50 protein-coding genes and 1 tRNA gene (1 of these 51 cut by a window edge) are annotated in these 56,674 nt (G+C 72.9%); 37 read left to right on the top strand and 14 right to left on the bottom strand.

Annotation, left to right across the window (positions count from 1 at the left end; genetic code table 11):
• Positions 1-279 carry the final stretch of a (d)CMP kinase gene (gene cmk, locus AB0O91_RS31125; RefSeq protein ID WP_363440144.1) on the top strand. Its footprint begins 435 nt before the window's first position, so 279 of the gene's 714 nt are visible here — the last part of the coding sequence; its start codon lies beyond the left edge, outside the window; the stop codon is at positions 277-279.
• A gap of 227 nt (positions 280-506) precedes the next feature.
• Complete coding sequence (gene der / locus AB0O91_RS31120) at positions 507-1,961, top strand: ribosome biogenesis GTPase Der (RefSeq protein WP_363440142.1); 1,455 nt, start codon at positions 507-509, stop codon at positions 1,959-1,961.
• Between the two features lie 181 nt (positions 1,962-2,142).
• On the opposite strand, the gene AB0O91_RS31115 is transcribed toward der, so the two are convergent.
• On the bottom strand, positions 2,143-2,826 hold the full coding sequence (locus AB0O91_RS31115; protein WP_363440203.1) for a hypothetical protein: 684 nt from the start codon (positions 2,824-2,826) through the stop codon (positions 2,143-2,145).
• A 388-nt stretch (positions 2,827-3,214) separates the two neighbouring features.
• Positions 3,215-4,066 (bottom strand): hypothetical protein, encoded by an 852-nt coding sequence (locus tag AB0O91_RS31110; RefSeq protein ID WP_363440140.1) that lies wholly within the window; start codon positions 4,064-4,066, stop codon positions 3,215-3,217.
• Positions 4,067-4,658: 592 nt separating this feature from the next.
• Here AB0O91_RS31110 and AB0O91_RS31105 point away from each other — a divergent pair.
• From AB0O91_RS31105 to AB0O91_RS31080, 6 genes are all read left to right on the top strand, one after another.
• Positions 4,659-5,456: a transglycosylase family protein gene (locus tag AB0O91_RS31105; RefSeq protein WP_363440137.1), complete on the top strand. Its 798-nt coding sequence runs from the start codon at positions 4,659-4,661 to the stop codon at positions 5,454-5,456.
• Between the two features lie 299 nt (positions 5,457-5,755).
• On the top strand, positions 5,756-6,403 hold the full coding sequence (locus AB0O91_RS31100; RefSeq protein ID WP_363440194.1) for an alpha-ketoglutarate-dependent dioxygenase AlkB: 648 nt from the start codon (positions 5,756-5,758) through the stop codon (positions 6,401-6,403).
• A 250-nt stretch (positions 6,404-6,653) separates the two neighbouring features.
• On the top strand, positions 6,654-7,514 hold the full coding sequence (locus AB0O91_RS31095; RefSeq protein ID WP_363440134.1) for an acyl-CoA thioesterase II: 861 nt from the start codon (positions 6,654-6,656) through the stop codon (positions 7,512-7,514).
• Between the two features lie 275 nt (positions 7,515-7,789).
• Positions 7,790-8,605, top strand: coding sequence for a DUF1684 domain-containing protein (locus AB0O91_RS31090; protein WP_363440131.1), 816 nt, complete (start codon positions 7,790-7,792; stop codon positions 8,603-8,605).
• Between the two features lie 202 nt (positions 8,606-8,807).
• Entirely contained in the window at positions 8,808-10,052 is a 1,245-nt protein-coding gene (locus AB0O91_RS31085; protein WP_363440192.1) for an MFS transporter, read from the top strand.
• 146 nt (positions 10,053-10,198) lie between these two features.
• Positions 10,199-10,275, top strand: a tRNA-Pro gene (locus AB0O91_RS31080).
• A 636-nt stretch (positions 10,276-10,911) separates the two neighbouring features.
• Here the strand turns inward: AB0O91_RS31080 and AB0O91_RS31075 are convergent.
• Together AB0O91_RS31075 and AB0O91_RS31070 are read right to left on the bottom strand one after the other, a co-directional pair.
• Positions 10,912-11,433, bottom strand: a complete 522-nt coding sequence (locus AB0O91_RS31075) for a hypothetical protein (protein ID WP_363440128.1) — start codon at positions 11,431-11,433, stop codon at positions 10,912-10,914.
• Entirely contained in the window at positions 11,430-18,038 is a 6,609-nt protein-coding gene (locus AB0O91_RS31070; RefSeq protein WP_363440125.1) for an RHS repeat-associated core domain-containing protein, read from the bottom strand. Before AB0O91_RS31070 ends, AB0O91_RS31075 begins: the two co-directional genes overlap by 4 nt.
• 97 nt (positions 18,039-18,135) lie before the next feature.
• On the opposite strand from AB0O91_RS31070, the gene AB0O91_RS31065 reads away from it, so the two are divergent.
• On the top strand, positions 18,136-18,522 hold the full coding sequence (locus tag AB0O91_RS31065; RefSeq protein ID WP_363440122.1) for a hypothetical protein: 387 nt from the start codon (positions 18,136-18,138) through the stop codon (positions 18,520-18,522).
• A 752-nt stretch (positions 18,523-19,274) separates the two neighbouring features.
• Here AB0O91_RS31065 and AB0O91_RS31060 read toward each other — a convergent pair.
• The gene (locus tag AB0O91_RS31060) at positions 19,275-21,176 is read right to left on the bottom strand and encodes a DUF2075 domain-containing protein (protein ID WP_363440119.1); all 1,902 of its coding nucleotides are present in this window, start codon (positions 21,174-21,176) and stop codon (positions 19,275-19,277) included.
• Between the two features lie 428 nt (positions 21,177-21,604).
• Here AB0O91_RS31060 and AB0O91_RS31055 point away from each other — a divergent pair, with 428 nt between their 5' ends.
• Positions 21,605-23,680: a DUF2075 domain-containing protein gene (locus AB0O91_RS31055; RefSeq protein WP_363440189.1), complete on the top strand. Its 2,076-nt coding sequence runs from the start codon at positions 21,605-21,607 to the stop codon at positions 23,678-23,680.
• 57 nt (positions 23,681-23,737) lie between these two features.
• On the opposite strand, the gene AB0O91_RS31050 is transcribed toward AB0O91_RS31055, so the two are convergent.
• The gene (locus AB0O91_RS31050) at positions 23,738-23,866 is read right to left on the bottom strand and encodes a DUF6408 family protein (RefSeq protein ID WP_363440116.1); all 129 of its coding nucleotides are present in this window, start codon (positions 23,864-23,866) and stop codon (positions 23,738-23,740) included.
• Positions 23,867-24,333: 467 nt separating this feature from the next.
• Between AB0O91_RS31050 and AB0O91_RS31045 the strand changes: the two genes are divergently transcribed.
• Together AB0O91_RS31045 and AB0O91_RS31040 are read left to right on the top strand one after the other, a co-directional pair.
• A complete protein-coding gene (locus tag AB0O91_RS31045; protein ID WP_363440114.1) occupies positions 24,334-24,561 on the top strand; it encodes a DUF6059 family protein in 228 nt (75 codons plus the stop codon).
• 192 nt (positions 24,562-24,753) lie between these two features.
• A complete protein-coding gene (locus AB0O91_RS31040) occupies positions 24,754-25,362 on the top strand; it encodes a response regulator transcription factor (RefSeq protein ID WP_363440111.1) in 609 nt (202 codons plus the stop codon).
• Between the two features lie 48 nt (positions 25,363-25,410).
• Here AB0O91_RS31040 and AB0O91_RS31035 read toward each other — a convergent pair whose 3' ends face one another.
• The 4 genes from AB0O91_RS31035 to AB0O91_RS31020 all read right to left on the bottom strand — a co-directional run bounded on the left by AB0O91_RS31035 (position 25,411) and on the right by AB0O91_RS31020 (position 31,446).
• Positions 25,411-26,838 (bottom strand): histidine kinase, encoded by a 1,428-nt coding sequence (locus AB0O91_RS31035; protein WP_363440109.1) that lies wholly within the window; start codon positions 26,836-26,838, stop codon positions 25,411-25,413.
• Between the two features lie 548 nt (positions 26,839-27,386).
• Positions 27,387-28,853 (bottom strand): SagB family peptide dehydrogenase, encoded by a 1,467-nt coding sequence (locus AB0O91_RS31030; RefSeq protein WP_363440106.1) that lies wholly within the window; start codon positions 28,851-28,853, stop codon positions 27,387-27,389.
• A gap of 29 nt (positions 28,854-28,882) precedes the next feature.
• Positions 28,883-31,159, bottom strand: a complete 2,277-nt coding sequence (locus AB0O91_RS31025; RefSeq protein WP_363440103.1) for a TOMM precursor leader peptide-binding protein — start codon at positions 31,157-31,159, stop codon at positions 28,883-28,885.
• A complete protein-coding gene (locus tag AB0O91_RS31020) occupies positions 31,156-31,446 on the bottom strand; it encodes a hypothetical protein (RefSeq protein WP_363440100.1) in 291 nt (96 codons plus the stop codon). Before AB0O91_RS31020 ends, AB0O91_RS31025 begins: the two co-directional genes overlap by 4 nt.
• A 292-nt stretch (positions 31,447-31,738) precedes the next feature.
• Here AB0O91_RS31020 and AB0O91_RS31015 point away from each other — a divergent pair, with 292 nt between their 5' ends.
• The 12 genes from AB0O91_RS31015 (at position 31,739) to AB0O91_RS30960 (ending at position 42,245) form a co-directional block, all read left to right on the top strand.
• Positions 31,739-32,533: an AfsR/SARP family transcriptional regulator gene (locus tag AB0O91_RS31015; RefSeq protein WP_363440097.1), complete on the top strand. Its 795-nt coding sequence runs from the start codon at positions 31,739-31,741 to the stop codon at positions 32,531-32,533.
• A 184-nt stretch (positions 32,534-32,717) separates the two neighbouring features.
• Entirely contained in the window at positions 32,718-34,565 is a 1,848-nt protein-coding gene (locus AB0O91_RS31010) for a fatty acyl-AMP ligase (protein ID WP_363440094.1), read from the top strand.
• 74 nt (positions 34,566-34,639) lie between these two features.
• The gene (locus tag AB0O91_RS31005) at positions 34,640-36,577 is read left to right on the top strand and encodes an acyl-CoA dehydrogenase (RefSeq protein ID WP_363440091.1); all 1,938 of its coding nucleotides are present in this window, start codon (positions 34,640-34,642) and stop codon (positions 36,575-36,577) included.
• On the top strand, positions 36,577-36,891 hold the full coding sequence (locus AB0O91_RS31000) for an acyl carrier protein (RefSeq protein WP_363440089.1): 315 nt from the start codon (positions 36,577-36,579) through the stop codon (positions 36,889-36,891). Before AB0O91_RS31005 ends, AB0O91_RS31000 begins: the two co-directional genes overlap by 1 nt.
• On the top strand, positions 36,888-37,202 hold the full coding sequence (locus AB0O91_RS30995) for an acyl carrier protein (protein WP_363440086.1): 315 nt from the start codon (positions 36,888-36,890) through the stop codon (positions 37,200-37,202). Before AB0O91_RS31000 ends, AB0O91_RS30995 begins: the two co-directional genes overlap by 4 nt.
• Entirely contained in the window at positions 37,203-38,066 is an 864-nt protein-coding gene (locus AB0O91_RS30990; RefSeq protein ID WP_363440084.1) for a 4'-phosphopantetheinyl transferase superfamily protein, read from the top strand. It begins immediately after the preceding gene.
• A gap of 348 nt (positions 38,067-38,414) precedes the next feature.
• Complete coding sequence (locus tag AB0O91_RS30985; RefSeq protein ID WP_363440082.1) at positions 38,415-39,242, top strand: AfsR/SARP family transcriptional regulator; 828 nt, start codon at positions 38,415-38,417, stop codon at positions 39,240-39,242.
• 162 nt (positions 39,243-39,404) lie between these two features.
• The gene (locus AB0O91_RS30980) at positions 39,405-40,157 is read left to right on the top strand and encodes an alpha/beta fold hydrolase (protein WP_363440079.1); all 753 of its coding nucleotides are present in this window, start codon (positions 39,405-39,407) and stop codon (positions 40,155-40,157) included.
• Positions 40,158-40,245: 88 nt separating this feature from the next.
• The gene (locus tag AB0O91_RS30975; protein ID WP_363440076.1) at positions 40,246-41,076 is read left to right on the top strand and encodes an AfsR/SARP family transcriptional regulator; all 831 of its coding nucleotides are present in this window, start codon (positions 40,246-40,248) and stop codon (positions 41,074-41,076) included.
• 45 nt (positions 41,077-41,121) lie between these two features.
• Complete coding sequence (locus AB0O91_RS30970; RefSeq protein ID WP_363440073.1) at positions 41,122-41,385, top strand: acyl carrier protein; 264 nt, start codon at positions 41,122-41,124, stop codon at positions 41,383-41,385.
• Complete coding sequence (locus AB0O91_RS30965) at positions 41,385-41,765, top strand: SchA/CurD-like domain-containing protein (protein WP_363440070.1); 381 nt, start codon at positions 41,385-41,387, stop codon at positions 41,763-41,765. Before AB0O91_RS30970 ends, AB0O91_RS30965 begins: the two co-directional genes overlap by 1 nt.
• Positions 41,766-41,792: 27 nt before the next feature.
• Positions 41,793-42,245 carry a DUF1772 domain-containing protein gene (locus tag AB0O91_RS30960; protein ID WP_363440067.1) on the top strand — a complete coding sequence of 151 codons (453 nt, stop codon included), beginning with the start codon at positions 41,793-41,795 and terminating at the stop codon, positions 42,243-42,245.
• A gap of 65 nt (positions 42,246-42,310) precedes the next feature.
• On the opposite strand, the gene AB0O91_RS30955 is transcribed toward AB0O91_RS30960, so the two are convergent.
• Positions 42,311-42,691, bottom strand: coding sequence for a SchA/CurD-like domain-containing protein (locus AB0O91_RS30955; protein ID WP_363440064.1), 381 nt, complete (start codon positions 42,689-42,691; stop codon positions 42,311-42,313).
• Positions 42,692-42,856: 165 nt separating this feature from the next.
• On the opposite strand from AB0O91_RS30955, the gene AB0O91_RS30950 reads away from it, so the two are divergent.
• From AB0O91_RS30950 to AB0O91_RS30905, 10 genes are all read left to right on the top strand, one after another.
• Entirely contained in the window at positions 42,857-43,192 is a 336-nt protein-coding gene (locus AB0O91_RS30950; protein ID WP_363440061.1) for a TcmI family type II polyketide cyclase, read from the top strand.
• The gene (locus AB0O91_RS30945; protein WP_363440058.1) at positions 43,189-43,635 is read left to right on the top strand and encodes a cupin domain-containing protein; all 447 of its coding nucleotides are present in this window, start codon (positions 43,189-43,191) and stop codon (positions 43,633-43,635) included. Before AB0O91_RS30950 ends, AB0O91_RS30945 begins: the two co-directional genes overlap by 4 nt.
• On the top strand, positions 43,632-44,930 hold the full coding sequence (locus tag AB0O91_RS30940; protein WP_363440055.1) for a beta-ketoacyl-[acyl-carrier-protein] synthase family protein: 1,299 nt from the start codon (positions 43,632-43,634) through the stop codon (positions 44,928-44,930). The genes AB0O91_RS30945 and AB0O91_RS30940 overlap by 4 nt, the downstream gene beginning before the upstream one ends.
• Before the next feature lie 2 nt (positions 44,931-44,932).
• Positions 44,933-46,156 carry a ketosynthase chain-length factor gene (locus AB0O91_RS30935; RefSeq protein WP_363440051.1) on the top strand — a complete coding sequence of 408 codons (1,224 nt, stop codon included), beginning with the start codon at positions 44,933-44,935 and terminating at the stop codon, positions 46,154-46,156.
• Positions 46,157-46,173: 17 nt separating this feature from the next.
• The gene (locus AB0O91_RS30930) at positions 46,174-46,641 is read left to right on the top strand and encodes an SRPBCC family protein (protein WP_363440048.1); all 468 of its coding nucleotides are present in this window, start codon (positions 46,174-46,176) and stop codon (positions 46,639-46,641) included.
• Between the two features lie 77 nt (positions 46,642-46,718).
• Positions 46,719-47,180, top strand: a complete 462-nt coding sequence (locus tag AB0O91_RS30925; RefSeq protein WP_363440045.1) for a DUF1772 domain-containing protein — start codon at positions 46,719-46,721, stop codon at positions 47,178-47,180.
• A gap of 70 nt (positions 47,181-47,250) precedes the next feature.
• Positions 47,251-48,003, top strand: coding sequence for an SDR family oxidoreductase (locus AB0O91_RS30920; RefSeq protein ID WP_363440042.1), 753 nt, complete (start codon positions 47,251-47,253; stop codon positions 48,001-48,003).
• Entirely contained in the window at positions 48,003-48,323 is a 321-nt protein-coding gene (locus AB0O91_RS30915; RefSeq protein WP_363440039.1) for an antibiotic biosynthesis monooxygenase family protein, read from the top strand. The genes AB0O91_RS30920 and AB0O91_RS30915 overlap by 1 nt, the downstream gene beginning before the upstream one ends.
• A complete protein-coding gene (locus AB0O91_RS30910; protein WP_363440037.1) occupies positions 48,316-48,624 on the top strand; it encodes an antibiotic biosynthesis monooxygenase family protein in 309 nt (102 codons plus the stop codon). The genes AB0O91_RS30915 and AB0O91_RS30910 overlap by 8 nt, the downstream gene beginning before the upstream one ends.
• Positions 48,625-48,771: 147 nt before the next feature.
• Positions 48,772-49,632: an NAD(P)-dependent oxidoreductase gene (locus AB0O91_RS30905; protein WP_363440034.1), complete on the top strand. Its 861-nt coding sequence runs from the start codon at positions 48,772-48,774 to the stop codon at positions 49,630-49,632.
• Between the two features lie 128 nt (positions 49,633-49,760).
• Here the strand turns inward: AB0O91_RS30905 and AB0O91_RS30900 are convergent, their stop codons facing one another.
• Entirely contained in the window at positions 49,761-51,431 is a 1,671-nt protein-coding gene (locus AB0O91_RS30900; RefSeq protein ID WP_363440031.1) for an FAD-dependent monooxygenase, read from the bottom strand.
• 161 nt (positions 51,432-51,592) lie between these two features.
• Between AB0O91_RS30900 and AB0O91_RS30895 the strand changes: the two genes are divergently transcribed.
• Positions 51,593-51,946, top strand: a complete 354-nt coding sequence (locus tag AB0O91_RS30895) for an antibiotic biosynthesis monooxygenase family protein (RefSeq protein WP_363440028.1) — start codon at positions 51,593-51,595, stop codon at positions 51,944-51,946.
• Positions 51,947-52,027: 81 nt separating this feature from the next.
• Here AB0O91_RS30895 and AB0O91_RS30890 read toward each other — a convergent pair whose 3' ends face one another.
• Positions 52,028-52,765 carry an SDR family oxidoreductase gene (locus AB0O91_RS30890; protein WP_363440025.1) on the bottom strand — a complete coding sequence of 246 codons (738 nt, stop codon included), beginning with the start codon at positions 52,763-52,765 and terminating at the stop codon, positions 52,028-52,030.
• A gap of 249 nt (positions 52,766-53,014) precedes the next feature.
• Between AB0O91_RS30890 and AB0O91_RS30885 the strand changes: the two genes are divergently transcribed.
• Together AB0O91_RS30885 and AB0O91_RS30880 are read left to right on the top strand one after the other, a co-directional pair.
• Entirely contained in the window at positions 53,015-54,196 is a 1,182-nt protein-coding gene (locus tag AB0O91_RS30885) for a nucleotide disphospho-sugar-binding domain-containing protein (RefSeq protein ID WP_363440022.1), read from the top strand.
• Between the two features lie 100 nt (positions 54,197-54,296).
• Positions 54,297-55,154, top strand: a complete 858-nt coding sequence (locus tag AB0O91_RS30880; protein WP_363440019.1) for an LLM class flavin-dependent oxidoreductase — start codon at positions 54,297-54,299, stop codon at positions 55,152-55,154.
• Between the two features lie 70 nt (positions 55,155-55,224).
• Here AB0O91_RS30880 and AB0O91_RS30875 read toward each other — a convergent pair whose 3' ends face one another.
• Positions 55,225-56,535, bottom strand: coding sequence for a cation:proton antiporter (locus AB0O91_RS30875; RefSeq protein ID WP_363440016.1), 1,311 nt, complete (start codon positions 56,533-56,535; stop codon positions 55,225-55,227).
• Positions 56,536-56,674 lie beyond the last annotated feature (139 nt).

Below are 56,674 nucleotides of genomic sequence, written 5' to 3'. Positions count from 1 at the left end.
CCGCGGGCCACCGTCAAGGTGTTCCTGACCGCCTCCGAGGCGGCCCGGGCCGAGCGCCGGGCGGCCGAGCTGCGGGCCAAGGGCGTCGACGAGGCGACCATCATCGCGATGGCTGCCGACCTCGCGCGCCGCGACGCCGCCGACTCCTCGCGGGAGACGGCGCCGCTGGCCCAGGCCGCGGACGCGGTGCTGGTGGACACCAGCGAGCTCACCCTGGAGCAGGTGATCGACCGGATCGCCGCCCTGGTGGAGGAGCGGGCCGGGCTGTCGTCGGTCTGACCTCTCCGGTCGGGCCTTTTCGGTAGGGCCTTTTCGGTCCGACTCCGGTCGGGCCGTGCGGGTCCGGCCTCCAGGTTGATCAGCCGGTTCCGGTCAGATCAGCCGACCATCGAATGAACCGCGGGCCGTCAAGGCGCCGCGGCGGAAACCATCGCGCTGCCCCAGCGGGGCAGGTACGCACGGCGCGCCCCTGGGAAGGGCCGGGCCGGGAAACGGAACAGACGAACATGACCGCAGAGCACTCCGCCTCCGGGCCCGGTGAGCTGGACGCCGCCGACTATGCCGAGTTCATGGCCCTCGCGGCCGAAGAGGGCTTCGACCTCGACGCCTTCGACGGCGAGGACGGCGCCGAGCACGTCCGACTGCCGGTGCTGGCCGTCGTCGGCCGCCCGAACGTCGGCAAGTCGACCCTGGTGAACCGCATCATCGGCCGCCGTGAGGCGGTCGTCGAGGACAAGCCGGGCGTCACCCGCGACCGGGTCACCTACGAGGCCAGCTGGAACGGCCGTCGCTTCAAGGTGGTCGACACCGGCGGCTGGGAGATCGACGTCCTCGGCATCGACGCCATGGTCGCCGCCCAGGCCGAGCTGGGCATCGAGCAGGCCGACGCGGTGCTGTTCGTGGTGGACGCCAAGGTCGGCGCCACCGACACCGACGAGGCCCTGATCAAGATCATCCGCCGGGCGGGCAAGCCGACCGTCCTGTGCGCCAACAAGGTCGACGGTCCGTCCACCGAGGCCGAGGCCGCCTACCTGTGGTCGCTGGGCCTGGGCGAGCCGTTCCCGGTCTCCGCACTGCACGGCCGTGGCTCCGGTGACCTGCTGGACGCCGTCATGGACGCGCTGCCCGAGGCCCCGCCGCAGACCTTCGGCGACGCCGCTCCCGGTGGCCCGCGCCGGATCGCGCTGATCGGCCGGCCCAACGTCGGCAAGTCCAGCCTGCTGAACAAGGTCGCCGGCGAGGAGCGGGTGGTCGTCAACGAGCTGGCCGGCACCACCCGTGACCCGGTCGACGAGATGATCGAACTCGGCGGCAAGACCTGGAAGTTCGTGGACACCGCCGGTATCCGTCGCCGGGTCCACCTGACCGCCGGCGCCGACTTCTACGCCTCGCTGCGCACCTCCGCCGCCCTGGAGAAGGCCGAGGTCGCGGTCGTCCTGATCGACGCCAGCGAGACCCTCGCCGAGCAGGACACCCGGATCATCTCGATGGCCGTCGAGGCCGGGCGCGCCGTCGTCGTCGCCTACAACAAGTGGGACCAGCTCGACGAGGAGCGCCGGTACTACCTGGAGCGCGAGATCGAGCGCGACCTCGTCCAGGTGCAGTGGGCCCCGCGCGTCAACGTCTCGGCCAAGACCGGCCGGCACATGGAGAAGCTCGTCCCGGCGATCGAGACCGCGCTGGAGGGCTGGGAGACCCGCATCCCGACCGCGCGCCTGAACGCCTTCCTCGGTGAACTGGTCGCCGCGCACCCGCACCCGATCCGGGGCGGCAAGCAGCCGCGCGTCCTGTTCGGCACCCAGGCGGGCACCCGGCCGCCGCGCTTCGTGCTGTTCGCCTCGGGCTTCCTGGAGGCGGGCTACCGGCGCTTCATCGAGCGTCGGCTGCGCGAGGAGTTCGGCTTCGTGGGGACGCCGATCTCGATCTCGGTGCGGGTCCGGGAGAAGCGGAAGAGGAAGTAACGGCTGCAACTACAGCTGTAGCTGCAGTTGTCGTTGTCGTTGCAGGTGTCCGAGGCGGTACGCGACTGCGCGATCTCCCGCCTGCGGGTTCGAGGGCTCCGTCACCGGTGGTGGCGGGGCCCTCGGCCGTTGTCGGGATCGCGGGTGCGGGTGCGGACGTGGGTGTGGGCGCGGCGAGGACTCAGTGGCCGCCGGTGCGGCCCGGGGGGAGCGAGAGCATCTGGCGGTGGCGGCCGCCGGAGGGCGGCGGGGCGGCGGCGAGGCCGGTGACCGTGCCCAGGACGGGGGACGGGGCGGGCGGCGGGGGCGGTGCCGGCGCCGGGTGCGGGACGGCGCCGAGGTAACCGGCGGCCACCCAGCCCTGGCCGTTGGTGAACTGGGGGGAGGGGGCTGCGGCCTGGCCGTGGCCGTCGTTGCCGGGGGCGGCTTCGGGCTGGCTGCCGTGGTGCCCGCTGTGCCCGTTGTGCCCGCCGTGCCGACCGGGTCGGCCGTCGGTGAGGTGCCCGTTGTGCTGGTGTCCGCCGTATTGGTGGCCGGTGAGGTGACCGGCGTGCTGGGCGGCGTTGGCCGGGGAGTGCTCGGTGTGACCGGTGGGCGGGGAGTGCTGCGACTGCGTCGGCATGAACTGGGGCAGGCCGGACGGCTGGCCCGCGTAGGTGTGGAAGACCTGCTGCTGGGGCGGGTACTGGCGTTGCTCGCCGAGCAGCGGGTAGCCGTCGCGGATCGCGAAGCCGGTGAACAGCAGGTCCTCCTCGCCCGAGCGGTCACCGGGCAGGGCGCGGAACAGCCGTCGGTACTCCGAGTACAGCTCGTCGTAGATCGGGGTCGTCGAGTGCGGGTGCTCCGCGTCGTACGACGGGCGCATGCCCGGGATCGGGCGAGGGGCGGTGGCCGACCGTCCGGCGGGTGCGGAGACGTCGTAGCTGTACACGTAGGGGCCAACGAGTGAGAGGCGGCGGGGATGCGGGGCGCTCGGGGTACGGCCCCGGCGGGGCGGGTGGATCCGGGCCTCGGGGGTCTGGACCCCCGGAGCCCGGGACCGGGTCTGAGCGTTGGACCTGAGCGTCGGGTCTGAGGCTTGGGCCAGAGGGTCGGGTCTGAGGCTTGGACCTGAGCGTCGGGGCGGACGGCTGCCCGGCGGAGGCGGTCCGCCGGGCCGGGCCCGTCGGACGCGGTCACCGTCGGACGCGGTCACCGTCGGACGCGGTCACCGTCGGACGCGGTCACCGTCGGACGGGCCCGGGGGCGTCGGATCAGGTGCCGGCCAGCGGGAGGGAGGCGGCGACCACCTGGCCGAGCGCGACCGCCCGCTCCAGCGCCTGGCGCAGCAGGTCCTCGCGGGGCTGGCGGCCGACCATCCCGGCCGGGACGGCGTACATGGTCACCTCGGAGAGCTGGCTGGCGGCCATCCGCCAGGCGTCGGTGACCTGGAGCGGCTGGTGCGCCTGCCACCAGCCGGTGCTGCCGCCGGCCGCGGCGGGCTGCAGGATCGCGTGCAGCTTGCCCATCGCGACCAGGACCGACCAGCCGGGCAGTTGCTCGGGCGTCTCGTCGAGGTCGGCGACCGGCTGGAAGCCCGCGTCCTGGAGCAGGTCGAGGAACTCGTCCTCGCCGGAGGTGCTGCCGGGGCGGCCGACCGGCCCGGTGGGCTCGACCACCAGGGAGGCGTGGCCGACCTTGCCGTGCAGGACGAGCCCGCAGGTGATGCCGAGGATGGCGGCCTGTCCGGGGGCGGTCGGCTGCGCGGGTGAGTCGGAGGGGGAGGCCGGGGCCGGGAGGGTGAGGTTCGGGGCGGCGACGGGGGCGGTCGCGTCCAGGCCGGCGGGCTGGGTCTGGCTGATGCTGCGGACGGCGCCGACCAGTTGCTCCTCGGCGACCGGTACCACCTGGGACGGGATGCAGCGGGCGTGGGCGAAGGCCAGCACGGCCGTCTCGTCGCCGACGAACAGCACGGTGCTGGTGGGCTCCGCGTGGGTGTCGCCGGGGGTGCGGCAGGAGGTGCATTCGTAGCTGTCGGGGGCGCGGTCGCCGCCGAGCAGGCGGTCGGCCTCGTCGTCGCCGATCTCGGACCGGACCTCGTCGCTGACGTCGAGCATGCGCGGCACGGGGACTCCTCGGATGGGTGCGGGTGGGTCATGGGGGCGGACTAGGGGAGGTCGGCATGCCCAACGGGCCCTTGTGTCAGGCGTCACGGGTGGTCGACGAGGCTGACGGGAATTGCCCCGGATCCGACCGCGCCGCGTGTTCTCGTGGTCGCAATCTGTCGATGTCGGTGTCAGGACTGCCGGATTGAAACTGTGGGGTGGGTCACGCCGTCGCGATGTTTGATCTAGGAATCGATGGTCAAATCCGACATTTCGGGCATGAATATGTGGCCATTACCGGCGGTAACCCTTCGCTGAGCTGGGCAGACCCGTGGAGTTTTGGTTTCACCGCCTACCGGCTCGTAGCTTCTTTGGCGGCGCAACGAGCGCCACCCGGGCTCACCCCCGACGCACCGCCCACCGGCCCCGGCCGGGCGCGGCAGGTGCCCGCCGACACGATCGCTCGAACAGGTCGTCGGCGAGCGGCTGGGTGGCCGGGGCGGCAGCGGCACGTCCGACACGTGCACGGCCGTCCGACGGACGCGGCAAGCGAACGCGGCCCTCTCCAGGGCCTGGTTCCGCATGCCCGCCCGGGGCTGTCGAGAGGAACCTCATGACCTTCCGTAACGAGAACGCCGCTGCCACCACCACCGCCGCCACCAAGCGCAACCGCGTTCGGATGGCCGTCGTGGCGGGCGCCGCTGTCGCGGCCCTGCCGGTGGCCGGCCTCGTCACGGCCACCTCGGCCTCCGCCGCCCCGGTCTCCACCTGGGACGCCGTCGCCCAGTGCGAGAGCGGCGGCAACTGGGCCATCAACACCGGCAACGGTTTCTACGGCGGTCTGCAGTTCACCTCCAGCACCTGGGCCGCCTTCGGTGGCAACGCCTACGCCGCGCAGGCCCACCAGGCCACCAAGGCGCAGCAGATCGCCGTCGCCGAGAAGGTCCTCGCCTCGCAGGGCCCCGGTGCCTGGCCGGTCTGCTCCGTCAAGGCGGGCCTGACCAAGGGCGGCGCCCCGGCCGCCGTCGACACCTCGGCCGGCACCTCCGCCGCCAAGCCGGCGCAGACCCCCGCGCCGAAGACCGCCACCCCGAAGGCCGCTGCCGCGCCGAAGGCTGACGCCGCGCCGAAGACCGCTGCGCCCAAGGCTGCCGCGCCCAAGGCCGACGCCGCGAAGACCGACGCCGCGTCGAAGAAGGACGCCGCCAAGTCCTGGAACGGTGCCAAGTCCTGGACCGGCTCCAAGGACGCCAAGCCGGCCAAGGGCGACTACACCGTCAAGTCCGGTGACACCCTGAGTTCCATCGCCGCCGCGCAGGGCCTGGACTGGCACGACCTGTACAAGAACAACGCCAAGGTCATCGGTGGCAACCCCGACCTGATCCTCCCGGGCCAGATCCTCAGCATCTGAGACCCGGTGAGCTGACCCCTGGTCGCTCGGATCGTCACGGCCGCTCCTCCGCCACGCGGGGGAGCGGCCGTCGGCGTTCCCGGCGCGTCGGGGCCGGCTGACGGACCGGCTCTCCGGCCCGGCCGGCCGGTCCGTCGGCGGGGGCGACCGGTTCGTTGGCAGGGCCGACCGGTCCGTCGGCAGGGCCGGTGCGGGAGGATGGTGGGGTGATCCAGGGTGAGCTGTTCGACGACCTGGGCGGGGGGCCGACCCGGGGCCGGAGCAGTGGTTCGGGCAAGGGCCCGGTCGGCCGCGCCCGGGTGCGGACCGAGCCGGCCCCCGGCGCCGTCCTGCTGCCCGGCTGGCTGGACCGGGCCGCGCAACTGCGCCTGGTCGCCGCCTGTCGGGAGTGGGCGGTGCCACCGGCCGGACTGCACAGCGTGCGGATGCCCACCGGCGGGCTGATGTCGGTGCGGATGGTGAGCCTCGGCTGGCACTGGTACCCGTACGGCTACGCGCGGGTCGCCGAGGACGGCGCGCCCGTCAAGCCGTTCCCGGCCCTGCTCGGGGAGCTGGCCCGGCGGGCGGTGGCGGACGCCTACGGCGAGCACGTCGACGGGATCGCGGGCGCGACCGCCTACGAGCCGGACACCGCGATCGTCAACCACTACCCGCACGGCGCGAAGATGGGCCTGCACCAGGACCGCGACGAGCGCGTGGACGCGCCGGTGGTCTCGCTGTCGCTGGGGGACGGCTGCGTCTTCCGGCTCGGGAACACCGAGACCAGGACGCGGCCGTGGACCGACCTGGAACTGCACAGCGGTGACCTCCTGGTGTTCGGCGGCCCGGCCCGGTTCGCGTACCACGGGGTGGTGCGGACGCTTCCGGGGACGGCCGATCCGGCGCTCGGGCTGGGGTTGACGGGGCGGCTCAACATCACGGTGCGGCAGTCGGGACTGGGGGCGTAGCGGGCGGCTGCCGTCCGTGGTGAGCGGTCTACCCGGACACTTTGCCGCCTGTCCATTCGTTTTCGGGTTTCGCTTACTCGTTCGAGTGAATCGGTGGCGGACGGCCGGTGAGCGGGAATGTCCCGGGCCGCCGGAGAATTCGAGTGAGCTGGAGAGCCGGACCGGAAGCAACGGAATCAACGGAACCGGCGGAGCGAACGGAACCAGCGGAACCAGCGGAACCAGCGGAACCAGGAGAGGGAGCGCGCCCATGGGTACCCCCGTCGACGACCTCGTCGATCTGCTCGACCTGGAGCAGATCGAACTGAACATCTTCCGTGGGCGCAGCCCCGAGGAGGCGCTGCAGCGCACCTTCGGCGGGCAGGTCGCCGGCCAGGCGCTGGTCGCGGCGGGGCGCACGGTCGAGGGCGAGCGCCCCGTCCACTCGCTGCACGCGTACTTCCTGCGCCCCGGGGTCCCCGGTGTGCCGATCGTCTACCAGGTCGACCGGATCCGCGACGGCCGCTCCTTCACCACCCGCCGGGTGCTCGCCATCCAGGGCGGCCGTTCGATCTTCTCGCTCACCGCCGACTTCCACAGACCGGAGGAGGGCAGCATCGAGCACCAGTACCCGATGCCGGCGGTCCCGGCGCCCGAGGAACTGCCCAGCGCGCTGGACGAGGTCGGCTCCCGGCTCGGCGAGCTGCCCCCGTTCATCACCCGCCGCCAGCCCTTCGACATCCGCTACGTCGAGCGCCTGCGCTGGCACAAGGACGAGCTGGTCGACGTCGAGGCGCGCAGCGGCGTGTGGCTGCGCACCAACGGCCCGCTGCCGGACGACCCGCTGATCCACGTCTGCGCCCTCACCTACGCCAGCGACATGACGCTGCTGGACGCCGTCCGCGCCCCCGTCGAGCCGCTGTGGGGCCCCCGGCACTTCGACATGGCCTCGCTCGACCACGCGATGTGGTTCCACCAGCCGTTCCGGGCCGACGAGTGGCTGCTCTACCAGCAGGAGTCGCCGATCGCCCACGGCGCGCGCGGCCTGGCCCGCGGGCAGATCTACGACCGGAACGGGCAACTGGTGGTGTCGGTGGTGCAGGAGGGCCTGTTCCGGCCGCTGAAGGGCTGACCGCGGCGTCCCGGGCCGTTCCGGGTCGTTCCGGGCCATTCCGGGTCGTTCCGGGTCGTTCCGGGTCGGGCGCCGGCCGGTCAGGGGCTGTCGGGGGCTGTCCCCGGCACGGCCCGGTGCCGCGTGTTGCCGCCGCATTGCAGTCTCCTTACGGCTCCGGCGGCGTGCGGGGGCCCGGGAATGATCCGCACCGGCGGGCGGTGTTGTGCAGGATGACCGATACGGACGGCCCGAACGGCGGGCCGTCCGCGGGACCGGACCGGGAGGGTTGACCGATGACGGCGACGGCCGCGGAGGACTGGAAGCACTGGAGTGACGGGCGGGCGGCGTCGGTGAGCGCGCCGCACGGCCAGCTGGCACTCACCGGCACGCACTGGCTGGGGCCCGAGCCGGCCGAGGTCCCGGGCCTGCCCGGGCTCTGGTGGGCCGACGCCGAGGGCGTCCGGGTGCGCGCCGCGGCGGCCGACGGCATCACCGTCGACGGCGCCGGGGGCACTGGGGGTACTGGGGGCGCCGACGGCCTGGTGGACGGCGAGGTGCTGCTGCGCCCGGACACCGATCCGGCCGCCGACACCGCCGCCCTGGGCGAGGTGCTGCTCGTCCCGATCGAGCGGGAGGGCGAGCTCGCCCTGCGGGTCTTCGACCCGGCCTCGCCCGGCCGGACCGGCTTCGCCGGCATCTCGGCGTACCCCTACGCGCCCGAATGGGCCGTCCCCGCGGTCTACACCCCCTTCGAGGAGGAGGGGCAGTCCGTCGTCGTACCGAACGCGGACGGCAAGGACCGGCCGCTGGCGGTCACCGGGCGGATCGAGTTCACGGTGGCCGGCGAACACCGCACCCTGACCGTCGGCCGCTCCGGGGCCCACCTCACCGGCGTCATCGCCGACGCCACCAGCGGGGTCGACACCTACCGCTTCCGCTTCATCACCCTGCCCGCGCCGGACGCGGAGGGCCGGACGGTCCTCGACCTCAACCGGGCCTACCTGCCGCCCTGCGCCTTCGCGGACCACTTCATCTGCCCGTTCCCGCCGCCGGGCAACCGGCTGGACTTCGCGGTGGAGGCGGGGGAGAAGCAGGTGCTCACCCGGTAGCGGACCGCAGGGCGCCCCCCCCCGCAGGGCACACGCCGCAGGGCGCCCCCGCCGTGGGGTGCGGCGGGGGTCGAGGCGACCATGGAGGGTTGTGACCACCAACCAACCTCCTGATACCTCGACCGCCGCCGACCCCGCTGCGCCCGGCGCGTCGGCGGCGCCCGCCGGTTCTGCCCTTCCTGTCGCCGGGGCACCGGAGGAGATATCCGGCCTCCCCTGGTACCGACGGGCCTTCGCCGACCTCAGCCCCCTGCGTGAGCACCCCGACTACCGCCGGGTCTGGTCGGGGCAGGCGGTGTCCTCCGTCGGCCAGCAGATGACCGCGGTCGCCGTCTCCGTCCAGGTCTACGACCTCACCGGCTCCGCCTTCGCGACCGGCCTGGTGGGCCTCTTCTCCCTCGTCCCGCTGGTCGCCTTCGGCCTGTACGGCGGCGCCATCGCGGACACCGTCGACCGTCGCAAGCTGGGCCTGGTCGGCTCGGCCGGCCTGGCCGTCGTCTCCGCCCTGCTCGCCGCCCAGGCCCTCGCCGGATTCGACCAGGTGGCCGTGCTCTACGCCGCCGTCGCCGTCCAGGCCGGATTCTTCGCCCTCAGCTCGCCCGCCCGCTCGGCGATGATCCCCCGGCTGGTCCCCGCCCACCGGCTCCCGGCGGCGAACGCCCTGAACACCATCAGCATGAACCTCGGCCTCACCGTCGGGCCGATGCTCGGCGGCGTCCTGATCGGCGCCTTCGGCGCCCAGTCCGCCTACCTCGTCGACACCGTCGCCTTCACCGGCACCCTCTACGCCATGTGGCGCCTGCCCGCCATGCGGCCGGAGGGCGACCGCAAGGGCCGCGCCTCCGTCCTCGACGGCCTGCGCTTCCTGCGCGACCAGCCCAACCTGCGCACCAGCTTCCTCGCCGACCTGGCCGCGATGATCTTCGGCATGCCCCGCGCCCTCTTCCCCGCGATCGCCGTCACCTTCTACGCCGGCGACGCCCGCACCGTCGGCCTGCTGGTCTCCGCCCCGGCCGTCGGCGCCCTGATCGGCGCACTCTTCTCCGGCTGGGTCGGCCGGGTCCACCGCCAGGGCGTCGCGATCCTGGCGGCCGTCTCCGCCTGGGGCCTCGCCATCGCCGCCTTCGGCGCCCTCCACAACCTCTGGCTCGGCCTCCTGCTGCTCGCGGTGGCCGGCTGCGCGGACACCGTCAGCATGATCTTCCGCAACACGATGATGCAGGTCGCCGCCCCCGACGAGATGCGCGGCCGCCTCCAGGGCATCTTCATCGTCGTGGTGGCCGGCGGCCCCCGCCTCGGCGACTTCGAGTCCGGCGCCGTCGCCGCCCTCAGCAACCCCGCCACCTCCGTCATCACCGGCGGGCTCGCCTGCGTCGCCTGCGTCCTCCTCCTCGCCGCCCGCCGCCCCGCCTTCCTCACCTACGACGCCCGCCACCCGACCCCCTGATCCCACCCGCCACCCGACCCCCGAAACCTGGCAGCGAGCACCCCCCGACGTGCTGTATTGTTTTCCACGTCGCCGGGACACCGGAGACAAGGTCGAGAAGCCCACCGGCAGAGCCCCCCAGGCCCCGCCGCACGGCGCCGAGACCACGGGACGTGGCGCAGCTTGGTAGCGCACTTGACTGGGGGTCAAGGGGTCGCAGGTTCAAATCCTGTCGTCCCGACCAGCGTTTTCGCAGGTCGGAGGCCGTTTTCACTGGAAAGTGGAGACGGCCTTTTTTGCTGTGGTGGTCACAGTGTGGTCGTGAACGCTCGTGCACATCCACGTCGTGGGGGCGCACTTGGGGGCGTGGAGCGTTCCAGTGCACCAGTATTGAGGCTTGTGCCCGTTTCCTTGATGTAGCTGTGTGTCATCGGTAGCTGGTCGTGTCTGCCGTCGGCGCCAAAGCGGCTATGGCTTCCGGGTTTTGGGCATGCTTGTGGCGCCGGTGGCGGGTCATGCGCTTGGGCGGACTTCGGTTGTCGGTCGGTGGTCCCGACAGCTCTCGGGCGGCGGTCGTGTGCCGGTTCTGCTGCGGCTGCCTGGCTGAACAGTGGGTTCACCGAGGCAGTGTCGTGGGTGGGGGTTTGCGTGCCGTCGAGGGCGCGGGCTTCGACGAGGTGGCGCAGGTCGTGGATGGTGGAGAACGTGGCGAGGCTGCCGTGCCGGCGGAGGCTCCAGGAAGCGGACGGTCGGCCCGGGATGCTCGGCGGTCGTCGGCGGTGACACCCAGGAACACGTCGACGGGCCGGTCCTGACACCACAGCGGCCGCGCCCGCCGCGAAGAGCGGCAGACGCGGCCGGTCTTGGCCTCAAGGGGGCGCTATGGCTTGCCCGCCAGGACGTACACCGTGAACGGGCCGGGACCCGTGTAGTCCACGACGATCGTGTGGCTCGGGCTCTTCATGTCCTCCTCCTTGGCTGGGGCCATGATGCCCTTCAGCGTGTGGGTGGGATCGATCGACCAGCCGGTGAGCTTGAGATCGGCGTCGGTGAACTCCTGGACACCGGGGTTCAGGTCGGACTCCTTGAGTCCGAGACCGGTGAGGAACGCATCGAGGCCCTCCTGCCCGGTCTTGAACGTCGTCCAGAGATCTCCGCCACCGCCGACCTTGTAGAACCCGTAGCTGACGTCGGTCGCGCCCGGCGGCACGGTCACGCCGTACGCCCGCCGTTGTTCGGCGCTGGGCAGCCCGAGAACCGTCGCGTCGGATGCATCGGACGACGCCGTTGTGGACGCGCCGCCGGCGGACGTGCTGCCGACCGTCGCGCTGCCGCAGGCCGCGACCGCCAAGAGCGAGGCTCCCACCAGGCAAGCGCGTATCAACTTCACCGGAGTTGTCATCCAGGCACTCCTCGCATAGTCGCCGAACCGAACACATCGAAGTCCTGAGCCAGCCCAACGGTGTTGAGGTGGGCGATCTCCGGCTGGGTCACCTTGATGTGGAGCTTGTGCAGGAGATCCCGACCCTCACTGGGGGTACCCCAGTCGTAGCGCTTGCGGATCTCCAGTTTGTATTCTGGCCCACCGTCCTTCCGGTTCACGCCGGAGACCCTCCACTGGAAGTTGTTCAGGGCGTAGAACCATCCGATGCTCGAGTCCCCGTCCTTCTCGTTGGCACGGCTCCTCTGCCAGCCCGAGTCGAATGTCTCCTTCCCGGCGGCGTCACCGGTCAGGTACTTCTTGACGTCGTTCTTGAAGGCCGGGATCTCGTTCATCATGCTGTCGGGGTGGAGCTCGAAAGGTGTTCCACTCGCGTCCAGGTAGTGGGCCAGCAGCTTGGCCGCCACGTAGAACGTGTTGGAGCCTTTGAGCCCCTCGAAGTTCAACCCCGCGACGACCTCGCCCATGAGGATCTTCACCTTCCGGTCATGCGGACCGGGTGCGTGCTTCTTGAACACCCTGTCCTCGGTGTCCGAATAGTCGTCACCGCTCTCCGCGATGAGATTCCTCATCTGGATCCGGTACTTCAGGGCTGTCAGCTGACTCGGGGTCGGGCGGTTGTCCTCCCAGCTGCTCCCATCCGGGCAGACGGTCGGGCCGGTGTTCCCGGGGCCGCCGCAGTTCTTCGCGGCGTTCTCCCGGTCCACCCGTTCCTTCAGCTCCAGGGCTCGGACGTCCGGGTCGTACAGCCCGGACGGGTCCGCCCTGTTGACCGGGTTGTTGTGGCTGTACGCGTAGCTGTTCCACTGCTGCGGATCGTTCGCCGCCAGCAGCGGGTCGGGGCTGAGGAAGCGGCCGGTGCTGGGCTGGTACTGGCGGGCGCCCAGGTTGGTGAAGCCGGTGGCGTCGTCCTTGAGGCCTCCGACGAATCCCTTGTCGCCGGCCCACGAGTTGGCGGTGCCGGAGCCGCGGAGGGCGCCGAAGGGGTCGGTCCAGCGGCGGTTCTCGCCGGTGGTGGCGGAGTCGATGGACAGGGTGCCGGTGTTGTGATGGTCGGTGAACTGGAAGGTGAGCTTGGTCGGGCCCTGGCGGACCAGGGCCACCCCGCCGGGAAGGGTGTAGTAGCGGCTTCCCGAGCTGGACTTGGCGTTCGTGTCGTAGACCAGTTCGTCGTCGCCCAGGTTGACGGTGACGCTGCCGGGGTTGCGGCGGACCAACTGGTTGCCGTCGGCGTCGTAGACGTAGCTGGTGGTCGCGCTGCCCTGCTTCATCGTGGCGAGCTTGCCCTCGATGTCCCAGGTCATCTCCGCGCCGTTCGCTGCGTCCACCGCGTTCCAGGTCTTGGAGTCCCACTTCGGGCTCCAGCCCGGCCCGTAGACCATGAACTTGCCGTCGTCCTGGACGACCGCGAAGAACTTGCTGTTCGGGCCGACCCACGACTGGGAGGACCACAGCGGCACCCGCTGCGGGTCGTAGACGACGAAGTTGCCGTCGTCCTGCATCGTCGCCCACGCACCCGGGTGGTTGGCGGTGTTGGTCGACCAGGTGATCAGACCGGTCCGCAGCGAGGTCAGCACCAGGTTGCCGTCCGGCTGCATCGTGAGCTGGGTGCTGTTGGAACGCACCGACTCACCGGAGTTGAGCACGAAGCCCGCACCCATGGCTTTGTTGGCACCCGGGTTGGAGATCTTCGTGGTGTTCCCGGCCGCATCGTACTGGTAGCCGCCCGGTGTGCTCCCGTTGTCGGGGAAGGTGGAGGTCACGGTCGTCGGCCCGTGCGGGCCGCCGGTGCCACCGCCCGTGCCGGTCGCGGTGGTTGATGTGTTGCGGGTGCCGGCGGCCGGGAAGGTCTGGTCGATCGTCAGGTCCTTCGACTGGTCGCCGGTCGGGTTGTGCATGACCAGCTTGGTGCGGTTGCCGACCGCGTCGTAGCTGTACTCCTGCCAGTACGGCGCGCTGCCGCCCACCGTCGTCTTCGCCGGAGCCACCGCACCACTGCTGGGAGTGGCGTTCGCGCACGCTCCCTGCCCGGCCACCGACGGGGTCGGCTGGTTCAGCTGTCCCGTGTCCGACCAGGCGGACGTGAGGCGCCCGAGGTAGTCGTACGTGAAACACTGCAGGTCTGTCGAGGCGGGGGTGTTGTTCGGGATCGTCCGGATCGCCGTGATCCGACCCGCCGGGTTGTACGCGTAGGTGGTGTTCTGGACGCTGCCCGTCGTCGCCGTCTGCTTGTCGACGTACTGGGTGAGCAGGCGCCCGGTCGGCTCGTCGTAGGTGTTGGTGGCGACGATCTGGGTGCCCCACGGATTCATCGTCGTACGGATGTTGCGCCCGTACGCGTCCCAGTCGGCCTGCCGCAGGTAGGTGTAGCCGGCGCCGCTCAGGTCGTTGAGCAGGCCGTACTTGTCGTAGTTGTAGGTGATCCACTCCTGGGCGAGGTCGCCGGCCGCAGCACGGCTCTCGGCGGTGATCGCTCCGGTGATCGGGTCGTAGTCGGCCGCGTAGTCGAAGGTCACCTGTCCGGTCTTGCCGATGTCGCTGCCGGGAATGGAGACGGTGGTCTTCGTCGGACGGTAAGCGGTGTCGAGCTCGGTGACGGTCCTGCTGTAGGCCGAACCGCCCGCCCCGCCGACATACCGGGTGGAGCCGGAGGTCTGGCCCTTGGCGACCGTGTCGTAGGTGAACCCGGTCAGCTGGTTCGCCGGGGCTACCGTGCCGCTGAAGGTGCCGGTCCGGCGTCCCAGCAGGTCGTAGGTGGTGGCGATGGTGAGGCCGCGGGCGTCCGTCGTGGTGGCGACTCGGCCCGCCGCGTCATAGGTGCGGGTCGACACACCGGTCTCCGGGTCGTCGGCCTTCACCTGGCGTCCGCGCTGGTCGTAGCCGTAGCTCCAGGTGTTGCCCGCTGCGTCCACCCGGGTCGCCGTCTGGCCGCCGGGCAGGTAGGTGTAGCTGCTGACGTCGGCGTCGGCCGGGTTGCCGGTCGCCGTCGGCGTCCGGTACTGCCACAGCTGGGCGGTGCGGCCGCGGGCGTCAGTGACGGTACTGGTTGCTGTCGCACCGGTCGGCGGCGTCACATCGACGCGGTCCGCACCGGGGTACGCGGTGGTGGTCGCGGTCTGAACCTTGCCCAGTGCCACGAACTGCGTGCTCACAGCCCGCCCCAGGCCGTCGAACTGGACGACGCTCGCGTTCGGTACCTTCGCGCCGTCCGGGATCCACCGGGTGGTGTTCGGGGCGTTCGTGTCGTCGTAGTAGGTGTTGTACTTGCGGTTGACCCGGCCCTGGGAGTCGTAGAACGTGTCTGTGATCATCCTGCCGTGGTAGGCGGGGGTCGCCGGGTCGCTCTGGGTCTGCACGACCCGGCCGAGGCCGTCCACGATCTGGACGGACGTGGCGTAGGCGTTGCCGCCGGACCGCAGTGACCTGCTGGTGACGGTGGTCGGCGCCTTGGTGCCGTTCATCGCGTAGTCGTACGTGAAGTTCGCCCCCGTTGTGGCGTCCCGCCCCGGCGTCCAGACCGCCGTGAGCCGGCCCAGTCCGTCGTACGCCTGGATGACCGTGCGCCCGTTGGGGTCGGTGGTCGTGAGCGGCAGGCCACGGGCCGGGTTGAGAGTGACGGTCGCCGTGCGGGTGGTGCCCGCGTCCGGTGCTCCGGCCGGGGCCGGAGCACCGGTGACCAGCTTGTTCGGCAGGTCGCCCGCGTTGGTCGAGCTGTACGCGGCCGTGCTGACCGCTCCGTTCGGGTTGGCGCCGTCGGTGACCGTCGGGTCGGTGGTCGAGGTGACCCGGCCGTACGCGTCGTAGCCGGTGGTCGCCGTGGTGACGAACTGCGCCGCGCCGTTGGCGTCGTAGCGGTCCAGCACCTGGCTGCCGGTCACGTCGGCCTTGGCGCCGGCCGTGCCGAACGCCTGCCCGTCGTAGAGCGTGCGAGTGTCGGAGACGGTGTTCGCGGGCGAGGCGTTCACCGTGCAGGCGTTCGCGCCTGAGATCACGAGCACCTCGGACACCAGCCCGGTCACCGCCTTGTTCGCGGCGGTCGCGTAGCGGTACCGCGTGCACACGTCCGGCGTTCCGTCGGCGGTGCTCAGCGAGGTGGTGATCCGGTTGTTGCTGTCCGGGTCCGTCGTGGTCACCGACGAGGTGGTCCGGGCTCCCGTCGTGGTCGCGGTCGTGGTGGTCGTGGTGGTCGTGGTCGCCAGGTAGCCGGCCTCCAGGTTCGGCAGACCGGTGCGCGCGTGCGTGGCGGTCGGCTTCAGATCGGCGCTGCGTTGGTAGGAGTTGACGGTGTAGGAGAGCGGGGCCGCGGCCGACACCGAGGCGTCGGCGTAGCTGTCCGTCTCCAGGACCTGGCCGAGGAGCCACTCCTCGTCGGGCTTGTTGCCGCTCTTCGCCCCGGCAACGGACGCCGTCCGCGTCTTGCCGTCCGCCTTGTAGTCGCCGTTCATCCCCTGGTAGTAGCTGGTGCTCGACTTGGCCTGCGGTCCGTCCTTGCCGGACCCCTTCACCGTGGTGACGGATGCGTAGCCGCGGAACTGGTCCCAGGTCCGGTAGTCGGACTCGACCAGGGCGCTGTCGTTGCGGTGCCAGGCGGCCGGGCCGTACGTGTAGGTGGTCGTCGTCGCCACCGAACCGGTGACCAGCGCGGCATTGGGGTCCACGGTGACCGTGTCCACCGGGTAGCGGAGGAACCAGTCATTCACCGTGGACTTCAGGCTCGTGTCGTACCACTTCACGGCGAAGCAGCTCATGGTGTTGTTGTCCGCCGAGGCCGGCATCCGGCCGGCGGTCCTCGAGCAGGACTCCTTGGTGTACGACACCAGGATCGATCCGCCGGTCTCGGTCGTGATCGTCGCCAGGCGCGGACGGTTGTAGCGTGGCCGCGCCGGCACCAGCCCGTCGACCCGGTTCGGCAGCAGCAGCTCCCCGAACGTCACCTCCGGTACTTCCTGCGCCGACTGACCGTTCGTGGTGTCCTTGCCCGTGCGCTTCACCGACTGCAGCCACGCGATCGGGGCGTTGTCCGTCGCGTTCTGCGGCGTCTTGAAGGAATGGACGAGGTCGTACTGGTCCACCGGGCGGTACGAGCTGCCCGAACGCACCGATGTGGTCATGGTGTTCAGCCACTTCGTGGACCAGAACGTCGGACCGTAGTTGGTGCAGGCGCCGCTGTCCGCGCACTGCTTGTCCATCGGGACGTCCGGCCAGTTGGCCGCGTTCGCCGCCGTGCGCTTCGACGGGTCGCAGACGGCGTCCCCGGACAGGCAGCGCTCGCCGGAGGTGAAGTCGACCTTCACGGCGGGCTGGTACGAACCGCCGGCCGCGAGCTGGTCGGACAGCAACTGCCCGTAGCCGATCGAGGAGAGCACGCCACCGCGGGTGTAGGACGCGAGCTCGCCCTTGCCCCCGTTCTGTCCGCCGCCGCGTGTGTACGAGTTGGTCTCGGGCGTGTACGAGTAGGTGGTCAGGTTGCCGTGCGGGTCCACGACGTAGTCGAGGTTCCAGCGCCACGCCATCTGGCACCACGAGCCCTTGCCCTTGGCCGCGCCGTAGCACGGGTCGCCCGCGTTCGGCGAGTACACCGGGACCGTCCAGGTGGACTTGCTCTCCGGCCCGGTCCTGGACGGAGAACCGTTCACCGCCGGAATCTGGTTGAGGCCGAAGTAGTAGGCCGTGCCCGACGCCGTTTCGGTCACCTTCAGGTACGAGCCGTTCCACGTACCGTTGTTGGCACCGGTCAGGAACTCGACCTTGGTGCCGTCGTCCTGCTTCAGCCGCCAGGTGCACTTCGACTGCTCGTCGGAGGCGGTGCCGCCCACACAGGACTTGTCGTCGGGCACCAGCTCGCCCGAGTGACCACCCAGTGACAGCGTCAGATTCGGCCCTCCCCAACACTGGTCGCCCGAACCCGGGACGCCCGCCTTGTCGCAGACGCGGTAGCTGCGCTCGACGAAGCCGGCACTCAGGTCCCAACCGTCGCCGATCCAGGACGCCTGGGCGTTCGTGGACGCCGTCTTGCCGTCCACCGACGCGGAGTCGTAGCCGAGCGCCAACGAGGGAGCGGAGCCGCCCAGCGTCGGTGGGACCACGAGCGGGTAGCTGTACGTGAACGAGCCGGAGGAACTCCCCGCCGCCCACGCCTGACTGGGCGCGAGCGGGGTGGCGCTGTAGGTGCCGGTCCCGCTGTCGGGCGCGCCGTCCAGTGCCAGCAGCAGCCGCGGCGCCGCTGCGGGAGCGGCTGACCTGGTCACACCCGCCGCCTTCGCCTGCGGTTGTGTCGACTGCCCGGTGGCCGGCAGGTCGACGTCCGCGACCAGCCGCCCGGCCTGCTCGTCGTAGTGTGCGGCCACCGGCGTGCGCGTCCGGCAGCCGTCCACGTCCGGAGTGGTCAGCGCGCACTCGGGCAGCACCGCGAGCCGGGCGCGGTGCGCGAAGTCGCCACCGAAGCCCACCGAGGCCAGGTCGAGCCCGACCCGCACCTTCCCCGACTCCGCCGCGCCGTCGTCGCGCACCAGCGACACCAGCACGCCCGAGGCGCCGGCGTCGGCCGCTGCCTTTTCGTCCGCCACCTGCACCTGGACGGAGGTTGCGGCTGGCGCCGTGTTCCCTGCGTCCGATGCGACCGATGCGACTGGGGCCAGCCACACCGGCAGGTCGCCGGCCTGCTTGGACGCACCCGCCTCCTTCGACGTGCCCGACGCTGGAGCCGCGTCCAGGGCCACCACCGCGCTGCCGTGCTTCGGTTGCGGCACCGCCTTCGGCGGCACCCAGTTGGACGAACCGGCCTGCGGCTGCGAAGCCTTTGGCCTGTCGGGCGCGCCCGGCACCGAGGACGTCTTCGGCAGCGGCGTGTTCGGCGGCGACCAGATCCTGTCCTGGCCGTCGGCCGACACCCCGAACGCGGGCACCACCGGTGTCAGCAGGCTCAGGACTGCCACGGAACTCACCAGGGCCAGCCGGGACCGCGCCCGATCCGGTGGCGGTCCCTCCCTGCCCGTCACTCGACGGAAACGGACATGCTTGATCAGCACCCTTACCCCCAGGCTGAATTGAGTCGGCCGCACACGATGCGGACGAAAGGCCCCGGCGGAGAGTAAAGGTCTGTTCACGTCCAGGTCCAGGACATTTCGCGTCCGCCGACGCTGTGAGACGCGTCACGCCCCCTTGGAATCGGGAACAGCCGGGCGAAAGGGGACAGGCTTGCAGGAAAGCGAAGTTGACGGTCCTTTTGCTGATGACGATACGTTGTTGATTCTCTCCGCACAGAACCTTTGCAGGCGCATATCCCTTCCTGCTCAGCCGTGATCAGGAGATCACTTTGTGGGGGAACCTCACCATGCCTGCCGCTTCACCCGGAGTCGCCCTCGGCGCGCGCCGTCCGAACATCCCTCGTGGCCGGCCATCGCCGCCGCGATCGGCCTCGCCCCGGTGCTGACCTCCGTCGCGCCCGGTGCGGCCGCCGACACCCCGCCACCGATCATGCTCAGCCACAACGAAGTCGTCACCTACGCCGAGGGTTCGCAGGCCCCCGGCAGCTACCGGGACGGCGAGCCAGGCTGCCATACCGCTCCTCGAGCGGATGTGCGACCAAGAAGAGATCAACGCCTCCCCAGGCCGGATCACCGGCGCCAGTGCCGTCACCGCCGTGCGCCAGGAGGACCGAGACCTCGAGGCCTCGGCTGTCGACAATCGTTGAACCCCTTGACTGGGGGTCATGTGTCGTCTGGATCCGGTCTGCGCGGCTTGCTCCCAACAGTGCACACCGGTCCGCCCTGTGTGCTGTGTGTGGAATCAGTGAGTGGTGATCAGCCGCGGCGGCTGTGCTCCACTTCGATCCGTCCCACCTGTTGTCCGGTTACCAGCTCCCGCAGTTTGGCCCGCGTCTCCGGGTCCGTGGAGTACACGACCGTGCCGATCATTCCGCGGGTGAGCAGCACCTTGTAGGTGTTGCGGATCAGGCGGCTGATGTCGGCGTCGGTGGTGGACTTGCGGAAGACCGGGTCCTTGGAGGCCGTCCGGTCGGGGACCCAGTGGTCGGTGCGCCAGACGAGGTCCGGGCCCAGGATGACGCCGCTCCAGTCGTACTCGAAGCCCTGGGCGGTGTACACGCAGCCGACCTGGCCGAAGCCGGCCGGGTCGGTGGCCCACAGCGCGGCGGGCGGGGCGCCGGCGATCGAGCGGTCGCCGTAGACGTTCCACGGCCGGGCCCAGTCACCGATCTGCACGTCGAGGGGGAGCGGGTCGCCCGGGGCCACCTTCGTGGTCCACTTCCAGCAGTACCCGGCCGACATGCGGGCGCCGTAGCCCTCCGCGCGACGGGCGTCGAGGAACGCCTCTAGCTCCTGGGGGCTGTCCACGACCTCCAGGGCGACCTTGCCGTCGGGCTCCCAGCCGACCGGGCCGCCGGCCTCGAGGTCCAGGAGGCGGACCACCCAGTGCAGGTAGGCGTCGCTGCCGCCGCAGCGGAACTGGCTGTCCAGCTCGACCACCTGGCAGTCCAGGCCCTTCACGGCAGCCGCGGCCCGGATCTGGGCCACCGTACCCATCTCGCCCGGCCGGACGACCTGGTGCTCGTCCAGCAGGAACACCGGCACCCGGGCCGCGTCGATCAGTTCCTCGATCTGGGCCTTCCCGGTGCGCTGGGCGGCCCGGGTGTAGCGGTTGGCCGACGTTTCCCGGATCCGGTGCGCCTCGTCGCAGAGAAGCACGTCCAGCCCGTTGCGCTCGGCGGTCATGAAGCTGTTGAAGTACTTGAACAGGTCCTGCACCTCACGCTTCCGAGCCCCGGCGACCCGGCGCATGGTGGTGGTGAAGGAACTGGAACCGGTCGCGTGGAGGGCCGTGACACCGCGCCGGTACAGATCACCGAGGAGGGACAGCGCGATGACGCTCTTCCCGGTGCCGGGGCCGCCCGTGATGACGACGACCTCCTTGTGATCGGACTGCTGTGCCTGCCGGACGGCGCGCAGCACCAGCTCGTAGGCGACCCGCTGCTCGTCCAGCAGCACGAACTGCTCGCGCTCGCGGACCTCGTCGGCGGCGACCGCCATCAGCTGCTTGGACGGGGCCGCCTTGCCCGCGAGCAACTGGTCCGCCGCCTCCGCGCCGGGGACCGGCTTCAGCTTCGAGCGGAGGTACTGGACGAACTCCCCGCGGCGCTCGGCGGTGAAGAGCCGGCCGCGCTCGTCCTGCGGCACCTCGTAGAGGCCCTGGACACCGAACTCCGTCGCGTTGTGGAGGAAGGCCACGCCGGACAGCCGCTCGGGGTGGGTGGCGAGTGCGCCGTTGAAGGAGATCAGGTAGTCGCAGTAGCCGCGGACCTGCTCGATCGGGTTCAGCACCGGCCGGGTGTAGGCGTCGACCCGGCAGAGCAGGGGATCGCCGTCCTCCGGGAGCGCGCTGCTCCACTGCTTGAGCTCGACCACCACGTAGGACGGTTCGCCCGTGGTCGGGTGGACGCCGGCGAGTACGACGTCGGCGCGCTTGCTGTTGAGGGGCAGCGAGTACTCGAGGAGCACCTCGACCATGCCGAGCCCGGCGTCCAGGAGCGCGTTGGTCAGAGCCGGGATGCTCCGCTCCCAGGAGCGCACCTCGGACGGGCCGGGCTTGTGGCCGTGCCGGTGGACGAACTGGTCGATGAGACGCACGACCAGTGATCCGGCCAGGCTCTCGGCAGCGACTGCAGACGCGGAGTCGCGGAACAGCAAGACAAGCTCCCAGGCAGCACGAAGTGACTCGTGCGGGTGGGGGCATGTCCCGGAAGGGAAGCCCGGCGGGCCGCGCTGATGACTGGGCCAACCTATAACGGAGTGCCTGAGCGGGTGCTCGAACACCTGGGCTTTCCGTGGCGCGGTGGAGGTGGACGTCGTCCCGGACCAGCCCGGTCGGGCCGGCGAGAACTGGTGCGAATGAGCAGGTCCCGGAGGTCCGGGCCGGGCTTCCGGGCGCCCGGGGCCGGCCTTTGCCGGGGGCGATCTCTTGACGGGTGTGCCGTCGATGAGCATTGTGTACCGACGGCCGCTTCCGCATTGAGGATCGGCGGTACTGTTTGCGGCCCGACAGGCTTCCCGCTGAGGACATGCCCCCACCCGCACGAATCACTCGTGGTCCGGTCTGGGGGAGTCCGTTCGTGCCCATGCTCCTGCTGAAGTTGTCGGCGCAGGATCTGCTCACTCTGAACTCGCGTCGCCGGATGGTGCCGCATCTCGCCGAACGGTGGCGAAGGTTCCGGGAGCACGAGGCTTCGGAGACGGAGCGGTTCGCGTGGGCGGAGAGTCTGATCTGTCTGGCGAACGATTTGGTCGCCGCTGATCGCGGCAATGTGCAGATGGTCGTCGAGTGCGCCGCGACTGCCGACGAGGACATCAAGGGGAGCAGTCCCAGACTCGTGGACGTCGTCCTGGTGGGCCGCCATCCACGCGAGAACCGGCCGTCCGTCCAGTTGGTGGAGCTGAAGCGCTGGTCGACGGTGACCAGGATCGAGCGGGCCTTCGCGGACCAGGTCTACGTGGCGGGCCTGGCGAAGCCCAAGAAGCACCCCGCGCTTCAACTGCGCGAGTACTACCGTGCGTTCACCGGCAGCCGGGGCCCCTTCGGTACGGTCGACATCGAGTGCGGCGGCTTCGCCTACCTGCACAACGCCACCGAGGATTCGGTCCGCCCACTGATCGACGTGGACGCGCCGACGGGTGCCTACGCGCAGGTGTACACCGGTGACCGTCGTCACCAGTTGCTGACCGACTTGCAGGGACACTTCGCCGCCGACGGCGGCGGCGCCGAGGCCGAGCAACTACTGCAGGGCATCGGCGTGCGCAACGCACCGCTGCTCGACGCGATGATGTGGTCCCGAGGCACGGACACGGTCTTCACCCTGCGCGGACGGCAGAAGGAGGTGGCCGATCGGATCCTGGGGACAGCGGCCAAGGTACTTCCCTCCTCGGAGCGGTCCGCGCTGGTTCCGGACGAGCGACGAGTGGTCTTCCTGGTGACCGGTGGTGCGGGCACCGGCAAGAGCGCCATCGGCCTGCAGATCAAGGCGGAGCTGGAGGCCGAAGGCCGCAACGTCAACTACGCCAGCGGGAGCAGGGCCTTCAACGCGGCGATGCAGGAGCACGTCGGCGTCGGGGACCGGGAGTTCAAGGAGACCTTCACCTACTTCTTCGACTACGTCACGACGCCCGACCCGCCGCTCGACGTCCTGATCTGCGATGAGGCACACCGCCTCCGTGACCGCTCCGAGAACCGGTTCTGGCCGCCGGAGAAGCAGGGATCCCGGCCGCAGGTGGACGAACTCCTCGATGCGTCCCGGCTGACGGTCTTCTTCCTCGACGAAGGCCAGGTCGTCCGTCCGAAGGAGGTCGGTACGGTCGAGCTGATCCGGCAGGCGGCCGATCGGCGCGGAGCCACGGTGGTGCGGTACGGCCTTCGCGAGCAGTTCCGATGCGGCGGAAGTGACGCGTACGTCCGTTGGGTGCATGCGCTGCTCGGTATCTCGGATGACGAACCTGAGCGCTGGACGCCGGACGGCCTGATGCATGTCGAGGTGGCGGACACGCCGGACGCGCTCGGGGACATCATCCTCGGCGAGGCGCGCGCCGGGGCATCCGCCCGTATGGTCGCCGGCTACTGCTGGCCGTGGACCGAGCCCCTGGGCCGGGAGAAACGACTGGAGCGGGACGTCAGGATCGGTGACTGGCACCAGCCGTGGAACGCGAAGAGCGACAGCTTCTGCGCGGACGGCGTCCCGCCCGGTGTCAGGTGGGCGATGCACGAGAACGGCATCGGCCAGATCGGCTGTGTGTACACCGCGCAGGGCCTCGAGTGGGACTGGTGCGGAGTGATCATGGGCGATGACATGGTGCGCCGGGACGGCCAGTGGGTGTTCCGCCGGGGCAAGGAGACGGAGAAGTCGGCGGAAGGTGTGCGGCGGGTGCGAGTCCCGGGATCGTTTGATCCGAAGGTCAGCGCGAGCAGCGTCGGTGACGAGGAGTTCGCCCGCCTGATCCGGCACGCCTACCACGTGTTGATGACTCGGGCGAGCCGGGCGACGGTGCTCTATTCCACGGACGAGGAAACCCGGGCCTACCTCAAGGGTCTTGTCGGGGAGACCGAGATCGACGGATTGCGGCCGACTCGGGAGAGCCTGCCAGGGCACCACGTCCGTCCGAAGCGGGGACGGAAGAAGCCGAAGAACGACCTTCGGTTGTTCTGACGGAAGGCGCGGAAAGGGGTGAAGTGGCGGGCTCTCCGGGCCCGCCACTGACCTGCGTCAGAAGAGCAGGTGCGCCACCGAGGTCAGCGCCGTCACCAACATGTTGGTGACGACTCCGACGACGACGTCGGTGAGGATCTCGCGGATCCGTCCACGACGCGCAGGCTTGTACTCGATCGAGGTCATGCGACCATCCCCAGGTAGTGATATCGGAATGGCAGGGGGCGCCCTACCGGGCAACCACGCTCACGTCAGATGGTGACCACCTGACGGGCACAACCATTCGCCAATCGCCGCCTGTTGAGGGCGTACGGAACCCAGAACTCGTACCCTCCGGGAAGGTGCGCAGCGCACTGATCCTACCGCCTGGGCGGATCGGCGGCGGGGGACACGGAGCGGAGCTGCTCCCGGGTGCAGAGCTGATCCGACGCACATCCACGAGATCGTCCGGGTTGGTCGCCCCACAGCCAAGGGCGAGGCCCAGGGGGACCCTGCCACTCAACGCAGGACCGGATCGACGTGAGGCTGCCGTCGTTCCGGCGGGGTGTGGCGGACGGCTCTTGTGCGGTGCTTGTGCCGTTCTCGAGTCGCGGTGCACAGACTCGTCGCCGGCGGGGAACGGACTCCCGGCCAGGAAGGAGAACATCCCAGCGATGGTTGCCATGATGACGAGGAGTGCGCTGAGGCTGCTGAACTCGCCTGCGATGATCGGGTTGATGGCCTTCGGGTCGTTCTTCGGTCTGATGGTTCCGCCGCAGATCGCGGAGATGGAGCCGGAGGTGCTGTCCGATCCCGGGCCGCGCCATCCCGAGCGGCTCTGCCCGCAGGAACCGCTCAGTGCGTTGGAGCGGAGGCTGCTGCACGAGCTGCGGCTCGGCTGACGGTCCGGCGGTGGATCGCCGAGGCGGGGCGGGTGGTCGGCCCGTTCCGCCCCGGTGGCAGTGGGGGGGCCGGGCCCATGAGGCGGGTGGGGCTGACGGATCTGACCGGGTGTGTCCGTGGCGTAGCATTCTTTCGAGTGATGTTGAACGATAGTCAGGTCGGTCTGGGGTGGACGGGCGGGGGAACTACTGGTGAGCATCACGGTGTTGTTGGCCGAGGACATGCACATGGTGCGGGGCGCACTGGTCGCGCTGCTCGGCCTGGAGGAGGACATCGAGGTCGTCGCGGAGCTGGCCAACGGCGATGACATCGTGCCGACCGCGTTGCAGGTCCGGCCGGATGTGGCGCTCATCGACATCGACCTGGCGGGGATGGACGGCCTCACCGCGTCCGCCCGGCTGCAGGAGGTGATGCCGGAGTGCCGGACGCTGATCCTGACCAGCCTCGGCCGGCCGGGGACGTTCCGCCGGGCGCTCGCCGCCGGGGTCCGCGGGTTCCTGCTGAAGGACGCGCCGCCGCGTCAACTGGCCCAGGCGATCCGCCGGGTGATGCAGGGGGAGCGGGTGGTGGACCCCGATCTGATGGTGGCCGCCTGGGACAGCGGGGACAATCCGCTGACGGAGCGGGAGACCGAGGTGCTGCGCCTGGCCGCCGACGGGGCGGAGGTCGCCGAGATCGCGCGGGGGCTCTTCCTGTCCGTCGGGACGGTGCGCAACTACCTGACCTCGACGGTGGTCAAGCTGAACGCCCGCAACCGGCTGGACGCGGTGCGGATCGCCCGTGAGGCCGGCTGGGTGTAGCGAGGGGAGGGGGAGCCCGTCCGCCGGACCGGCTCCCCCTCGGGCGCGCTACGCCACCCGGTCCTCGTCCTCCTCCTGGGAGGTGTCGAGGGGCGTGCGGGCCGCGGCCGCCCCGTCCCTCGCGTCCGCCGTGATCTCGGCCTCCAGCGAGAACCAGCCGTCCTCGCGCACACCGGCCCACAGTGTGCCGTGGACCGCGGCCAGTCGGGCGGCCAGGTTGTCGAGGCCGCCGCCGCCCAGGTGGGCGAGGCCGTCGCCCGGGGCGGGCTGGTGCGGGAGGTCCCCGCCCTCCGACCGGACGTCCCCCGCCCGCCGGTTGGTCCCCCGGCCGCCGCCCCGGCGGCTGTCGTCCCCGACCCGGGCCGGGACGCCGTCGTTGGCCAGCCGCAGCCTGGTCGTGCCGTCCCCGGCGACCGCCTCGATGGTGCACCGGGACGCCTTGCTGTGCCGGATCATGTTGGTGATCCCCTCCCGCAGGACGGTGGCCAGCACCGTGTCGGCGTCCGCCGACAGGCGGCCGCACTCGACCCGCAGGTGGGCGTCGATCCCGGCGGCCGAGAGCACCGAGCGGGCCGAGGAGAGCTCGGTCAGCAGGGACATCGAGCGGTAGCTGCGGGCCACGTCGCGCACGTCGCGCAGGGCCTGGCGGGACAGCTCGATGATGCTCTCCAGCTCCGCCCTGGCCCGGTCGGGGGAGCGGACGGTCATCGCGTGGGCCAGCTCGCTCTTCAGGGTGATCGCCGAGAGGCTGTAGCCCAGCAGGTCGTGCAGGTCGCGGGCGAACCGCAGCCGCTCCTTGATGACGGCCCCCCGGGTGAAGTCCTCCTGCGCCTCGTGCACGGCGAGGGTGAGGTTGGCCAGCAGCGAGAGGCTGTGCACGATGACGCCGGTGACCAGGGTGGACACCACCATGTAGAGCACGCTGCCCACGGTGCTGTGGGGCTGCAGCGCGGTGCCCGTGCCGATGGCCGCGATCAGGCCGGCGAAGGCGAGCAGGGCGCCCCGCAGCGGCAGGAGCAGCAGCATCGACCCGCCGACGAAGCCGCCCATGCCGCCCCACGGCCAGCCGAGGAAGAGCGCGGGCACGACGGTGAGCAGGGCCTGGGCGAGCAGGGTCCAGCGCCCGTAGGAAGCCCGGACGTGCCGGAACCGGGGGAGCGTGTGCACCAGTTGCAGGCCGATGTTGGCCGGCAGCACGGTCAGGCAGCAGACGATCGTCAGGGTGCCGACGCCCTCTTCGAGGATGTCGACGATCTGCATGGTGAGGAAGGCCCCGATGACCAGCCAGATCACCATCAGGGCGAACCGGGGGGCCGGCGCCTCGATCCCCATCACCCGGACGCCCGGCTCCGCCCGGACCGAACTCTCCATGGTGTCCTCCGCGGTGTCCTGCTGAGTCGGCTCGTCCTGCTCGGGCCCGCCCGGGCCCGTCCGCTTCGACGAGAGTGGCTGCCAGGCGCTGACTCTGCCGGTCATGGCTCTCCGTGGGATGTCGGACGGCGGTGCACCGGGCCGGGGGCGGCTACCGGTGCGCTGCCGTCATTGGCGTGGAGTGGGGCCGCACTTGTCGTCCAGGGGGCCTGGCTACGGAGCTGACGGCAGGGGGGCGTGAAGGGCCGGGCGTCCGGGGGTCGTTCGACCACGGCGGGTGCCCGATCCCCGGCTCGCGGTGCCGAGCCGGGGCACCGGTCACCTGGGTGGCTTGGCTTCAGCATCGGGACTCCCCCTCGGGTCATGCCGGCCTTACCCGATGGTAAGGGTGATGAGATCGCTGAGGGACCCGTTCCGGGGTAATGCGCGACTTCCCTTTCGTTGTGGATTCAATAATCTGACAGGTCATCAATCATGAGCTGTAGCAGGTGTTTTCGGCCAGGAAACGAAAGGTGAAATTCCGTGCGGGGGGGACGGGAATGGGCGGGGTGGGGGGACGGCGGACAGTCCGGTTCGGCAGGCGGCAGGCGGCAGGCGGCAGGCGGCAGGCGGCAGGCGGCAGGCCGCGGACCGCGGACCGCGGGCGCCGCGGCTCAGCCGACGGCGGCCGCCGCCGGCAGCGAGCCGAGGATGAACTCGCCGACGGCCGACTCGGCCCGCCAGTCCAGCCCGAAGGCCTCGGCCGACAGTCCGGTGTTCCCGGTGCCCAGCGCGCAGCCGCCCAGGCCCATCGCGGTGGCCAGCAGGTAGAGCGTCTGCTGCACCACGCCGACGTGCTTGAGGGTCAGCGCGTAGGCCAGCCCGCTGTACTTCCAGGAGACCCGGGCGAACCGGGCGGCCAGGGTGAGCAGCACGTCGGGCGGATCCTCGGCCCCGGCGCAGGTCTGGGCCTCGCGGAGCATCGTGCGGTCGAGCTCCGGATCGCCGGACAGCCGGATCAGCGCGTGGCCGAGCGGATCGTAGGCGTAACTGCCGGCCTCCAGGCCCGCGCAGCGCCCGACGGTGAGGTAGCACTCCAGCTCGTAGCAGGCGCCGCCGCTGGGGTACGGGCGGCTCTGCGCGCCGGCGTCCTCGCGGCCGCCGTCGGCCTCCCGCACCCGCAGCGCGTGGTAGAGGAGGTCCCCGAGGCGGCCGAGCGTCATCCGCTGCTCGCCGTACCGGCGGACGGACCGCCGGCGTTCCAGCGCCTCGGTCAGCGGGAGGTCCCACGGCGGGGTGCCGGGGGCGGGCCGGGGCAGCGGGATCCGCGGGCCGGCCGGGAGCGGTTTGAGCGCGGGCGGCTGTTCCTGGCGGCCGCGTAACCGGAAGGTGGCGCCGACCGGCCGGTCGTGCAGACCGGGGCGGCTGCTCCAGTGGAACCGCAGGTCGTGCGGGGACCACGGGAGCAGGACCGGGTCCCGGTCCTCCCCGAAGGAGGCGTTGTGCGCCTCGGCGCCGTGCTCGGCGAACTCGACCATGCCGGTCGCCACCAGGTGGGCGACCAGGGCCGAGGCGGCGGCCGGGGGGATCGGCAGCCGCCCGGCCGCCTGTTCCAGGGTGACCGGGCGGCCGAGCGAGGCCAGCAGCCAACCGGCTTCGGGCCGGCTGAAGGCGGCGGAGAAGGCGGACAGCGGCGACTCCAGCAGGGTGCCGCGGCCGGTCGAGCGCAGCACCGCGAACCGGGAGAGCCGCAGCAGCCGGTCCTCCGGCACCGGCTGCGGGTCGAGCAGTGCCCCGGCCCTGACCGGCACCACCGAGAGCAGCGGCCGTGACCCGTCGGGCGCCCCGACCGAACGGACCACCATACCGCGCAACTGCCGTAACGCGGCCAACAGCCGGACCTGCGCGCTCAGTTCGTCCGTCCCCGGGACGTTCTCCAACTGGATCGGGCCGAGCAGCATCCGGCGCAGCGTCTCCGCCAGCACCGGCCCGGGGTGCGGGATGCGCAGGTCCCCCCAGCGGGAGCGCAGCAGCAGCGAGTCGTCCTGCGGCTGCTCCTCCAGCAGCGTGTCCTCTCTCAGCGACCACAGGGTGAGCCAGGGTGCCGGTGAAGAGGTGCCGGAGGACGGGACTGGCTGCACGGTGTCTCCTGCTCGGGGATCGGGTGTGCTCAGACGAAGAGCGGTATCGGATTCAGCTCCTCGTACGGGGTGGGGTGCGGCAGTCTGCCCAGTGCCACCGGGACGTCGAAGAGGCGGCCGGGCGCGAAGCGGGGCCAGAAGTGGCGCAGCCCCGGTGCCAGCACCCGTACGACCGGTAGGCCCAGATCGGGGCGGGTCTGATCCAGTATGCACACCTCCAAACCCTGCTTCTCGACCGCTCGTTGGACGCTCTGAAGCGCATCGAGCAGGTCTGTGGCGGGACTGTAGCCGAACTCGACCGGCGGTCCGGCGGGGGTGCCCGGGGCCGGGGCGAGGTAGGGCAGGCCGTCGCGGGTGGCGGTGCGCCACCAGCGCAGCGCGACCGGGTCGGCGCAGCCGTAGCCCGTCCCGTCCGGGCGGGCCGTCAGGACCGGCGGGAGCAGCTGGTTCATCTCGGTCAGCGCCCGGGAGAGTGCGATCGCCGGGTCGAGGTGGGCGCCGAAGCCGAAGACGATGTCCTCGCGGGCGCGGTCGGTGCGTCGCGACAGCGCCGCGACCACCGGGACGCCGAGGTCGGAGGTGAGGTCCAGGGCCCAGACCTCGCGGCCCAGTTCGGCGTGGGCCTGGCGCACCTGCGCCGTCCACGGGTCGGCCGTCGCGTCCAGGTCGACGGCCGGCTGCCGGGTCCGGTTGTACCACCACAGGGCGACCGCGTCGCGTTCGACGAGTTCCAGCAGGCCCTGCAGCGCGGCGTCCTCCAGGGTGCCGCCGGCCGCGCAGCCGTTGGAGTCGGCCCGGACCATCCGCCGGCCCGGCCGGTCGGGGACGTCGTAGTAGAGCAGGGCGGTCGGGAAGAGCAGCTGGCGGCCGCGGGTCAGCGACCAGACCGGCGACCAGTCCAGCACCGCGTCCGGATCGAAGACGTCGGCGACCTGGTGGAACGGGTGGCCGCCCGCGTTCGCCGCGTCCCGGTCGGCGAACTGCCGCTCGTCCCACAGCTGGCAGCGGCCCGGGTGCACGGCGTCCGCGCCGAGCGAGCGCAGCGAACCGCGGATCCGGGTCTCGTCCCCCTGCCAGAGGCCGCTGATCCGCTCCACCGCCTCGCAGAGCGCGCTCACCTTGGCGTCCAGTGCGGTCCGGCCCTTGCCGGAGCTCTCCTGGCGCAGCGAGGCCCGCAGCTCGGACATGTGCCGGGGGCCGAGCGCCAGGTTGTGCCCGGCGCGGTAGACGTTGAGCAGTTCGGGGCCGCGCGGGTCGCGGCGGATCTCCTTGACCACGCCGGTGACCGGGCTGAGCAGGTGCCCGAACCGCTCCAGCATGCTCTGCGCGGACAGCGCCCGGTGGCCGCCGCCGCGGACCGCGGAGCGGCTGCGGGTGAGCACCACCGGGCGGCTGGTCTGCCGGGTCATCGTCGAGGCGTCGCCGCAGTCCGGACACTGCGGGCGGCGGGTGAGCCGGTGGGAACGGCTGGCCAGGGTGAGGGTGTCCAGGGTGGTGACCCGGTCCTGCTCCTCGCCGCGGCGCCCGGCCAGCCACTTGACGCATTCCAGGGCGGCGAGTTGGGAGCCCAGCCCGACGGTCACCGCGAGCGCGGCCTGCGGTGCCGCCACCGGGCCCCAGCCCTTGCGCAGCCGTACCGGGGCCTCGGCCTGGCGGTGCGCGCGCAGCCGGTGGGCCAGGCAGTTCCAGCAGGCGCCGACCCCGGGCCGGAACACCGGCCCGACCCACACGGAGGTGCCGCACACCTTGGTGAGCAGCCAGGGTCGGCCGTCGGCCCGCCGGGCCGCGTCGAACTCGCGCAGCCGGGGGTCGAGGTAGTCGGTGCAGACGACCAGTTCGAGGTCGGCGGTCGCGCCGGCCGGGGCCAGGGCGGTCCCCGCGGCCCGGCAGGCGGCGCGCAGCGGAGCGGTGTCCGGGTCGCCGACCGGCGTGATCCGCAGGGTGGTGCCCCGCAGCGCGCCGTCCGGGCCGGCCAGCTCCCAGTAGGCCCGGGCCGCGGCGCCGGCGCCGGCGCCGTCACCGCGCTCCTGGCGCGGCATGTGGTCCAGCAGGCCCCGTTGGGTCAACTGGCCCACGAGCTGGGCGACGTGCACGGCGGGGACGGCGGGCGCCGCGTCGGCGAGCAGCGCCGGGAGGTCCCGGGTGCCGTCCAACAGCGGTACCAGCGAGGCCAGATGGAGCCCTCGGACCGCCGTCACTCCGTGCTCGGACATCAGGTAGACGGCGTCGCCCGGGACCACCTCCGCCCGCAGGTGACGCTTGAAACCGATCAGCGGTGCCCGCTCGTCCCCCCCGTGGCTGGTCATATCGCCAGCGCCCCCACGGCCGGGTGGACCGCCACCGGTGCGGTGTCGTTGATGCTCAGGCAGCCGGCGACCGGCGGGGCCTCGTTCGGCAGCAGCTCGAACAGGTCCACCACCACGTCGAGTTCCTCGGCGGCGGGGAGGGCCGGGATCGCCTCGCCGGGGACGGTCCGGATGCCGGCCTCGGCCAGCACCCGGGCCGGGTTCTCCTCGTAGCGGCGGCGCAGACCGGGCTCGGTCCAGACGCGCACGATCAGTTCCGCGAAACGCCAGTCCTTGTCGATGGACATGTCTCTCCTCCGATTGCCGTGCTGTGGTTGGTCGTGGATCCGTGGCCGCTCTAGTCCGGCTCAGGGTTGGAGTTAACGAAAACCTAGCGATCCTTGACCAGTGCCTTCCTCACCCCTGTGACGTGAAAAAGTCACGCGCCGCACGGGAGCCCTGCACTGTCCGCCACCCCGCGCCCGTGCCAGCCTGGTCAGGGGCTCCTGGACGGCCCGGCGGGAACCGTTCGCCGGGTGCTGCGGGAGGCGTCCGGACGGCTGCCGGTGGGACCGGGCAGTCTCCGGGAGAGGGGAGAACGTGATCGCTGACTTCCGGTTGCTGGGGCAGTTGCGGGCCGCGATCGGCGAGGTCGACGTGCTGCCCGCCGCCGCCAAGCCGCGCCAGGTGCTGGCCCTGCTGGCCGTCCGGGCCGGACAGATCGTCACTGTCCCGATGCTGACCGAGGAGCTCTGGGGCGAGCAGCTGCCGCGCAGCGCGGTCACCACCCTGCAGACCTACGTGCTCCAGCTGCGCCGGCGGATCTCGACCGCGCTCGGCGACCCGAGCGGTGTCGCGGCCAAGGAACTGCTGGCCACCGTCCACGGCGGCTACCGGCTGCTGGTGCCCCCCGAGCTGGTGGACCTGCACCGGGCCCGGGCGCTGATCGAGCGCGGCCGGCGGGCGCTGGCCGCCGGTGAGGACCGGGCGGCCGGCCTCCTGCTGCACCAGGCGCTCGGGCTCTGGGACGGGCCGATGCTGGTGGACGTGCCCAAGGGGCGCCAGCTCGGCATCGAGTGCCTGAGCCTGGCCGAGGTGCGGCTCGGCGCCCTGGAGCTGAGGATCGAGGCGGACCTGCGGCTGGGCCGGCACGCCGAGCTGCTGGGCGAGTTGACCGCGCTGACCGCCGAGCAGCCGCTGTACGAGACGCTGCACGCCCAGTACATGATCGCGCTGCACCGGGCCGGGCGGTCCGGGACGGCGCTGGAGGTGTTCCGCCGGCTGCGGGCCAGGCTGGTGGACGAGACCGGCCTGGAGCCGTCGGCGCGGATGCAGCGGGTGCACCAGGCGATCCTGGTCGGCCACCCGATGCCCGAGTCGGTGCTGCTCCGGTAGCCGTGCGCCGCCCGGCCCGGGGGCGGGCGGACGCGGCGTGGTCCCGGCGGATTCGACCGCGGCTTGAGCCTTCGCACGCATGATCGGCGGAGTGCACGGTCGAGAGCTGTCCTGCCACCCGTGGCGCGCAGCGTGGCAGCAGTGCGCCTGATCGTTCGTCGGACCACGCGTCATGGGGGTTGTAGTGGCCAGAGCCGCCGATTTCACCGACCTGCTGCTCCGTCGCGCCGAGGAGCTGGCGACTCAGGAGGCCTACCGCTTCGTCCGCGCCGAGGAGGGCGGCCCCGGGCCGGCCGGCGCCCTGCCGCCGGCCGACCTCTCGGTCAGCTACGGCGAACTGGACCTGGCGGCGAAGGGCATCGCCGCCAGGCTCCAGCAGGACGGCCCGCCCGGGCAGCGGGTGGTGCTCTGCCACGGGGACGGCGCGAGCTTCGCACCCGCCTTCCTCGGGGCACTGTACGCCGGGGCGATCCCCGTCCCGGCGCCCGCCCCGAGCGGCACCCGGCACTCCAACGAGCGGCTGGCCAGGATCCTGCGGGACACCGCGGCGGGCCAGGTGCTGACCGATGTGGCGCACGCCCCCGTGGTCTCCCAACTGCTCGCCACGGTGGGCCAGTCGCACGTGCCCTGCCTGGCCAGCGACCGGCCCGGCCTGGGCGACCCCGGGGCCTGGGTCCGTCCGCCCGCCCGGCCCGAGGAGCCGGCCCTCCTCCAGTACACCTCGGGCTCGGTGAGCGAGCCCAAGGGGGTCGTGATCAGCCACGCCAACCTGCTCGCCAACCAGCGGGCCATCCAGCGGGCGCTGGGCACCGACCGGCACTCGCGGATCGGCGGCTGGCTGCCCTTCCACCACGACATGGGGCTGATGGGCCAACTGCTGCACCCGCTCTACCTGGGGGCCTCGGCCGCGCTGCTCACCCCGCTCGCCTTCGCCCGGAGCCCGCTGCGCTGGCTGCGGATGATCGACCGGCACGGTGTGACGGTCTCCGGCGCGCCCGACTTCGCCTACCAGCTCTGCGTGCGCAGGGTCACCGAGGAGCAGGCCCGCACGCTGGACCTGAGCCGCTGGGAGGTCGCCGTCAGCGGCGGCGAGTCGGTGCGGGCCCGGACGCTGGCGGACTTCGCGGACCGCTTCGGGCCGGCCGGGTTCCGGCGCACCGCGCTGCGCCCCGGGTACGGCATGGCCGAGGCCACCCTGATGGTCACGGTCGGCGGCACCCGGCCGGGCCGGACGGTGGACGCGGCCGCGCTGGCGCAGAACCGGGTCGCCCCGCCGGTGGCGGGCCGCCCGACCCGCACCGTGATGCCGGTCGGGCCGGTCGGCGGTGGGCTTCCCGGCGGTGAGGTGGACGTGCTGATCGTCGCGCCGGACTCGCTGCACCGGCTGCCGGCGGGGGAGGTCGGCGAGATCTGGCTGCGCGGGAGCAGCGTCGCCCGGGGCTACTGGAACCGGGCCCGGGAGAGCACCGAGCTCTTCCGGGCGATGCCGGCCGGGGCCGGGCCGCAGGACGCGGGCGGCTATCTGCGCACCGGCGACCTGGGCTTCCTGGCCGACGGCGAACTCTTCGTCGTCGGACGGCTCAAGGAGATGCTGGTGGTGGCCGGCCGCAACCTGCACCCGCAGGACATCGAGGCCCAGGTGCAGCGGCTCAGCGTGATGTTCGGCTCGGCGGCGGCCTTCGCGGTCGGGGCGGAGCAGGACGAGGTGGTGGTGGTCCAGGAGGTGCGCACCGGCGGGCGGAACTCCAAGGAGGAGCTGCCCGCCCTGGTCGGTGCCGTCCAGCGGTGCGTGGCCGAGGAGTTCGGCGTCACGGTGGACCACGTGCTGCTGGTGCGCCCGGGCACGGTGCGGCGCACCACCAGCGGGAAACTGCGGCGCACCGCGATGCGCCAGCTCTTCCTGGCCGGCCGGATCGAGCCGCTGCACGCGGCGGCGCGCCAGGGCCGGGTGCCGGTCGGGCAGGAGCGGGAGCCCGGGGAGCCGTCGCGCGAGGCGGCGGGCGGCGTGGCCGCGCTGCTCTCCGGTGGCTAGGGGGTGGCCGGCCGTGCGCGTCGGGCGCCCGGTCGGTCCGGTGGCGTCGGTGGCGTCGGGGGCGGAGTCCGGCCGTGGCTGACGTGGACGTGGACGTGGACGTGGTCGGCGGGACGACGGCCGAGACCGAGGTCCGGCGCCGGGTGGCCGAGCTGGAGCGCCGGTTCGGCGATCCGGCCGATCCGGCCAATCCGCTGGGCGGCGCGGCCTTCCTCGCCGCCGACGAACGGCGGGAACCGCTCGCGGCAGCCGAGCTGCTGCTCGAACGGTTCGGTCTGAACGACGAGTTCGTGCCCGGCGGGCTCGGCGGACGGCTGCGGGAACTGGACAGCCTGGCCCGGGTGGTGCGGGTGGTGTTCCGCCGGGACGCGGCGCTCGGCCTCGGCTACGGCTTCAGCACCTTCCAGGCCGCCGCGGTGGTCTGGGCGGCCGGTCGGCCCGAGCAGCAGCGCGCGGTGGCGGCGCTGCTCCGGCGCGGCGGCCGGGTGGCCGCGGCCTACCCGGAGCTGGCCCGGGGCAGCAACTTCCTCGGCAACGACCTCACCGCGCGGCCGGAGCCCGCGGCGGACGAGGACCGGCCCGCCGACCGCTCCGAGGACCGGCCCGCCGACCGATCCGCCGACCGTTCCGGGCTCCGGTTGCACGGACGCAAGGACTCCTTCACCAACGTCGAACGGGCCGAGGCGCTGGTGCTGTTCGCCCGGATCGGCGAGGGGCGGCGGAGCCACTCGGCGCTGCTGGTGGACCGGGCCGAGCTGCCCGCCGACCGGGTGACCGGACTGCCGAGGCGCCGCACCCGCGGAGTGCGCGGCTGCCTGGTGGCCGGGATCGAGTTCGCCGACTGCCCGGTGCCCGCCACCGCCCTGCTGGGCGAGCCGGGGCGCGGCCTGGAACTGGCGCTGCGGGTCCTCCCGGTGATCCGCGCCGTCGGCCCCTCGGTGGCGCTCGGCTGTGCGGACACCGCACTGCGCACCGCCGTGGCCTGCGTGGTGGACCGCGGCACGGTCGACACCGCTCCTGCCGCCGGCTCCGACGCCGGTCCGGCGGCCGGTCCGGCCGCCGCGCAGCCGGTCTCGCACGCCCGCGCCACGCTGGCCGGCGCCTTCGTCGACCTGCTGATGTGCGACTGCCTCGCGTTGGTGGCGACCCGGGCCGCGCACCTGGTCCCCGGGGACGCCGCCCTGTACGCGGCCGCGGTCAAGTACCTGCTGCCGCAGCTGCTCACCGACACCGCCTACGAACTCTCCACCCTGCTGGGGGCGGAGTTCCACGCCCACGACGGGGCGTACGCGGCGTTCGGCAAGAGCGTGCGCGACCTGCCGATGATCGGGCTCGGGGCGGCCGGATCGGCCGCCTTCCGGGCCACCGTCGTCCCGCAACTGCCGCGCCTGGCAAGGGAGTCCTGGTTCCGGGACGCCGCGCCGCCGGCCGGGCTGTTCGAGCTGGAGGCGGGGCGGTTGCCCGCCCTGGACCTCGGCCGGATCACCCCGGCGGCCGGCGGCGACCCGCTCGCCGCCGCGCTGCTGGCCGACGCCGCCGCGCTGGCCGAACCGGTCGACCCGGCCGATCCGGAGGAGCACAGCGCCCCGGGGGAGCAGGCCGCCCGGGCCGAACTGGCCGCCCTGGCCGACCTGCTCGTGGCCGAGCTGGCCGCCCTGCGCGAGGGGTGCGCCGACCTCGACCGGGACGGCCGCTCCGCGCTGGCCACCGCCCAGGGCCGGGCCCTGGTCGACCGCTACGCCCTGGTGCTGGCCGGCGCCGCCTGCCTGGGCGTCCGGCGACGGCAGCAGGCGCTCGGAACCGGCTTCCTGGCCGGCCCCGGCTGGGCGGTGGCGGCCCTGACCCGACTGCTGCGCCGCCTCGGCACGCCGACGCCGAAGCCGGCCGCGGACCACGGCGACGCGCTGCTCGCCGAGGTGCTGGCGAGGTTCCACCGGCACCGCAGCTACGACCTGTACGACACACCGCTGGCCGGTACCACACTCACCCACGGGGACGGACGGGACCGTTGATGACGAGACCAACGGCACATGCGAAACCGCCGGTGCTCACCGCGCTCGACGGCACCGAGCACGAGCCGCAGGGCTGGCTGATCGCCCGACTGCGGGCCCACCTGCCCGTCGCCCACCGGATCGACCCCGCCGCGCAGTTGGTCGAGTACGGCCTCGACTCCGTGGTGGCGCTCGGCCTCTACGGCGAGATCGAGGAGACCTTCGGCGTGATGCTGGAACCGGGCGCGATCTACGACTGCGCCACCGTCCGGGAGCTGGCCCGCCACCTGGTCGACCGGGCGGCGCTCCGGCGGCCCGGCCGGGAGCGGTCGTGACCACCGGGACGACGGCCGGCGCCGTCACCCGGCGGCTGCGGGCCGCACTGCTGAGCGTCGGCGAGGTGACGCCCGAACTGCTCTTCGGCGAGGCGGCGGACGGCCCCGAGCAGGAACTCGACGGGGAGCTGCAGCTGGTGGACGACCTCGGGTTCGACTCGGTGATGCTGATGCAGCTCAAGTCGGGTCTGGAGCAGCACTTCCCCGAGCTCGGCGGGTGCACGCTGCCGGAGATCCTGCCGTACCTGCACACCGTCGGCTCGCTGTCCGACTACCTGGTGCTGCGGCTGTCCCCGGTGGAGGTGGTCTGAGTGGCGTCCCGGCTGGAACCGGTGCGTGACCCGCGGACCTCCCGGATCTTCGCCGGCCCGATCCAGGTGCGCGGGCCGGACGGGCCGTGGGAGGAGGTGCGCGCCGCGACGGCCCGGTACGGCAGCGCGCTGGTCCACGCCCGGATGGAGGACTGGCTGCCGGCGGACCTCACCGATCCGGCGCTGCCCGAGCGCCTCGGGCCCGACTACGCCCGCTTCCGCCGGATGCGGCACCCGACCGTCCGGGCCCGGTTCGTGGCCTCCCGGCTGATGCTCAAGCACACCGCCGGCGCGGTGGTCGGCGAGTCGCCGGACGACCTGGAGCTGGCCTACAAGCTCGGCGGCCGCCCGTTCCTGCGCGGCGTCGAACAGCTGGACATCAGCCTCAGCCACACCGCCGACCTGCTGGTGGTCGGGCTGACCCGGCGCGGCTGGATCGGGGTGGACGCCGAACTGTCCGACCGGCAGATGATCGGGCTGGGCACCGAGCCGCAGATGTGCACCGGGCACGAACTGGCGGAGCTGGCACGGATCGCCGAGGACCGGCGCAACGGCGCGCTGGTGCGCCTGTGGACGCTGAAGGAGGCCTACAGCAAGGCGATCGGCCAGGGGATGCGGTTCCGCTTCACCGAGTTCGGCTTCGGCCCCGGCGAGCAACAGGCCCAGGACGTCCGCCTGCCGGACGGCTCGCCCGGGACCGGGGACGAGTGGAGCTTCCACACGGCGGTGCTGCAGCAGCGCTACACCGTGAGCGTCGCCCTGTACGAAGCGGGCTTCGGCGAGAGCGGCGACGGGCTGCAGGGCCTGCGGGTGGCGGACGACCTGCTGGCCGAACTGCTCGGTGGCGGTGGTGCGCGCCCGTGAGCCTCCCGCGGATCCCGGTGGGGTCCGCCCGCCTCCGGCACCGGGTCGGCGCTCCCGGTCGGAGCCGCGCCGGTTCGACGGGACCCGTCGGGCCGGCGCCGGTGCGTCGGGGTCCGCCCGGTCGGCCCGGCCGGGGCCGACCCGAGAATCATCCGCCGGCCGACCGGGTCGCCGCCAGTGCGTCGGTCACGGGCCGGGCATGAGGAATTCACGCCGGTTCGGAGCGCTAACCTCCGGCCGGAAACCTGAGGATCTCACTGTCCCGGAGATCGCCGTGCGTGCCACGATCCACGGTGACCGGATGCAGCCGCAGCCCGGCACCCGCGGAGAGTTGGGGGACGTCCTCGGATGGAGATTCAGGTACTGGGCCCGCTGACCGCCGCCGACTCCGGTGTGTCGATCGTCCCGACAGCCGCCAAGCCGCGCCAGATCCTGGCGCTGCTGGCCTTGAACGCCAACCGGATCGTATCGGTGCCGCAGCTGATGGAGGAGCTCTGGGGGGCGGAGCTGCCGCGCAGCGCCCCCACCACGCTCCAGACGTACATCCTCCAACTGCGCCGCAAGCTGCGGGCGGCCGCCCAGGAGAACGGCGCGCCGGACGGCGCCCCGCAGACGCTCGCCACCCGGCACGGCGGCTACGTGCTGGAGGTGGCGCCGAGCGAGGTGGACGCCACCGAGTTCGACCGGCTGGCGACCGCCGGCCACGCGGCCTTCGGGGTCGGCGACCTGGAGGCCGCCTCGGCGCTGCTGGGCGCGGCCTGTGCACTGTGGCGGGGGCCGGCGCTGGTCGACGTCCGGCACGGCCACCACCTGAGCATCGACGTCACCCGGCTGGAGGAGTCCCGGATCGGCGTGCTGGAGCGGCGGATCCGGGCCGACCTGCGGATGGGCCGGCACCACGAACTGGTCGGCGAGCTCTATGCTCTGACCGGGCACCACCCCATGGACGAAGCCCTGCACGCCCACCTGATCGTCGCGCTCTACCGGTCGGGCCGAGCCCCCCGCGCGCTGGCGGTGTACCAGAAACTGCGCGAGACCCTGATCGAGGAGCTCGGCCTCGAACCGTCCGGCCAGCTCCAGCGCCTCCAGCAGGCCATCCTGCACGGGGAACCGGCCGACGACTACGGCTCGGAGGCCGCCCTTCCGCTGGCGCACGGCGGCCGCCTGGTCGGCTGAGCGTCCGCACGTCCCACCCCGCCCACCCGGGTGCCGTCTCGGCACCCGGGTGGCTGCCTGTCCATCGGTGCTCCACCTCTCGTCCACCGTTCTTCCAGGGCCGCTGGCCACCATCGTCGGGCACTGCCGGACGGCGGTGCCGATGGAAGCGAAGGAGGCCGAGTGAACCAGTACTTCGCAGCCAGGCCGCGGGCCGAAGCACCCCTGCGGCTCGTCTGCTTCCACCACGCCGGGGCCGGTGCGCTGACGTTCGCCGGCTGGGCCTCCCGGGTGGGCCGCAACGTCTCGGTCGTCCCGGTCCGACTGCCGGGCCGGGAGAGCCGGCTGGGCGAGGCCCGGATCACCGACGTCGGCTCCCTGCTGAGCGAGCTGGACGAACACCTGGGCCCGATGCTGGACCAGGGGCCGTTCGCCTTCTACGGGCACAGCCTCGGCGCCCTGGTCGCCTACCGCTTCGCCGAGCACCGGATCAGGGCCGGCCGCCGGGCGCCGATCAGCGTGCTGGTCGGCGCCTGCATGGCCCCCCACCTGAGCAACCCGCTGATCGCCTCGGCGGACCTGTCGGACCGCGAACTGCTCGCCCTGCTGGCCAGCCTGGGCGGGGTCCCCGAGGAACTCCCCGCCCGCCCCGACTGGCTGCGGCAGATGCTGGCCACCGCGCGCGCCGACCTGACCCTCGGCCGGACGCTGCGCGAAGGCGCCATGACCCCGCTGTCCTGCCCGATCTGGGCGTTCGCCGGCGCCCAGGACCAGGTCGCCACCCCGGCCGCCGTCGCCGAGTGGGAACGCTGGACCACCGCCGACTTCCAGTTCCGCACCCTGCCGGGCGGCCACTTCTTCGTCCGGGAGGGCGAGTTGCCGCAGATGCTCGGCGAGATGCTCGCGGGACCGGCCGCGCTCGCCGCGGTGGGGTGAGCCGACCGGCCGGGAGGCCCGCACCGCGGTCCGGACCGGCACCGCGCCCGGATCTTGAACACCGTGAACCTGGAAGGGAGATGGCGACATGTACATTGGCCTGCTCGGCCCGCTCAGGGTCGACCAGTCGGGGATCTCGATCGTGCCGACAGCCGGGAAGCCCCGCAAGGTGCTCGCCCTGCTGGCCTGCCGGGCGGACCGGCTGGTGTCGGTGGAGGCGCTGATCGAGGAGGTCTGGGGCGAGCACCCGCCGCGCAGCGTCCAGACCACCCTGCAGACGTACGTCCTGCAACTGCGCGGGCGCATCGCCACGGCGCTCGGCGGCCAGGCGCAGGAGGACCTGCCGCTCGGCTCGAAGAGCGTCCTGGTCACCGAGCCCGGCGGCTACCTGCTGGACACCCAGGGCGGCTCGCTGGACAGCGTCGAGTTCGACCTGCTCAGCCGGCGCGGCCACCGGGCGATGGACGGCGGCGACCACGCGGCCGCCTCCGCCGCCTTCCGCCAGGCGCTGGCCCTGTGGCGCGGCCCGGCCCTGGCCGACGTCCAGTGCGGGACGCTGCTGGAGGCGGAGGCCCGCCTGCTGGAGGAGTCCCGGCTGAGCATCCTCAGCCGCCGGATCGAGGCCGACCTGAGGCTCGGCCGACACCACGAGCTGGTCGGCGAACTCGCCGGCCTGTGCGCCCAGTACCCCCTGCACGAGGGGTTGCAGGCGCAGTTGATGATCGCGCTCTACCGAGCGGGGCGGCGCGGCAACGCGCTGGAGATCTACCAGCGGCTGCGCACCGTGCTCAGCCGCGAGCTGGGCATCGATCCGTCACCGGAGCTGCGCGAGCTGCAGAGCGCCGTACTGGATGCCGACCCGGGGCTCGACCTGGTCCGGAGCGCCGCTGCTCCCGGCCGACTGCTGCGGGCCATCTGAACCCGACGCGGGCCGACCCCCGACACCACCTGAGAAGGGAAAGCGATGAGCGAGTTCACCCTGACCGACCTGACCGACAAGCTGCGCGAGTGCGCGGGCGAGGCGGAGGACTACGACCTGGACAACGACGACGTCTCGGAGGTCCCCTTCCTCGAACTCGGCTACGACTCGCTGGCCTTGCTCCAGGTCACCGGAGTCCTCAAGCGGGAGCGCGGCATCGAGCTCTCGGACGACGAGGTGATCGGCGTGGAGACGCCCCGGGCGCTGCTCCAGCTGATCAACACCGCGCTCTCCGTGCGGGGTGCCTGATGCCGTACGCAGCCATCACCTACCGCGTCAAGCCGGGCCACGAGGACGAGATCGCCGCGATCTTCGCGGACTTCCAGCGGGTCGACACCCCCGACTTCGCCCACGCCGACGGTGCGGCGGCCGGCCGGCTGCTGGGCACCGGCGTCTTCATCAAGGACGACGTGCTGGTCCGGGTCATCCACTACGAGGGAGACTTCGCGGCCGTGGGCCGGCACATGGCCCGGCAGACCGGGGTGCACGTGCTGGAGGACCGGCTGTCCCCCTACCTCGCGGAGGAGCGGGACACCACCAGTGCGGAGGGCTTCGCGGCGTACTTCCGCAACGCCGTCATGCGCCCGATCGCCCAGCTCACCGTGGACACCCACCCGGGCCGGGGCTGAGCACCCGGCCCTGAAAGGCGGTTCACCATGACTGCGGTGCTGGGCCTGCTCGCGCTGCTCGGCAGCGGGGTAACGGCCGGAGTGCTGTTCGCCGTCGCGCTCAGCGTGCTTCCCGCGCTCTTCGCGATGCCCACGAGCACCTACGTGTACGCGCACCAGCTGCTCGGCCGGAACTGGGATCCGACCATGCCGGCCATCGTGCTCGGCTCGACCCTGGCCGACATCCTGTGGGCGGTGTTAGGCGGCGGGGCCCACCGCGCCCCGGCCGCCGTCGCCGCGGTCCTGCTGCTGGGCGTCTCCGCGGTCTCGCACCTGTGCAACGTCCCCATCAACCGCCGGGTGAAGGCCGTCGAGGACCCTGACCGGCTGCCCGCCGACTGGCAGGACCCGCGCCCGCTGTGGCGGCGCTGGCACGTGCTGCGCACCGTGCTGGCCGCCGCCGCCCTGTTCGTGAACAGCTATGCGGCGCTGGTGAGATGACGGTACCGACGGATCGGCCCGGCCCCGCTCAGGCGGGGCCGGGCCGATCCGCGTGCGGGCGGGGGTCAGGAGGCGGCCGGCAGGTCCCGGACCGAGATCTGGGCGACGGTGCGCAGCAGGCTGCGTCGGAAGGTGGCCACGAAGCCCTCCACCGTGTCGGTGTCCCGCGGGCGGCTCAGGTACGGCTTGAGGCTGCGCTCCACCTCGCGCACCCCGGGCTGGTTCGCCATGTGGCGGGCGACCGCCTCCAGGTCCCCCTGGTACTCGATCACCCGCACCAGGGTGTCGTCGCGGATGAAGACGGCGGTGGCCAGGATCCGCCCGGCCTCCTCACCGCTCTCGGTGCGCACCTGGTCGGACTTCACCCGGCGGAAGTTGCCGAAGATCTCGGCGAGTTCGGCCTCGAATCCCGGCTTGATGTCGTAGGTGATGGCGGCGAACGGCATGGACCACTCCTGGGAGCGCTGGGCGGCACGGACCCGTCGATGCCAGCAGCAGTGACTCGGATTTCTCTCAAGTCCCTTTTTTGCAGCGGCACTTGAGTGGACCTCCAGTCTCCGCTGGGACAGTCCAGCTGTCGGTGTCAGGAACGAATCCACAGGAGGCCAGCAGTGCACCGAACCCTCATCGTGGCGAAGTTGCAACCGGGCAAGGCGGACGAGATCGCGGGCATCTTCGGTGACTCCGACGCGACCGAGCTGCCGCACCTGATCGGTGTCTCCCGGCGCACCCTGTTCAGGTTCCACGACCTCTACTTCCACCTGGTCGAGGCCGACCAGGACATCGCGCCCGACCTCTACAAGGCGCGCAGCCACCCGCTCTACGAGGACATCAACACCCGCCTCGCCGCGTGTGTGAACCCGTACGACCCGAACTGGAAGGAACCCAAGGACGCCATGGCGACCCCCTTCTACGTGTGGACCAAGGGCGAGGGGCGGATCCGATGACCACCACCGACCGCACCACCATCTCCCGCACCGTGAAGTTCTCCGCCGACCAGGCCGAGGCCAACACCAAGCGCGGCGGCGACATCCGGGTGACGCTCAGCCCCAAGACGGTCGGCTGCACCTCCGGCTTCGGCGGGGTGATGACCCTGGCGTCCGGTGACCACATCACCGAGCACTACCACCCGTACTCCGAGGAGTTCCTCCACGTGGTCTCCGGCGAGCTGGAGATGACGCTCGACGGGCAGCCGGTGCGGCTGGCCGCCGGGGACTCCCTGCTGGTGCCGATCGGCGTCCGGCACCGCCTGGTGAACGTGGGGGAGACCACCGCGCACTGCGCCTTCCACCTGTCGCCGCTCGCCCCGCGGCCCGAGCTCGGGCACGTGGACACCGAGCCGGCCCAGCACCCGCAGGCCGCCAACCCGCAGGTGGGAGGCCGGGCATGAGCACCGCCCGGCCGCCGGCCCGGCGACGGGCGGTGATCACCGGCATCGGCGTGGTGGCACCGGGCGGCGTCGGCCGGGAGGCCTTCTGGCAGCTGCTCACCGAGGGGCGCACCGCCACCCGGCGGCTGAGCCTGTTCGACCCCACCGAGTTCCGCTCCCAGGTCGCCGCCGAGGTGGACTTCGACCCGGCGGCGGCCGGCCTGACGGCCCCCGAGATCCGGCGGATGGACCGGGCCGCGCAGTTCGCCGTGGTCAGCGCCCGCGAGGCGATCGCCGACAGCGGGCTCGACCTGGCCGCGGTGCGCCCGGAGCGGATCGCGGTGGGCCTGGGCAGCGCGGTGGGCTGCACCATGGGCCTGGAGGAGGAGTACGTCGTCCTCAGCGACCACGGGAAGAAGTGGCTCGTCGACCACACCTACGGCGTCCCGCACCTCTACGGCTACATGGTGCCGTCCACCCTGGCGGTGGAGGTGGCCTGGACGGCGGGCGCGGAGGGCCCGGTCTCGCTGATCTCCACCGGCTGCACCTCCGGGATCGACGCGGTGGCGCACGCCGTCCAGCTGATCGAGGAGGGCAGTGCCGACGTGGCACTGGCCGGGGCCACCGACGCGCCGATCTCCCCGATCAGCGCGGCCTGCTTCGACGCCATCCGGGCCACCACGGGCAAGAACGACGACCCCGAGCACGCCTCGCGCCCCTTCGACCGGGACCGGGCCGGGTTCGTGCTCGGCGAGGGCTCCGCCGTCCTGGTGCTGGAGGAGCGGACGGCCGCCGAGGCCCGCGGCGCCCACATCTACGGCGAGATCGTCGGCAGCGCCGGGCGCAGCAACGCCCACCACATGACCGGGCTGAAGGCGGACGGCCGCGAGATGGCCGAGGCCATCACCGTCGCCCTCGACCAGGCCCGGCTGGACCCGACCGCGGTGAGCTACATCAACGCGCACGGCTCGGGCACCAAGCAGAACGACCGGCACGAGACCGCGGCGTTCAAGCGCAGCCTGGGCAGCCACGCCTACGACGTGCCGGTGAGTTCGATCAAGTCGATGATCGGCCACTCGCTGGGGGCCATCGGCTCGATCGAGGTGGCCGCCTGCGCCCTGGCGCTGGACCGCCAGGTGGTGCCGCCCACCGCCAACCTGCACCACCCCGATCCGGAGTGCGACCTGGACTACGTGCCGCTGGTCGCCCGTGAGCACCGCACCGACGTGGTGCTGACGGTCGGCAGCGGCTTCGGCGGCTTCCAGAGCGCCATGGTCCTGGCCCGGCCCGGAGCCGTCGCCTACGGGAGGAGTTGACCGTGCCGACCCACGACAGCCCCCCGGTGATCACCGGGATCGGCATCGCCGCGCCGACCGGCATCGGCGTCGAGGCCCACTGGGCCGCGGTGCTGGCCGGCAAGTCGGGCATCGACCGGATCACCCGGTTCGACCCCGCCGCCTACCCGGTGACCCTGGCCGGCGAGGTGAGCGGCTTCAGCCCCACCGACATGGTGCCCAGCCAGCTGATCCAGCAGACCGACCACTGGACCCACCTGGCGCTGGCCGCCTCGACGGACGCGCTGGCCGACGCCGGGGTCGACCCGGGCGCGCTGCCCGAGTACGAGCTGGCGGTGGTCACCGCCAGCTCCTCGGGCGGCACCGAGTTCGGCCAGCACGAGATGACCACGCTCTACCGGAACAACCCGGAGTGGGTCGGCGCCTACCAGTCGATCGCCTGGTTCTACGCCGCCACCACCGGGCAGCTCTCCATCCGCCACAAGATGCGCGGTCCGTGCGGGGTGCTCTGCGGCGAGCAGGCCGGCGGCCTGGACGCGATCGGCCAGGCCCGTCGGCTGACCCGGCGCGGGGCCCGCCTGGTGCTCACCGGCGGCACCGACGCCTCGCTCTGCCCGTACGGGGTGACCGCCCAGCTGTCCACCGGCAAGCTGTCCACCGTGCCCGACCCGGAGCGGGCCTACCTGCCGTTCGACCGGGCGGCCAGCGGCCACCTGCCCGGCGAGGGCGGCGCGATCCTGGTGCTGGAGAGCGCGGCCTCGGCCGCCGAGCGGGGCGCCGGGCAGTCCTACGGCCGGGTGCTCGGCTACGCCGCCGGCTTCGACCCCGCCCCGGGCTCCGACCGGCCGCCGGCGCTGCGGCGCACCATCGAGCAGGCGCTGGCCGACGCCGCACTGACCGCCGGCGACATCGACGTGGTCTTCGCGGACGGCTCCGGCACGCCGGCGGACGACCTGGCGGAGGCCCGGGCGATCAGCGCGGTGTTCGGACCGCACGCGGTGCCGGTCACCGTGCCCAAGGTGCTCACCGGACGGCTCTACGGCGGCGGCGCGCCGCTGGACGTGGCCACCGCCCTGCTGGCGCTGCGCGACGGCGTCATCCCGCACACCACCGGTGTCGAGGAGCTCGCCCCGGGCTGCGACCTGGACCTGGTGACCCAGGCGCCGCGCACCACGCCGCTGCGGCACGCCCTGGTCCTGGCCCGCGGCCACGGCGGCTTCAACTCGGCCCTGATCCTCGCACGCTGACGGAAGGAAGGCACGCCATGGCGGGTCACACCGACAACTCGATCCTGATCGACGCACCCCTGGAGACCGTCTGGGAGATCACCAACGACCTGGAGAACTGGCCGAACCTGTTCAGCGAGTACGCCTCGGTCGAGGTGCTGGAACGCGACGGGGACACCGTGACCTTCCGGCTCACCATGCACCCCGACGAGAACGGCGTGGCGTGGAGCTGGGTCTCCCGCCGGACCCCGGACGCGGCGACCCGCACGGTGAAGGCGTTCCGGGTGGAGACCGGTCCGTTCGAGTTCATGGAGATCCACTGGGAGTACACCGCCGGCGAGCAGGGCGGGGTGCTGATGCGCTGGGTCCAGGACTTCCACATGAAGCCGCAGGCGCCGGTGGACGACGCGGGGATGACCGAGCACCTGAACCGCAACACCGTGATCCAGCAGCAGCTGATCAAGGAGCGGGTCGAGGCGGCCGCCCGCGCCCGCACGCCCGCGTAGCGTCCGCGCGCCCCACCACCCCCGTCCCCCGTCCAGTCCGCCCCTTCGGTGCTCAGTCGCCGCGGAGAGGAGTTCCGGTGACCGCTCTACTGGCACCGCTGGTGGTGCTGCTCAACGGCCTGGCCGCCGGGGTGCTGCTGGGCACCCAGCTCGGCGGCTGGCCGTTGCTCGCGGCGCTGCCGCCGGAGCGCTACGTCCACGCCCACGCCTTCTTCGCCACCCGTTACGACCCGGCGATGCCGATCTGCCTGCTGGGCACCCTGGTCGGCGACCTGGTGCTCGGCTTCGGCGCGCCGCAGGCCGCCGCCCGGGCGCTCTGCCTGGGCGCCGCGCTGCTGGCGGCGGCCACCATCGTCATCTCGATCACCAAGAACGTGCCGATCAACAAGTGGATCCAGACGATCGACCCGGAGAACCTGCCGGCGGACTTCGCCGCCGTGGACCCGCGCGGTCAGTGGGGCCCGTGGAACCGGCGCCGCAGCGTGCTGGCCGTGCTCGCCATGGTCGTCAACTGCGCCGCGCTGTGCGCCCTGCTCTGACCCCGCCGGGCCCGGCGGGCCGACCGGCCCCACCGTCGTCCCACGCCCGTCCCTTCCTAGGAGGAAGACCATGAACCTGGCCCTGGAGGGCAAGAAGGCCCTCGTCACCGGCGGCACCCGAGGTGTCGGGCGGGGCGTCGTGCTCGCGCTGGCCCGCGCCGGCGTCGACGTGGTGACCTGCTACCAGCAGGAGAGCGACTACGTCGAGTCGCTGCAGCGGGAGTTGAAGGAGATCGGCGGCAACCACCTGGTGGTGCGCGCCGACCTGACCCGCCCCGAGGAGGTCGCCGCGCTGGTCGCGCGGGCCGGCGAGGAGTTCGGCCGGCTCGACCTGGTGGTCAACAACGCCGGGGCGATCAGCCACATCCCGTACGCGGAGCTGCCGCTGGAGGAGTTCCAGCGGGTCTTCACCACCAACGTCACCGCGGCGCACCTGGTCATCCAGCACGCGCTGCCGCTGCTCGGGGCCGGCTCCTCGGTCGTCAGCATCGGCTCCAAGGCGGTGGACGCGGGGATACCGCTGCGCTCGCACTACACCGCCACCAAGGCGGCGCTGGTGGGCCTGAACCGCTCGCTGGCCAAGGAGTTCGGCGCCAAGGGCATCCGGTTCAACGTGGTGGCGCTCGGCGTGGTGGAGACCGAGAACCTGTACAAGCTGCCCGAGGACCAGCAGAAGCTGATGATCGAGCGCTACAGCGCCAAGACGGCGCTCGGCCGGCTGGGCACCCCGGAGGAGGTGGCCGGCGCCGTGCTGTGGCTGGCCAGCGACCTGTCCCGGTACGTGACCGGCTCCACCGTCAGCGTCGACGGGGGGATCTCCTGATGACCTTCCGGGTGACGCTCCGCATGGAGATCAAGCCGGGGTCCGAGGACGCGTTCGTGGCGGAGTGGCACCGCGGTACCGGGGCCGTCACCGGCCACCCGGCCAACCTCGGCCAGTGGCTGTCCAAGGACACCGACCAGCAGGGCACCTACTGGATCGTCAGCGACTGGCTGGACGAGCCCCGGTTCCGCGCCTTCGAGGAGAGCCCGGCGCACCTGGAGCACCGCGCCAAGCTGCACCCCTACCGCAGCGGCGGCTCGTTCCACACCATGGAGGTGGTGGCCCACATCCCCGGGCAGGCGGTACCGGGCGATGCCTGAAATGCGGGTGCTGGTCTACCAGTTCGCCCGCGACGAGGCCGAGCTGGCCGCCGTCCGGGCGGCGTACCACCAGGTGAGCCGGCGGCTCGCCGCGGTGCCCGGGATGCTCGGCAACGAGCTGCTCCAGCACGGCCACGACCCCTTCTCGCTGGTGGTCGTGAGCCGGTGGGAGAGCCGGGCGGCCTTCGACGCGTGGGAGTCCGGCGCCGAGCACCGCGAGGACACCGCACCGCTGCGGCCCTACCGGGACGACCGGACCGGCCGCCCGTTCGCGATCTACCAGGTGGACGCCGCCTACTGACCCCGCCGCACCCCGTCGACCACCGTCCCCGGCGCTCCGCGGCGCCGGGGACGCTCCGGCGCCCGCCGGTCGACGGGGCGGCCGCGTTCGCCCGTCCGTTCCCGCACCACCCCATGCGCACCACCCCACGTGAAGGAAGGCAGCACCATGAGCCGCAGCAGACTCGCGTTCGTCGGACTCGGCAGCATGGGCGGTGGCATGGCGCACCGCCTGCTCACCTCCGGCTACGACCTGACCGTGTACAACCGGACGGCGAGCCGGGCCGCTCCGCTGGTGGCCGAGGGCGCCGTGCTGGCCGAGTCGCCGGCCCGGGCGGTCGCGGGCGTGCGCACCGTGCTGCTCAGCCTCAGCGACGAGTCCGCCGTCGAGCAGGTGCTGTTCGGCGAGGTGGTGCCGGAGCTGGCGCCCGGCAGCGTGGTGATCGACACCTCGACCGTGTCGCCCGAGTACGCGCGCGCGGCCGCCGTGCGGCTGGCCGAGGCGGGGCTGCGCAGGGTCGAGGCCTGTGTGGTGGGCAACCCGTTGCAGGCCCGGGAGGGCGGACTGCGGGTCTTCGCGGCCGGGGACGAGCAGGACATCGAGGCCGTCCGGCCGGTGCTGGCGGCCCTCGGCTCCGAGCTGGTGCTGTTCGGCGCCCCCGGCGCGGCGGCCACCGCCAAGCTGATCCTCAACCTGCTGCTGGGCGCCCAGGTCGCCTCGCTGGCCGAGGCGGTGACCTACGGGGCGCGGGCCGGACTGGACCGCGACCAGCTGCTGGCGACCATCGCGGGCACCGGCTTCAGCTCCGAAGTGATGCGCTTCCGGGCCGAGTTGATGCGCAAGGGCAGCTACCAGCCGGCCTTCTTCCGCAGCGCGCTGATGGAGAAGGACCTGCGGCTGGCCGTCGCGGACGCCGCCACGGCGGGGGTCACGATGCCGGTGCTGGACGCGGTGCGGGACCGTTTCGCGGCCGTGGTCGAGGCGGGGGACGGCGACAAGGACGCCTCGGTGCTGATCGAGCACAGCTGATCGGGCTCAGCTGATCGGGTACAGCCGGCCGCGCGCGGGGAGCCGTCGCGGGAGTGCACGTCCCCGGCACGCCGAAGGGCGCCGGTCCCGCAGGGGGCCGGCGCCCTTCGGCGTCGCGCGCCGCCCGGTCAGCGTCCCAGCAGCAGTCCCAGCGCCCGGCGCAGCGCGGCCTCCGGGTCGTGCGCGGCTCCCGGCGAGCGCCAGGCGACCACGCCGTCCGGGCGCACCAGCACCGCGCCCTCCTCGGTCACCCCGTAGGCCTTGGCCCACGTGCCGGTGGGGTCCGCCGGCCCGTCGGGGCCGCCGACGGAGCACACCCGCAGCGGCACGCCCCGGGCAGCCGCGACCGCCGTCGCCGCCGCGGGCCAGCCGCCCGGCAGGGCGCCGGTGAGCAGCACCGGCGCCGGGCCGAACAGGTCCAGCGTGGAGCGGTCGCCCGCGGCGTCGCGCAGGTGCACGTGCGGCGCCCGGGTGCCCGGCAGGCCGCGCGGCTCGTCGGTCCAGACCCCGTCCTCCTCGACCGGCCCGGGCCCGGCCTCGGTGGCCAGCACCGCGGAGCGGTACCGCCCGCCGAACCAGATCGCGGCGTCGTCGACGATGCCGGGCGGCAGGCCGCGGTCGGCGGAGCGGTCGCCGCCGCGCGGCCGGTCGCGCTGGCGCAGCACGGCCTGTCGGACGGTCGCGGCGCAGACCGGCCGCCGCTCGTCCTGGTAGCTGTCGAGCAGCGCCGGCCCGGCCTGCCCGGCGAGCGCGGCGGCCAGTTTCCAGGCCAGGTTGTGGGCGTCCTGGAGGCCGGCGTTGGAGCCGAACGCCCCGCTGGGCGGCATCACGTGCGCGGCGTCGCCGGCCAGGAAGGCCCGGCCGACCCGGAACGCGTCGGCCACCTTCGCGGCGGCGGTCCACGGGGTCGTGCCCAGCACCTCCACCGCCAGGTCGGGCACCCCGGCCGCGGCCCGGACCAGCTCCGTGCACCGCTCGGGGGTGAAGGTGCGCGGATCCGCACCGGGGCCGGAGGCGTCCAGGACGACGTCCAGCCGCCACTCGCGCGCGTTGTCCAGCGGGATGAGCGCCCCGCGCACCTGGGAGTTGAAGGTGTAGCACATGACGAACCGCCGGTCGCCGAGCTGTTCGGCCAGGTCGGCCCGGAAGTGGACGGCCAGGAAGCGGCCGAGCTCCCCCTCGCCGGGGAAGGGCACGCCCAGCTCCCGGCGCACCGCGCTGCCGGAGCCGTCCGCGCCGACCAGGTAGCGGGCCCGCACCGACCGGGTGCGCCCGGTGCGCCGGTCCAGCAGCTCGGCGGTGACCGAGCCGTCGGGGCCGCCGTCCGGGCCGCCGTCCGGGCCGCCGTCCTGGGTGCAGGAGACGAACTCGGTGTCGAACCGGACCTCCGCGCCCGCCTGTTCGGCCGCCTCGCGCAGCACCGCCTCCAGTTCGTTCTGGTGGCACAGGCACCAGGTGGACGGCGAGAGGTCGCTCAGGTCGGACCGGACCTCCCGGTAGTACTCCTCGCGGAACGCGCCCAGCTCCGGCCCGGCCAGTGAACGGGCCAGCCGGACACCGCTGTTGCGGGCCAGCAGCCGGGCCGAGGGCAGCCGGTGCAGCCGCTCCTCCAGACCGGCCGAGCGCAGCAGCTCCATCGAGCGCGGGTTCACCCCGCGGGTGCGGGGGTGCGGGGAGAGTGCGGCGCGCTGCTCCACCACCAGGGCGGGCACCCCCTGCCGGGCCAGGAACAGCGCCGCCGACAGCCCGACCAGGCTGCCTCCGACGATCAGGACGGGCACGTGCGGTTGCGCGGTCATCCGGTGCTCCCTTCACGGTCTGGACAGGAGCCCGGAGGATCGCCACCGCCGATCGTGTACTGCTCGAGCAACGCCGCATCGAGGAGGAATCGAGGGGGCGGCGGCAGGCTGGGCGGGGCCGGCCCGACCGGGCCGGCGCGGGCCGAGAAGGGTGGGCGGAGATGGCGGAGCGGACGCAGCCGGTGCGCGTGGTCCTGCGGATGGACGTCGTGCAGGGGCGGGAGGCCGAGTTCGAGCGGGTCTGGCTGGAGATCGCGCGGCTCATCGCGGCCCGGCCGGCCAACCGCGGGCAGCAGCTGGTGCGGGCCACCGAGGAGGCGGGGCGGCCGGTGGACGGCGGCCCCGTCTACTACGTGTTCACCGACTGGGACGACGAGGCGAGCTTCCGGGAGTTCGAACTCAGCGCCGAGCACGTGGAGCACCGGCGCCGACTGGCCCCGCTGCGCACCGGCGGTTCGATGACGGTCGCCAGCGTGGTGCACCGGCTGCCCGGGGCTGAGCCGGCCCGGGGCTGAGCCGGCCCGCGGCGCACGGTGGGTCCCGGCCCGGCGCGGAAGGCGCGGGCCGGGACCCACCGGGGTGCGGCCGGCCGCCGGTCAGACCCCGCCGTCGACGTTGAGGGTGACCCCGCTGATGTAGGCGGAGGTGTCCCCGGCCAGGAAGAGGATCGCGCCGGCCACGTCCTGCGGCTGGCAGATCCGGCCCAGCGCGGTCATGCCCACGATGCGCTCCACGGCCTCGGGCGGGAGCCCGGCACCGGGTTCGGTCTCGGTCAGGCCGGGGGCGACCGTGTTGACCCGGATGCCGCGCGGCCCGAGCTCCTTGCAGAGCGCCCGGGTGAGCCCGATCAGGGCGGCCTTCGAGGCGGTGTAGTGGACGCCCCGCACCCGCCCGCGCAGCGCCACCGAGGAGCCGACGTTGACCACCGACGCGCCGTCCACCAGCAGCGGCAGCACGGCCTGGGTGACCAGGTACGCGGAGGTGACGTTGTGGTCGACGACCCGGTGCCACTCGGACTCCTCCAGGTCGGCGAACCAGACCTGGCCGTCCACCCCGACGTTGTTGACCACCGCGTCGAGGCCGCCCAGGGTGCCCCGGACCTGCTCGGCCAGGCTCGCCGCGCCCGCGGACCCGGTGACGTCGGCCTGCACCAGGTGGTGGCCCTCACCCAGTTCCTTCAGCTCCCGGGCGAGGCTCTGCGCGTCCTCGCCGGAGGTGCGCGAGCACACCGCCACCCGCGCGCCGGCCCGGGCGAAGGCGAGCGCGGTGGCCCGTCCGATGCCGCGGGTGCCGCCCGTGACGAGCACGCGCTTCCCAGCCAGTCCCTGATCCATCTGCTTCTCCTGCGGTCGCTGCGGGCAGTTGGCGGCAGCGTCCCGCGCGGCTCTCGGGTACGCCTGGACGCGAACTCGACCGGGGTGGGCGTCGCGGTGGCCGGGCGGCGCCCCTCGAGTCTGCTGCGACCGGCCCCTTAGTCCGGTGGGGGAGGTTCGGCCCAGCCGTTCCATCCCCGCGCCCCCGGCGCGGTGGGCCGCGGGCCCGGACGGAACGGACCGTCGGTCTCCAGGAGGATGTGGCGTTCCATGCGGATACTCTTCACGACGTGGGCGTGGCCTTCGCACCTGTATTCGCTGGTGCCGCTGGCCTGGGCCTGCCGGGCCGCCGGCCACGAGGTGCTGGTGGCCAGTCAGCCCGAGGCCCTTGACGAGATCGTGCGCACCGGCCTGCCGGCCGCGGCCGTCGGACGGGACGTCGACGCCGCCGGCCTGGTCCGCGGCTACCTGCTGCCGTCGACCGCCGTGCCCGCGCCCGTGCTTCCGGCCCAGCCGGCGGGCAAGGGGCCGCGGGCCATGCGGATGTTCTACGAGCACGCCGACTCGATGGTGGACGGCCTGGTGGCGCTGGCCCGCGACTGGCGCGCGGACCTGGTGGTCTACGAGCCCACCGCGCTGGCCGGCCCGATCGCGGCGGCCGCCGTCGGGGTGCCGGCCGTGCGCCACCTGTACGGCACCGACCTGCTGGTCCGGGCCAAGGACCTGCTGCCCGGGGTGCTCGCCCCGCTGGCGGAGCGCAACGGGGTGGGCGCCTTCGACCCGTTCGGGACGGTCACCGTCGACCCCTGCCCGGACGGCTTCCGACTGCCGGCCGACTACCCGAGGCTGCCGGTCCGCTACGTGCCCTTCAACGGGCCGGGCGCGGCGCCCTCGCCGGCCCTCGCGCCGCCGGCCCCGGGCCGGCGCCGGGTGGTGGTGACCTGGGGCCACACCCTGGCCAAGCTCTCCGCCGCGCACTTCTTCGGCGCGCAGGCGGCGGCGGCCGTCCGCGGGCCGGACGTCGACGTGGTGCTGGCGGTCTCGGCCGCGCAGCGGCCGTTGCTCGGCGACCTGCCGGAGGACGTCACGGTGGTGACCGACGTCCCGCTGAACCTCCTGCTCGCCGATGCGGACCTGGTGGTCTCGCACGGGGGCGCCGGCACCGTGCTGACCGCGCTGCACGCGGGCCTGCCGCTGCTGCTGGTGCCCCAACTGCCGGACCACGCGGGCCACTCCGCCCGGGTGCTGGCGGCCGGGGCGGGCGAGGTGCTGACCCGCGACGAGGCCGACGCGGCACAACTGCACGAGGACGCCCGGCGGTTGCTGGAGTCGGACGCGCACCGCGGGGCGGCCCGGCTGCTGCGCGAGCGGATGCTGGCCCAGCCGACCCCCGCGGACCTGGTGACCCAGCTGGAGGTCCTGGCCGGCTCCCGGCCGGTGGCCGCCCGCTGACCGACCGGGCACCCCCGGTCGGCGCCGGCTCGCCGCCGGCCCGGCCGGGCCCCACCCCGTGCCGCCTGTCGCACGGACCGACGCGAAGAAGGAGAGACCCGTGGAGATCGGAGTGGGACTGCCCACCACAGTTCCCGACAAGTCCGGGCCAGAGCTGGCGGAGTGGGCCCGCCGGGCGGAGCAGCACGGCTTCGCCAGCCTCGGCGTGCTGGACCGGCTGGTGTACGACAACTACGAGTCGCTGGTCTCGCTGGCGGCCGCGGCCGCGGTGACCGAGCGGATCCGGCTGTCCACCACCATCCTGATCGCCGGCTACCGGGGCGGGGCGGCGCTGCTGGCCAAGCAGGCCGCCACCCTCGACGCGATCTCCGGGGGCCGGCTGGTGCTCGGGGTGGCGGCCGGCGGGCGCGCGGACGACTACACCGCGACCGGCGCCGACTACGAGGGCCGCGGAGCCGGGCTGGACCGCCTGCTGCGCGAGCTCCAGGAGATCTGGGCCGGCGAGGGGCCGAACGGTGCCGTCGGCCCGCGGCCGGCCGGTTCCGGCGGCATCCCGCTGCTGGTCGGCGGCCACTCCGCGCGCGGGATGCGGCGGGCCGCGGCCTTCGGCACCGGCTGGATCGCGGGCGGGAACTCCGTGACGGCCTACGCGGAGCTGGTCCGGCGGGCGAAGGCGGCCTGGACGGCGGCCGGCCGCACCGAGCGGCCGCGGATGGTGTCGCTGGTCTACGCCTGCCTGGGCCCGGACGCCGGCCGGGTGGCCGGGAGCTACCTGCGGGAGTACTACTCGTTCGTCGGCCCCAAGGCCGAGCGGACGGCCTCGGGCGTGCTGGTCGACGCCGGGGCGCTGCGCGAGACCGCGCAGGCGTACGCCGACGCCGGCTGCGACGAGCTGATCCTGCTGCCCTGCACGGCCGACCTCAAGCAGGTCGAGCTGCTGGCGGCCGCGGCGCTCTGACCGACGGCCGGCGCCCGGACGCCGAACCGCCCGGCCCCCGACGGGGACCGGGCGGTTCGGCGTCCCGGGGTCAGGCGGCCGGTCCGGAGCCGACCGACTGGGGCTCGGCGACGGCGGCCGGCCCGCGCGACGCGACCTCCACCCGGTCCTGCTGGATCCGCTGGTCCGAGTGGAGCAGCCGCAGCACCGGACCGGTCATGAAGGTGGTGACCACCGCCATCAGGACCATCCGTGCGTACAACGGCTTGTCCAGCACGCCGAGTTGGAGGCCGACCGAGAGGATCACCAGCTCGGTCAGGCCCCGGGTGTTCATCAGGGTGGCCAGCGTGGCCGCCTGGCGGCCCGGCATCCGCACCGCCCGGGCGCCCGCGAACGCGCCCAGGCCCTTGCCGACGACGGCGACCAGCAGGATCAGCGCCGTCTCCCCCCAGCCCTGGGAGCCGAGCAGGGTCAGGTCGACGTTGAGGCCCGCCGTGACGAAGAAGAGCGGCAGCAGGAAGACCACGCCCAGCCCGCGCAGGCCCTCGGCGATCCCGCGGACCGGGTCGAGGGCCGGCGCGACCACGCCCCGCGGCAGGGCGGCGCCGAACATGAACGCGCCGAAGATGTAGTGCAGGCCCATCCACTCGGTGGCCCAGCAGGAGAGCATCAGGCCGCCCAGCACCACGGCCACCGCCGCCGGCGACGGCGGGCCGCCCGCCTCACCGGGCCCGGCCGCCCGGGTCGCGGCCATCCGGCGCAGCGCCGGCCGGGCCACGCCGAGCAGCAGCGCCAGGTAGACCGGCGCCAGCGCCAGCCGCCACGGGGACGGGCCGCCCGAGACCACCACCACGACCGCCAGCAGCAGCCAGGCCAGCACGTCCGAGGCCGCCGCGCTGGCCAGGGCGATCCCGCCGATCCGGGTCTGCATCATCTGCCGGTCGGCCAGGATCCGGGCCAGCACCGGGAACGCCGTGACGGCCATGCTCGCGCCCAGGAAGACGACAAAGCCGACCCGGCTGTGGACCTGGTGGTGCGGCAGCAGCCGCCAGGCCAGCAGCGTCCCCAGCACGAACGGCAGGGCGGTCGAGCAGAGGGCCACGCTCATCGCGGTCCGGCCCTGGCTGCGGATCAGGGAGGGCTCCAGCTCGAGGCCGGTGAGGAACATGAAGAGCGCCAGCCCCAGGCCGGCCAGCGCGCCCACGTAGGGCTGTGCGGGGGCCGGCAGCAGGTGGTGGGCGAGCGCGCCGTGGAAGAACGTCGGGCCGATCAGGATCCCGATCAGGATCTCGCCCAGCACGGCGGGCTGGCCGATCCGTCGGGCGGCGGCTCCGAGCAGCCGGGCCAGGGCGAGGACGACGGCCAGGGTCAGGAAGAGGGCTTGCGCCTGGGTGGTACTCATGCCGAACTCCGTTTCCGGTACGGGCGGGCGGGGGCAAACCGCGAGGGGCGCGTATCCGGGCAGACGGCCGAGGCGGAGCTGGGCCGCGCGGAGGCCGGCGGTCTCGTCACGTGACATGACGTAAGCCTAGGCAATCCCA

The organism is Kitasatospora sp. NPDC089797, from assembly GCF_040684795.1.
GTDB lineage: Bacteria > Actinomycetota > Actinomycetes > Streptomycetales > Streptomycetaceae > Kitasatospora.
This window is presented reverse-complemented; position numbering and strand designations above follow the sequence as displayed.

What these genes read in the sequence shown, in the direction of transcription:
- der (WP_363440142.1), top strand. Translation starts at nt 507, where the DNA reads ATGACCGCAGAGCACTCCGCCTCCGGGCCCGGTGAGCTGGACGCCGCC.
- AB0O91_RS31115 (WP_363440203.1), bottom strand. Translation starts at nt 2,826, where the DNA reads ATGCGCCCGTCGTACGACGCGGAGCACCCGCACTCGACGACCCCGATC.
- AB0O91_RS31105 (WP_363440137.1), top strand. Translation starts at nt 4,659, where the DNA reads ATGACCTTCCGTAACGAGAACGCCGCTGCCACCACCACCGCCGCCACC.
- AB0O91_RS31095 (WP_363440134.1), top strand. Translation starts at nt 6,654, where the DNA reads ATGGGTACCCCCGTCGACGACCTCGTCGATCTGCTCGACCTGGAGCAG.
- AB0O91_RS31090 (WP_363440131.1), top strand. Translation starts at nt 7,790, where the DNA reads ATGACGGCGACGGCCGCGGAGGACTGGAAGCACTGGAGTGACGGGCGG.
- AB0O91_RS31075 (WP_363440128.1), bottom strand. Translation starts at nt 11,433, where the DNA reads ATGACAACTCCGGTGAAGTTGATACGCGCTTGCCTGGTGGGAGCCTCG.
- AB0O91_RS31055 (WP_363440189.1), top strand. Translation starts at nt 21,605, where the DNA reads ATGCTCCTGCTGAAGTTGTCGGCGCAGGATCTGCTCACTCTGAACTCG.
- AB0O91_RS31050 (WP_363440116.1), bottom strand. Translation starts at nt 23,866, where the DNA reads ATGACCTCGATCGAGTACAAGCCTGCGCGTCGTGGACGGATCCGCGAG.
- AB0O91_RS31045 (WP_363440114.1), top strand. Translation starts at nt 24,334, where the DNA reads ATGGTTGCCATGATGACGAGGAGTGCGCTGAGGCTGCTGAACTCGCCT.
- AB0O91_RS31035 (WP_363440109.1), bottom strand. Translation starts at nt 26,838, where the DNA reads ATGACCGGCAGAGTCAGCGCCTGGCAGCCACTCTCGTCGAAGCGGACG.
- AB0O91_RS31025 (WP_363440103.1), bottom strand. Translation starts at nt 31,159, where the DNA reads ATGACCAGCCACGGGGGGGACGAGCGGGCACCGCTGATCGGTTTCAAG.
- AB0O91_RS31020 (WP_363440100.1), bottom strand. Translation starts at nt 31,446, where the DNA reads ATGTCCATCGACAAGGACTGGCGTTTCGCGGAACTGATCGTGCGCGTC.
- AB0O91_RS31000 (WP_363440089.1), top strand. Translation starts at nt 36,577, where the DNA reads ATGACGAGACCAACGGCACATGCGAAACCGCCGGTGCTCACCGCGCTC.
- AB0O91_RS30985 (WP_363440082.1), top strand. Translation starts at nt 38,415, where the DNA reads ATGGAGATTCAGGTACTGGGCCCGCTGACCGCCGCCGACTCCGGTGTG.
- AB0O91_RS30975 (WP_363440076.1), top strand. Translation starts at nt 40,246, where the DNA reads ATGTACATTGGCCTGCTCGGCCCGCTCAGGGTCGACCAGTCGGGGATC.
- AB0O91_RS30970 (WP_363440073.1), top strand. Translation starts at nt 41,122, where the DNA reads ATGAGCGAGTTCACCCTGACCGACCTGACCGACAAGCTGCGCGAGTGC.
- AB0O91_RS30965 (WP_363440070.1), top strand. Translation starts at nt 41,385, where the DNA reads ATGCCGTACGCAGCCATCACCTACCGCGTCAAGCCGGGCCACGAGGAC.
- AB0O91_RS30960 (WP_363440067.1), top strand. Translation starts at nt 41,793, where the DNA reads ATGACTGCGGTGCTGGGCCTGCTCGCGCTGCTCGGCAGCGGGGTAACG.
- AB0O91_RS30955 (WP_363440064.1), bottom strand. Translation starts at nt 42,691, where the DNA reads ATGCCGTTCGCCGCCATCACCTACGACATCAAGCCGGGATTCGAGGCC.
- AB0O91_RS30945 (WP_363440058.1), top strand. Translation starts at nt 43,189, where the DNA reads ATGACCACCACCGACCGCACCACCATCTCCCGCACCGTGAAGTTCTCC.
- AB0O91_RS30940 (WP_363440055.1), top strand. Translation starts at nt 43,632, where the DNA reads ATGAGCACCGCCCGGCCGCCGGCCCGGCGACGGGCGGTGATCACCGGC.
- AB0O91_RS30930 (WP_363440048.1), top strand. Translation starts at nt 46,174, where the DNA reads ATGGCGGGTCACACCGACAACTCGATCCTGATCGACGCACCCCTGGAG.
- AB0O91_RS30920 (WP_363440042.1), top strand. Translation starts at nt 47,251, where the DNA reads ATGAACCTGGCCCTGGAGGGCAAGAAGGCCCTCGTCACCGGCGGCACC.
- AB0O91_RS30915 (WP_363440039.1), top strand. Translation starts at nt 48,003, where the DNA reads ATGACCTTCCGGGTGACGCTCCGCATGGAGATCAAGCCGGGGTCCGAG.
- AB0O91_RS30910 (WP_363440037.1), top strand. Translation starts at nt 48,316, where the DNA reads ATGCCTGAAATGCGGGTGCTGGTCTACCAGTTCGCCCGCGACGAGGCC.
- AB0O91_RS30905 (WP_363440034.1), top strand. Translation starts at nt 48,772, where the DNA reads ATGAGCCGCAGCAGACTCGCGTTCGTCGGACTCGGCAGCATGGGCGGT.
- AB0O91_RS30900 (WP_363440031.1), bottom strand. Translation starts at nt 51,431, where the DNA reads ATGACCGCGCAACCGCACGTGCCCGTCCTGATCGTCGGAGGCAGCCTG.
- AB0O91_RS30895 (WP_363440028.1), top strand. Translation starts at nt 51,593, where the DNA reads ATGGCGGAGCGGACGCAGCCGGTGCGCGTGGTCCTGCGGATGGACGTC.
- AB0O91_RS30890 (WP_363440025.1), bottom strand. Translation starts at nt 52,765, where the DNA reads ATGGATCAGGGACTGGCTGGGAAGCGCGTGCTCGTCACGGGCGGCACC.
- AB0O91_RS30885 (WP_363440022.1), top strand. Translation starts at nt 53,015, where the DNA reads ATGCGGATACTCTTCACGACGTGGGCGTGGCCTTCGCACCTGTATTCG.
- AB0O91_RS30875 (WP_363440016.1), bottom strand. Translation starts at nt 56,535, where the DNA reads ATGAGTACCACCCAGGCGCAAGCCCTCTTCCTGACCCTGGCCGTCGTC.